Source organism: Bacteroides sp. AR29 (assembly GCF_900217715.1).
Taxonomy (GTDB): Bacteria; Bacteroidota; Bacteroidia; order Bacteroidales; family Bacteroidaceae; genus Bacteroides; species Bacteroides uniformis.
This window is the reverse complement of record NZ_OBMS01000024.1, coordinates 1-57,671: the sequence shown is the minus strand read 5'-3', so window position 1 is coordinate 57,671 and position 57,671 is coordinate 1. Positions and strand designations below refer to the sequence as shown.

At 44.6% G+C, this 57,671-nt stretch carries 49 protein-coding genes, 2 tRNA genes and 2 pseudogenes (1 of these 53 running past the window's edge); 25 read left to right on the top strand and 28 right to left on the bottom strand.

Annotated elements, in window-relative coordinates:
* Together CSD97_RS14980 and fabD are read right to left on the bottom strand one after the other, a co-directional pair.
* A protein-coding gene (locus CSD97_RS14980) for a hypothetical protein (protein ID WP_016273742.1) crosses the window boundary here: on the bottom strand, positions 1-473 show its 5' portion. 70 nt of this gene lie to the left of the window's left edge; 473 of the gene's 543 nt are visible here — the first part of the coding sequence; the start codon lies at positions 471-473; its stop codon lies beyond the left edge, outside the window.
* Between the two features lie 107 nt (positions 474-580).
* Positions 581-1,468: an ACP S-malonyltransferase gene (gene fabD / locus CSD97_RS14975; protein WP_005825542.1), complete on the bottom strand. Its 888-nt coding sequence runs from the start codon at positions 1,466-1,468 to the stop codon at positions 581-583.
* 398 nt (positions 1,469-1,866) lie between these two features.
* On the opposite strand from fabD, the gene CSD97_RS14970 reads away from it, so the two are divergent.
* The 5 genes from CSD97_RS14970 to CSD97_RS14950 all read left to right on the top strand — a co-directional run bounded on the left by CSD97_RS14970 (position 1,867) and on the right by CSD97_RS14950 (position 8,873).
* Complete coding sequence (locus CSD97_RS14970; protein ID WP_034523179.1) at positions 1,867-2,598, top strand: NUDIX domain-containing protein; 732 nt, start codon at positions 1,867-1,869, stop codon at positions 2,596-2,598.
* Positions 2,599-2,645: 47 nt separating this feature from the next.
* Positions 2,646-4,124, top strand: a complete 1,479-nt coding sequence (locus CSD97_RS14965) for an FGGY-family carbohydrate kinase (protein WP_098032628.1) — start codon at positions 2,646-2,648, stop codon at positions 4,122-4,124.
* A 105-nt stretch (positions 4,125-4,229) separates the two neighbouring features.
* Complete coding sequence (gene xylA, locus CSD97_RS14960; protein ID WP_005825539.1) at positions 4,230-5,546, top strand: xylose isomerase; 1,317 nt, start codon at positions 4,230-4,232, stop codon at positions 5,544-5,546.
* Positions 5,547-5,660: 114 nt separating this feature from the next.
* Complete coding sequence (xylE, locus tag CSD97_RS14955) at positions 5,661-7,148, top strand: D-xylose transporter XylE (RefSeq protein WP_005825537.1); 1,488 nt, start codon at positions 5,661-5,663, stop codon at positions 7,146-7,148.
* A 192-nt stretch (positions 7,149-7,340) separates the two neighbouring features.
* On the top strand, positions 7,341-8,873 hold the full coding sequence (locus CSD97_RS14950; RefSeq protein WP_005825535.1) for a carbon-nitrogen hydrolase family protein: 1,533 nt from the start codon (positions 7,341-7,343) through the stop codon (positions 8,871-8,873).
* A 41-nt stretch (positions 8,874-8,914) separates the two neighbouring features.
* On the opposite strand, the gene CSD97_RS19205 is transcribed toward CSD97_RS14950, so the two are convergent.
* Positions 8,915-9,043, bottom strand: a complete 129-nt coding sequence (locus CSD97_RS19205; protein WP_005837113.1) for a hypothetical protein — start codon at positions 9,041-9,043, stop codon at positions 8,915-8,917.
* A 47-nt stretch (positions 9,044-9,090) separates the two neighbouring features.
* Here CSD97_RS19205 and CSD97_RS14945 point away from each other — a divergent pair, with 47 nt between their 5' ends.
* Positions 9,091-9,897 carry a hypothetical protein gene (locus CSD97_RS14945; protein WP_005825533.1) on the top strand — a complete coding sequence of 269 codons (807 nt, stop codon included), beginning with the start codon at positions 9,091-9,093 and terminating at the stop codon, positions 9,895-9,897.
* 274 nt (positions 9,898-10,171) lie between these two features.
* Here CSD97_RS14945 and CSD97_RS14940 read toward each other — a convergent pair whose 3' ends face one another.
* From CSD97_RS14940 to CSD97_RS14925, 4 genes are read right to left on the bottom strand one after another with little or no spacing between them, the layout of a single operon-like run.
* Positions 10,172-11,044, bottom strand: coding sequence for a site-specific DNA-methyltransferase (locus tag CSD97_RS14940; protein WP_005825531.1), 873 nt, complete (start codon positions 11,042-11,044; stop codon positions 10,172-10,174).
* On the bottom strand, positions 11,041-11,562 hold the full coding sequence (locus CSD97_RS14935) for a hypothetical protein (RefSeq protein ID WP_005825529.1): 522 nt from the start codon (positions 11,560-11,562) through the stop codon (positions 11,041-11,043). The genes CSD97_RS14940 and CSD97_RS14935 overlap by 4 nt, the downstream gene beginning before the upstream one ends.
* Positions 11,563-11,570: 8 nt before the next feature.
* A complete protein-coding gene (locus CSD97_RS14930; protein ID WP_005825528.1) occupies positions 11,571-12,431 on the bottom strand; it encodes a type II restriction endonuclease in 861 nt (286 codons plus the stop codon).
* A 6-nt stretch (positions 12,432-12,437) separates the two neighbouring features.
* Entirely contained in the window at positions 12,438-13,352 is a 915-nt protein-coding gene (locus tag CSD97_RS14925) for a DNA adenine methylase (protein ID WP_008664601.1), read from the bottom strand.
* A gap of 319 nt (positions 13,353-13,671) precedes the next feature.
* Here CSD97_RS14925 and ileS point away from each other — a divergent pair, with 319 nt between their 5' ends.
* The 5 genes from ileS to CSD97_RS14900 are packed head-to-tail and all read left to right on the top strand — an operon-like array spanning position 13,672 to position 19,464.
* The gene (gene ileS / locus CSD97_RS14920) at positions 13,672-17,160 is read left to right on the top strand and encodes an isoleucine--tRNA ligase (RefSeq protein WP_005825526.1); all 3,489 of its coding nucleotides are present in this window, start codon (positions 13,672-13,674) and stop codon (positions 17,158-17,160) included.
* 33 nt (positions 17,161-17,193) lie between these two features.
* Positions 17,194-17,574: a TraR/DksA C4-type zinc finger protein gene (locus tag CSD97_RS14915; protein WP_004290962.1), complete on the top strand. Its 381-nt coding sequence runs from the start codon at positions 17,194-17,196 to the stop codon at positions 17,572-17,574.
* Positions 17,575-17,576: 2 nt separating this feature from the next.
* A complete protein-coding gene (locus tag CSD97_RS14910) occupies positions 17,577-18,209 on the top strand; it encodes a lipoprotein signal peptidase (protein WP_005825525.1) in 633 nt (210 codons plus the stop codon).
* Positions 18,206-19,132, top strand: coding sequence for a DUF4296 domain-containing protein (locus CSD97_RS14905; RefSeq protein ID WP_005825524.1), 927 nt, complete (start codon positions 18,206-18,208; stop codon positions 19,130-19,132). The genes CSD97_RS14910 and CSD97_RS14905 overlap by 4 nt, the downstream gene beginning before the upstream one ends.
* Positions 19,129-19,464 (top strand): hypothetical protein, encoded by a 336-nt coding sequence (locus CSD97_RS14900; RefSeq protein WP_005837115.1) that lies wholly within the window; start codon positions 19,129-19,131, stop codon positions 19,462-19,464. Before CSD97_RS14905 ends, CSD97_RS14900 begins: the two co-directional genes overlap by 4 nt.
* Here the strand turns inward: CSD97_RS14900 and CSD97_RS14895 are convergent.
* A complete protein-coding gene (locus CSD97_RS14895) occupies positions 19,412-20,173 on the bottom strand; it encodes an RNA methyltransferase (protein WP_008664596.1) in 762 nt (253 codons plus the stop codon). The genes CSD97_RS14900 and CSD97_RS14895 overlap by 53 nt on opposite strands.
* A 143-nt stretch (positions 20,174-20,316) precedes the next feature.
* On the opposite strand from CSD97_RS14895, the gene CSD97_RS14890 reads away from it, so the two are divergent.
* Entirely contained in the window at positions 20,317-22,626 is a 2,310-nt protein-coding gene (locus CSD97_RS14890; protein WP_098032627.1) for a BamA/TamA family outer membrane protein, read from the top strand.
* Between the two features lie 76 nt (positions 22,627-22,702).
* Here the strand turns inward: CSD97_RS14890 and CSD97_RS14885 are convergent, their stop codons facing one another.
* The 3 genes from CSD97_RS14885 to CSD97_RS14875 all read right to left on the bottom strand — a co-directional run bounded on the left by CSD97_RS14885 (position 22,703) and on the right by CSD97_RS14875 (position 25,176).
* Positions 22,703-23,257, bottom strand: a complete 555-nt coding sequence (locus CSD97_RS14885; protein ID WP_005837119.1) for a DUF3332 domain-containing protein — start codon at positions 23,255-23,257, stop codon at positions 22,703-22,705.
* A 138-nt stretch (positions 23,258-23,395) separates the two neighbouring features.
* Positions 23,396-23,833 carry a DoxX family protein gene (locus tag CSD97_RS14880; protein WP_005837120.1) on the bottom strand — a complete coding sequence of 146 codons (438 nt, stop codon included), beginning with the start codon at positions 23,831-23,833 and terminating at the stop codon, positions 23,396-23,398.
* 56 nt (positions 23,834-23,889) lie between these two features.
* Complete coding sequence (locus CSD97_RS14875; protein WP_008664590.1) at positions 23,890-25,176, bottom strand: NAD(P)/FAD-dependent oxidoreductase; 1,287 nt, start codon at positions 25,174-25,176, stop codon at positions 23,890-23,892.
* 208 nt (positions 25,177-25,384) lie between these two features.
* Here CSD97_RS14875 and CSD97_RS14870 point away from each other — a divergent pair, with 208 nt between their 5' ends.
* Together CSD97_RS14870 and CSD97_RS14865 are read left to right on the top strand one after the other, a co-directional pair.
* The gene (locus CSD97_RS14870; RefSeq protein WP_008664589.1) at positions 25,385-26,578 is read left to right on the top strand and encodes a BamA/TamA family outer membrane protein; all 1,194 of its coding nucleotides are present in this window, start codon (positions 25,385-25,387) and stop codon (positions 26,576-26,578) included.
* Positions 26,565-28,265, top strand: coding sequence for a lipid A phosphoethanolamine transferase (locus tag CSD97_RS14865; RefSeq protein WP_005837124.1), 1,701 nt, complete (start codon positions 26,565-26,567; stop codon positions 28,263-28,265). Before CSD97_RS14870 ends, CSD97_RS14865 begins: the two co-directional genes overlap by 14 nt.
* A 24-nt stretch (positions 28,266-28,289) precedes the next feature.
* Here the strand turns inward: CSD97_RS14865 and CSD97_RS14860 are convergent, their stop codons facing one another.
* The 8 genes and pseudogenes from CSD97_RS14860 to CSD97_RS14825 all read right to left on the bottom strand — a co-directional run bounded on the left by CSD97_RS14860 (position 28,290) and on the right by CSD97_RS14825 (position 36,073).
* Positions 28,290-28,706: a DUF1893 domain-containing protein gene (locus CSD97_RS14860; protein ID WP_005825513.1), complete on the bottom strand. Its 417-nt coding sequence runs from the start codon at positions 28,704-28,706 to the stop codon at positions 28,290-28,292.
* 1 nt (position 28,707) lies between these two features.
* Complete coding sequence (locus CSD97_RS14855; protein WP_009038429.1) at positions 28,708-30,108, bottom strand: aldo/keto reductase; 1,401 nt, start codon at positions 30,106-30,108, stop codon at positions 28,708-28,710.
* Positions 30,109-30,129: 21 nt separating this feature from the next.
* On the bottom strand, positions 30,130-31,626 hold the full coding sequence (locus CSD97_RS14850; RefSeq protein WP_098032626.1) for a 4Fe-4S binding protein: 1,497 nt from the start codon (positions 31,624-31,626) through the stop codon (positions 30,130-30,132).
* A gap of 130 nt (positions 31,627-31,756) precedes the next feature.
* A pseudogene (locus CSD97_RS14845) lies at positions 31,757-32,617 on the bottom strand (trehalose-6-phosphate synthase); the annotation flags it as partial.
* Positions 32,618-32,756: 139 nt separating this feature from the next.
* Positions 32,757-33,314: an NAD(P)H-dependent oxidoreductase gene (locus CSD97_RS14840; RefSeq protein WP_005825500.1), complete on the bottom strand. Its 558-nt coding sequence runs from the start codon at positions 33,312-33,314 to the stop codon at positions 32,757-32,759.
* Positions 33,315-33,638: 324 nt separating this feature from the next.
* Positions 33,639-33,711 (bottom strand) — tRNA-Lys (locus tag CSD97_RS14835).
* Positions 33,712-33,804: 93 nt separating this feature from the next.
* Positions 33,805-34,608, bottom strand: coding sequence for an MBL fold metallo-hydrolase (locus tag CSD97_RS14830; RefSeq protein ID WP_005837132.1), 804 nt, complete (start codon positions 34,606-34,608; stop codon positions 33,805-33,807).
* 82 nt (positions 34,609-34,690) lie between these two features.
* A complete protein-coding gene (locus tag CSD97_RS14825) occupies positions 34,691-36,073 on the bottom strand; it encodes an MFS transporter (RefSeq protein ID WP_005837133.1) in 1,383 nt (460 codons plus the stop codon).
* A gap of 207 nt (positions 36,074-36,280) precedes the next feature.
* On the opposite strand from CSD97_RS14825, the gene CSD97_RS14820 reads away from it, so the two are divergent.
* Entirely contained in the window at positions 36,281-36,970 is a 690-nt protein-coding gene (locus CSD97_RS14820) for an HAD family hydrolase (RefSeq protein WP_005825494.1), read from the top strand.
* A gap of 42 nt (positions 36,971-37,012) precedes the next feature.
* Here the strand turns inward: CSD97_RS14820 and uxaC are convergent, their stop codons facing one another.
* Positions 37,013-38,419: a glucuronate isomerase gene (uxaC, locus tag CSD97_RS14815; RefSeq protein WP_098032625.1), complete on the bottom strand. Its 1,407-nt coding sequence runs from the start codon at positions 38,417-38,419 to the stop codon at positions 37,013-37,015.
* A gap of 233 nt (positions 38,420-38,652) precedes the next feature.
* Between uxaC and CSD97_RS14810 the strand changes: the two genes are divergently transcribed.
* Both CSD97_RS14810 and CSD97_RS14805 read left to right on the top strand, forming a co-directional pair.
* A complete protein-coding gene (locus CSD97_RS14810) occupies positions 38,653-39,714 on the top strand; it encodes a substrate-binding domain-containing protein (protein ID WP_035448524.1) in 1,062 nt (353 codons plus the stop codon).
* 39 nt (positions 39,715-39,753) lie between these two features.
* Positions 39,754-41,202, top strand: a complete 1,449-nt coding sequence (locus CSD97_RS14805; RefSeq protein ID WP_005825488.1) for a tagaturonate reductase — start codon at positions 39,754-39,756, stop codon at positions 41,200-41,202.
* A 108-nt stretch (positions 41,203-41,310) separates the two neighbouring features.
* Here the strand turns inward: CSD97_RS14805 and CSD97_RS14800 are convergent, their stop codons facing one another.
* Together CSD97_RS14800 and CSD97_RS14795 are read right to left on the bottom strand one after the other, a co-directional pair.
* On the bottom strand, positions 41,311-41,844 hold the full coding sequence (locus CSD97_RS14800; RefSeq protein WP_098032624.1) for an FHA domain-containing protein: 534 nt from the start codon (positions 41,842-41,844) through the stop codon (positions 41,311-41,313).
* A gap of 50 nt (positions 41,845-41,894) precedes the next feature.
* Positions 41,895-43,049, bottom strand: coding sequence for an SPOR domain-containing protein (locus CSD97_RS14795; RefSeq protein ID WP_005825483.1), 1,155 nt, complete (start codon positions 43,047-43,049; stop codon positions 41,895-41,897).
* 233 nt (positions 43,050-43,282) lie between these two features.
* On the opposite strand from CSD97_RS14795, the gene CSD97_RS14790 reads away from it, so the two are divergent.
* From CSD97_RS14790 to CSD97_RS14775, 4 genes are read left to right on the top strand one after another with little or no spacing between them, the layout of a single operon-like run.
* Positions 43,283-44,701: a capsule assembly Wzi family protein gene (locus CSD97_RS14790; RefSeq protein WP_005837139.1), complete on the top strand. Its 1,419-nt coding sequence runs from the start codon at positions 43,283-43,285 to the stop codon at positions 44,699-44,701.
* Between the two features lie 4 nt (positions 44,702-44,705).
* A complete protein-coding gene (gene rfbC / locus CSD97_RS14785) occupies positions 44,706-45,254 on the top strand; it encodes a dTDP-4-dehydrorhamnose 3,5-epimerase (protein WP_005825481.1) in 549 nt (182 codons plus the stop codon).
* Between the two features lie 3 nt (positions 45,255-45,257).
* Positions 45,258-46,571, top strand: coding sequence for a UDP-glucose/GDP-mannose dehydrogenase family protein (locus CSD97_RS14780; protein WP_005825480.1), 1,314 nt, complete (start codon positions 45,258-45,260; stop codon positions 46,569-46,571).
* Between the two features lie 37 nt (positions 46,572-46,608).
* Positions 46,609-47,409 (top strand): DUF4738 domain-containing protein, encoded by an 801-nt coding sequence (locus tag CSD97_RS14775; protein WP_005837141.1) that lies wholly within the window; start codon positions 46,609-46,611, stop codon positions 47,407-47,409.
* A gap of 36 nt (positions 47,410-47,445) precedes the next feature.
* On the opposite strand, the gene CSD97_RS14770 is transcribed toward CSD97_RS14775, so the two are convergent.
* Positions 47,446-48,732: a DEAD/DEAH box helicase gene (locus tag CSD97_RS14770; protein WP_016273758.1), complete on the bottom strand. Its 1,287-nt coding sequence runs from the start codon at positions 48,730-48,732 to the stop codon at positions 47,446-47,448.
* A gap of 57 nt (positions 48,733-48,789) precedes the next feature.
* The gene (serB, locus tag CSD97_RS14765) at positions 48,790-50,016 is read right to left on the bottom strand and encodes a phosphoserine phosphatase SerB (RefSeq protein ID WP_098032623.1); all 1,227 of its coding nucleotides are present in this window, start codon (positions 50,014-50,016) and stop codon (positions 48,790-48,792) included.
* Between the two features lie 276 nt (positions 50,017-50,292).
* On the opposite strand from serB, the gene CSD97_RS14755 reads away from it, so the two are divergent.
* On the top strand, positions 50,293-50,793 hold the full coding sequence (locus CSD97_RS14755; RefSeq protein ID WP_005825473.1) for a thioredoxin-like domain-containing protein: 501 nt from the start codon (positions 50,293-50,295) through the stop codon (positions 50,791-50,793).
* Positions 50,794-51,066: 273 nt separating this feature from the next.
* On the opposite strand, the gene CSD97_RS14750 is transcribed toward CSD97_RS14755, so the two are convergent.
* From CSD97_RS14750 to lon, 3 genes are read right to left on the bottom strand one after another with little or no spacing between them, the layout of a single operon-like run.
* Positions 51,067-52,203 (bottom strand): LptF/LptG family permease, encoded by a 1,137-nt coding sequence (locus tag CSD97_RS14750; RefSeq protein WP_005825471.1) that lies wholly within the window; start codon positions 52,201-52,203, stop codon positions 51,067-51,069.
* Positions 52,200-53,330: a tRNA guanosine(34) transglycosylase Tgt gene (gene tgt, locus CSD97_RS14745; RefSeq protein ID WP_005825470.1), complete on the bottom strand. Its 1,131-nt coding sequence runs from the start codon at positions 53,328-53,330 to the stop codon at positions 52,200-52,202. The genes CSD97_RS14750 and tgt overlap by 4 nt, the downstream gene beginning before the upstream one ends.
* The gene (lon, locus tag CSD97_RS14740; RefSeq protein WP_005825468.1) at positions 53,327-55,807 is read right to left on the bottom strand and encodes an endopeptidase La; all 2,481 of its coding nucleotides are present in this window, start codon (positions 55,805-55,807) and stop codon (positions 53,327-53,329) included. Before lon ends, tgt begins: the two co-directional genes overlap by 4 nt.
* A gap of 171 nt (positions 55,808-55,978) precedes the next feature.
* On the opposite strand from lon, the gene CSD97_RS14735 reads away from it, so the two are divergent.
* The 3 genes and pseudogenes from CSD97_RS14735 to CSD97_RS14725 form a co-directional block, all read left to right on the top strand.
* On the top strand, positions 55,979-56,686 hold the full coding sequence (locus CSD97_RS14735) for a methyltransferase (protein ID WP_005825467.1): 708 nt from the start codon (positions 55,979-55,981) through the stop codon (positions 56,684-56,686).
* 86 nt (positions 56,687-56,772) lie between these two features.
* A tRNA-Pro gene (locus tag CSD97_RS14730) sits at positions 56,773-56,847 on the top strand.
* A 116-nt stretch (positions 56,848-56,963) separates the two neighbouring features.
* Positions 56,964-57,323, top strand: a pseudogene (locus CSD97_RS14725) (Arm DNA-binding domain-containing protein); the annotation flags it as partial.
* 110 nt (positions 57,324-57,433) lie between these two features.
* On the opposite strand, the gene CSD97_RS14720 reads toward CSD97_RS14725, so the two are convergent.
* Positions 57,434-57,671 (bottom strand): ATP-binding protein (locus CSD97_RS14720; RefSeq protein WP_159461934.1); only part of this gene is annotated, 238 nt, incomplete at its 5' end.

Sequence of the window (57,671 nt, the reverse complement as noted above, 5' to 3'; positions counted from 1 at the left end):
TAAAAATCAAGCTCTGTATTTTCTAGTATCAGTTGCAATTCCTGCAGCAGTTCCGGCTCCTTCCTGCAAAGCAGATAGGCTATTCTGATGGAAAGGGCTTGCACTCCTATGCTTTCTTGCGGAGATAGCATGTGGTCCAGGCAGTAATTCAGCAAATCGACGGAGATTGGAGTAGGGATGGGAATATTATACAGTATAGATAATAAGAGACGTTTGGAACCGTCGTGCGTGCAGTCTATCAGCCGTTGAATGATTTCATCGTACAGTAGGATGAACCAGTCGGGATGGATTTCGCTCAATTTCTCGCATACCCATATTGCTCGCCATGACACCGTCTGTTTTTCATCGTATGTCAATCGGTATATATCTTCAAAATACTCGGGGCAGAGGCATACCTCTTGTACCAGAGAGTCTATCGATAACTTATGAATAGGTACTGCCAAGGTATTTCTGAACTCCGTAATCTTTTCCATATATCCCATTTTGTTGTGAGTGGCAAATATAAAGGAAATGGCCTACTAAAACAAGAAAGGCTGTCTATTTGAAGAAAGACAGCCTTGAAAATATTCTATTTAAGGAATTATGCAATCCCGTGAGCCGTAGCTTCCGGTGCAATCTTCTTGATAAGACCTTGCAGCACTGCACCAGGACCGCACTCTGTGAAGTCCGTAGCACCATCGGCAACCATGTTCTTCACTGTTTGCGTCCAACGTACCGATGCTGTCAGCTGAGCCACCAGGTTCTTCTTGATTTCTACCGGGTCAGTATGAGGCATAGCGTCTACATTCTGATATACGGGGCACTTCGGAGCATGGATTTCTGTAGCATTGATGGCTGCTTCCAGTTCAACTTTGGCAGGGTTCATCAGCGGAGAGTGGAACGCACCGCCTACCTTCAACGGCAGAGCACGCTTTGCACCTGCAGCCTTCATCAGTTCGCAAGCCTTGTTGATACCTTCTATGGAACCGGAAATTACAATCTGTCCCGGGCAGTTATAGTTGGCTGCCACGCAAACTTCACCTTCAGCACTTACTTGAGCGCAGATTTCCTCAACCTTTTCATCCGGCAGGGCAATAATGGCTGCCATAGTGGAGGGCTGTGCCTCGCAAGCCTTTTGCATAGCCATGGCACGGGCATACACCAGTTTCAGACCATCTTCAAAGCTCAGTGCACCGGCAGCAACCAAGGCAGAGAACTCGCCCAATGAGTGACCGGCGGTCATCTCCGGCTTAAAGTCATCGCCCATGCAGAGGGCGGAAATAACGGAATGAAGGAACACGGCAGGTTGGGTAACTTTAGTCTGGCGCAGGTCTTCATCTGTTCCGTTGAACATAATATCAGTAATACGATACCCGAGGATATCATTTGCTTTCTCAAAAAGTTCCTTGGCTAATGCCGAATTTTCGTACAGGTCCTTTCCCATGCCAACGAATTGGGCACCTTGACCCGGAAATACAAATGCTTTCATATTTACTCGTTTTTTAGTGTTTAAATAAAAAGTGCTGCAAAGGTAGAGGTTTTTCTGATATTCACCGCACAAACGGATGTTTTTTGTGCAATGCCCTTACTTTAAGGAGGGAAGCTAAAATACAATATGTATGCTTGGGCCTTCTGTGGTATCCGGAGGCTGAAATACTTATAAATGAAACACTTTCTCCTTATTGTACTTCCTACAATTAGACCTCTTGTATATTCTTGTAAATTACATATTGTATTCCATACGATAACAACTGAAAATGATATTGTATAAAGTAAGATATGTATTCAGTTGAAAAATAATGCTTTATAATATTATAAAAATATTCTTTTCCTTTATTGCAAATTAGAAAAACCTATTTATATTTGCAGCGCTTAACGAGATATATTATGCAAAACATAGAACAAAAAACGCCGTTGGCAAACAATCATATCTCTGTGGACTGTGTAGTGATTGGTTTTGACGGAGAACAGCTAAAGGTTCTGCTGATTAAGCGTGCAGGAGAGGAAGAAGGAGAAATCTTTCATGATATGAAGCTTCCCGGAAGTTTGATTTACATGGATGAGGATTTGGATGAAGCTGCCAAACGGGTGTTGAATGAATTGACGGGTCTGAAGAACGTCAATCTGATGCAATTCAAGGCATTCGGCTCAAAAAACCGTACGAAGGACCCCAGAGATGTACATTGGCTGGAACGTGCCATGCAGTCCAGGGTGGAGCGTATTGTCACCATAGCCTATCTTTCCCTGGTGAAGATAGACCGCGCATTGAACCGTGATTTGGACAATTATCAAGCCAGTTGGGTAGCCATGCCGGATATAAAGGCTCTGGCATTCGACCACAACCTGATTATCAAGGAAGCCATTACCTATGTCCGCCAGTACGTCGAGTTCAACCCGTCTTCACTGTTCGACTTGTTGCCGCGTAAGTTCACCGCATCCCAGCTTCGCACTTTGTACGAACTGGTGTATGACAAGCAGTACGACGTACGCAATTTCCATAAAAAAATTGCCTTGATGGAGTATGTCGTCCCCCTGGAAGAAAAACAGCAGGGCGTGGCCCACCGGGCGGCACGTTACTACCGTTTCGACAAAAAGATATACAATAAAATCCGACGGTAGCCGGATTGTAAATTCTTCATATCACTTTCATTTTAATATTGATAAAAATGTATTTATTAGGTTATGACATCGGCAGCTCGTCTGTAAAAGCGAGTCTAGTAAATGCGGAAAGCGGCAAGTGTGTATCGTCTGCCTTCTTCCCCAAGACTGAAGCGGAAATTATCGCAGTGAAGCCCGGCTGGGCAGAGCAAGACCCCGGAAATTGGTGGGAAAATTTGAAACTGGCCACACAAGCTGTATTGGCAGAATCCGGAGTAAACGCAGAAGACATCAAGGCGATTGGTATCTCTTATCAGATGCATGGCTTGGTATGTGTAGATAAAAACCAGCAGGTGTTGCGTCCTGCCATTATCTGGTGCGACTCCAGAGCCGTGCCCTACGGACAAAAGGCTTTCGAAACATTGGGAGAGGAGACTTGCCTTTCACATTTGCTGAATTCTCCGGGCAACTTCACGGCCTCCAAACTGGCTTGGATTAAGGAGAATGAGCCTTCCGTTTACGAAAAGATTCATAAGATAATGCTGCCGGGCGACTATATCGCCATGAAGTTGAGCGGTACCATCTGTACCACGGTGTCCGGTTTGTCCGAAGGGATGTTCTGGGATTTCAAGAACAACCGGGTTGCCGACTTTCTGATGGACTATTATGGATTCGACTCCTCTCTGATTGCCGACATCAAACCGACTTTCTCCGAGCAGGGACGTGTCAATGCTGCTGCAGCCGCAGAGCTGGGTCTGAAAGAAGGTACGCCTATCACTTACCGTGCCGGCGACCAGCCCAACAATGCCCTTTCCCTGAATGTATTCAATCCGGGTGAAATAGCTTCCACCGCCGGAACGTCCGGCGTGGTATACGGCGTGAACGGTGAGGTGAACTACGACCCCAAGTCACGTGTCAACACCTTTGCACACGTCAACCATGCTGCCGGGCAAACCCGTCTGGGTGTTCTGCTGTGCATCAATGGTACGGGCATTCTCAATTCATGGGTAAAACGCACCGTTGCTCCCGAAGGTATCTCCTACAGCGATATGAATCTGCTGGCGGCGCAAGCTCCCATCGGCAGTGCCGGTATCAGTATCCTGCCCTTTGGAAACGGTGCGGAGCGTATGCTGGAGAACAAGGAAATAGGCTGCTCCATTCATGGCATCAACTTCAACCAGCACGGCAAACAGCATATCATCCGTGCAGCGCAGGAAGGCATCGTTTTTTCCTTTAAATATGGAATCGACATCATGGAACAAATGGGCATTCCCGTGCAGAAAATTCATGCAGGCAAGGCTAATATGTTCCTCAGCCCGCTGTTCCGCGAGACATTGGCCGGTGTGACGGGAGCTGTCATCGAACTGTATGATACCGACGGCTCTGTAGGTGCCGCCAAAGGCGCCGGAATCGGTGTGGGCATATACAAGGACAACAACGAAGCATTTGCCACGCTTGAGAAGCTCGAGGTGATAGAGCCGAAAGTGGCAGACCGCCAGGCTTATTCCGACGCATATGCGCGCTGGAAACACTGGGTAATGTGCTAATGTGCACATTAAAACGTTAGCACGTTAAAACAATAAATTAATAATTAACCCCGTGATGAATGTGTCTGTCATTGGCACATTCTCACATTAAAACATTAAATTCTTATGGCAACAAAAGAGTATTTTCCCGGAATAGGAAAGATTAAATTCGAAGGTAAAGAGAGCAAGAACCCGATGGCATTCCGTTATTACGATGCCGATAAAGTAATCATGGGTAAGAAAATGAGCGAATGGCTGAAGTTCGCCATGGCATGGTGGCACACTCTTTGCGCAGAAGGTGGTGACCAATTCGGTGGCGGAACAAAGAAATTCCCCTGGAACGGTGAGGCTGACAAGGTTCAGGCTGCCAAGAACAAAATGGACGCCGGCTTTGAATTCATGCAGAAAATGGGTATCGAATACTACTGCTTCCACGATGTAGACCTCTGCGAAGAAGCCGAGACCATTGAAGAATACGAAGCCAACTTGAAGGAAATCGTAGCGTATGCCAAGCAGAAACAAGCAGAAACCGGCATCAAACTGTTGTGGGGTACTGCCAACGTATTCGGCCATGCCCGCTACATGAATGGTGCAGCCACCAACCCCGATTTCGATGTTGTGGCACGTGCCGCTATCCAAATCAAAAACGCCATCGACGCTACTATCGAACTGGGAGGTTCAAACTATGTATTCTGGGGCGGTCGCGAAGGCTACATGTCATTGCTGAATACAGACCAGAAGCGTGAGAAAGAGCACCTCGCACAGATGTTGACCATCGCCCGCGACTATGCACGTGCCCGCGGCTTCAAAGGTACCTTCTTGATTGAACCGAAACCGATGGAACCTACAAAACACCAGTATGATGTAGACACCGAAACCGTTATCGGCTTCTTGAAGGCTCACAATCTGGACAAAGATTTCAAGGTGAACATCGAAGTGAACCACGCTACTTTGGCGGGCCACACCTTCGAGCACGAACTCGCAGTAGCCGTAGACAACGGTATGCTCGGCTCCATCGACGCCAACCGTGGTGACTACCAGAACGGCTGGGATACAGACCAGTTCCCCATTGACAACTTCGAACTGACCCAGGCAATGATGCAAATCATCCGTAACGGAGGCTTTGGCAATGGCGGTACAAACTTCGATGCCAAGACCCGTCGCAACTCCACCGACCTGGAAGACATTTTCATTGCCCACATCGCCGGTATGGACGTGATGGCACGTGCACTGGAAAGTGCAGCCAAACTGCTTGAAGAGTCTCCTTACAAGAAGATGCTGGCCGACCGCTATGCTTCCTTCGACAGTGGTAAAGGCAAGGAATTTGAAGATGGCAAACTGACGCTGGAGGATTTGGTAGCTTACGCAAAAGCCAACGGTGAGCCGAAACAGACCAGCGGCAAGCAGGAATTGTATGAGGCAATCGTGAATATGTACTGCTAATAATGATCAATGTTTAGTGATTAGTGGTTAATAAGTTGCGCATGAGGTGTTTCAATATTAATCATTAATCGCTAATCATTAATCGCTAATCATTAACCATTAATCATTAATATCATGAATTATACAGAAAAAGGCAGTAAACTCTACCTCTTCTCTATTGTGCTGGTAGCCGTCATCGGGGGCTTGCTTTTCGGCTACGATACAGCAGTCATATCCGGTGCCGATAAAGGGCTTCAGGCATTTTTTATGGGTGCCTCCGATTTTGTCTACACAGATACGATTCACGGCATTACCTCTTCCAGTGCACTTATCGGATGTATCATCGGTAGTGCTCTTTCGGGATTCTTCGCATCCAATCTGGGACGTAAGAATTCTCTTTTCATAGCCGGCGTCTTGTTCTTTCTGTCGGCATTGGGCTCCTACTACCCGGAATTCCTTTTCTTCGACTATGGTGTTCCTTCCTATTCCTTGCTCGTGGCATTCAATTTCTACCGTGTATTGGGAGGAATCGGCGTAGGTTTGGCATCGGCCATCTGCCCGATGTATATTGCGGAAATTGCGCCGAGCAACATTCGCGGGACTCTGGTATCATGGAATCAGTTTGCCATTATCTTCGGCCAGTTGGTGGTTTACTTCGTGAATTTCCTTATTCTGGGCGAGAATTCAAATCCGGTGATAAAGGCCATTGAAGGAGTCAACCAGATTCTGAATCCCGAAGCGGCAGCATGGACCACAGAGATAGGATGGCGTCTGATGTTTGTCAGTGAGGCTGTTCCTGCAGGAGTCTTTGCGTTGCTCGTACTGTTTGTTCCCGAAACGCCACGCTATCTTGCCATGAGTGGCAAGGATGATAAGGCACTCCAGGTGTTAAGCCGTATCAACGGCTTGGCTCAGGCAAAGGTTATTCTGTCTCAAATCAAAGCCACGGCAGAGGAAAAGACGGAAAAGCTTTTCACTTATGGCTGGATGGTTATCTTTATCGGTATCATGCTGAGTGTATTCCAGCAAGCGGTAGGTATCAACGCCGTACTCTATTTCGCACCGCGTATCTTCGAAACGATGGGAATGGGCAACCCGATGGTTCAAACCGTCATCATGGGTATCATCAATATTCTGTTCACGTTGCTGGCTGTCTTTACAGTCGAGAAATGGGGACGTAAACCGCTGCTCATCTCGGGGTCTATCGGCATGGCGATAGGTGCTTTCGGAGTAGCTCTTTGCAACGTTGTGGCAGGGCTTCCTCCCATGTTGGCTGTTGTCAGCATCATGGTCTACAGTGCTTCGTTCATGTTCAGCTGGGGCCCCATCTGCTGGGTACTGATTGCTGAAATCTTCCCGAATACCATCCGTGGCGCTGCAGTAGCCATTGCCGTAGCCTTCCAATGGATATTCAATTTCATTGTATCTTCCACCTTCGTACCTATGTACAATATGAGTTTGGGAGATATGGGAGACAAGTTCGGGCACATGTTTGCTTATGGCTTATACGGAATCATCTGTGTGGTGGCTGCTCTGTTTGTCTGGAAGCTTGTTCCCGAAACGAAAGGCAAGACACTGGAAGACATGACCAAGCTGTGGAAGAATAGAAGAAACAATAGATAAGACCGTCATTGAAACTGTCCATATAAGACGGGAAAGAGGAGGCCTGATGAATGCCTCCTCTTTTTGTTATCAATTCCGTATCTTTTCCCTTATCCGTTCAAGATGGGAAAGAAAAATCTTCGGAGGGGAAGATAACATGTAAGGATAAACCGTACCTTTGCACTGTTTTTAATCAGGAATAGCAAGAAAGTTATGGATTCAATGAAAATCAATAAGGTGCAGATACGCAATCTGCAGATTGAAGATTATGACCAGTTGGCACAATCGTTTACGCGCGTTTATTCAGACGGAAGCGATGTGTTCTGGACGCACAAACAAATAGAAAAACTGATACGCATCTTCCCCGAGGGGCAGATTGTGACGGTGGTTGACGAGAAAATCGTGGGCTGTGCGCTTTCCATCATAGTGAACTACGATGATGTGAAGAACGACCACACTTACGCCCAGGTTACGGGCAAGGAGACTTTCAACACCCACAATCCGAAAGGCAACATACTTTATGGCATCGAAGTCTTTATCCATCCCCAATACCGTGGCCTGCGTCTGGCACGCCGTATGTATGAATACCGCAAGGAACTTTGCGAGACATTGAACCTGAAGGCAATCATGTTTGGCGGACGTATCCCCAACTACTACAAATATGCCGATCAAATCCGCCCCAAGGAGTACATAGATAAGGTGAAGCAAAAGGAAATCTTCGACCCGGTGCTGACCTTTCAGCTCTCTAACGACTTCCACGTGCGCAAGGTGATGCGCAACTACCTTCCCAATGATGAGGAGTCCAAGCACTACGCCTGCCTGCTGCAATGGGACAATATCTACTATCAGGCTCCCACACAAGACTATGTAAACCCCAAAACCACTGTCCGCGTAGGCTTGGTACAATGGCAGATGCGTACCTACAAGACACTGGATGACCTTTTTGAGCAAGTGGAATTTTTTGTGGATGCCGTGAGCGACTACAAGAGTGACTTTGTCCTTTTTCCCGAATACTTCAACGCACCGTTGATGGCAAAATTCAACAACGAGGGCGAGTCGCAGGCTATCCGCGGGCTGGCGGCCTATACCGAGGAAATCAAGGAGCGTTTCGTCAAGCTCGCCATCAGCTATAACATCAACATTATTACGGGCAGTATGCCGCTTATCAAGGAAGACGGGCTGCTATACAACGTAGGATTCCTCTGCCGACGTGACGGAAGTTATGAAATGTACGAAAAGATACATGTCACTCCCGACGAGATAAAGTCCTGGGGACTGAGCGGAGGCAAGTCCATCCAAACTTTCGATACGGACTGTGCTAAGATAGGCGTGCTGATATGCTACGATGTAGAGTTCCCCGAACTGAGCCGCATCATGGCGGACCAAGGCATGCAGATACTCTTTGTTCCTTTCCTTACCGATACGCAGAATGCTTACAGCCGCGTAAAGGTGTGCGCCCATGCTCGTGCCATCGAAAACGAGTGCTTTGTAGTGATAGCCGGCAGTGTAGGCAATCTTCCCCGCGTGCACAACATGGACATCCAGTATGCCCAGTCCGGTGTGTTCACTCCCTGCGACTTCGCTTTCCCCACAGACGGCAAGCGTGCGGAAGCCACTCCGAATACCGAAATGATTCTTGTGTCGGATGTGGATCTGGACTTGCTGAATGAACTGCATACCTACGGCAGTGTACGCAACCTGAAAGACCGGAGAGGCGATTTGTACGAGGTGAAGATGAAAAGATGACTTTCCCGAATGCCACACTCGGTTGCCTCCAATACCACACCTTATTCTCCGAAATGCCACACTTCATCGTCCGGAATGCCATAGGTTTCGGACAACGGAGTGTGGCATTTCAGCTGCTGAAGTGTGGCATCCGGGACGATGAAGTATGGCATTTCGGATGGTAATTCCATAGTTTATCCGTATCTTTACAAAACTTTTATTCTAAAAAACAGAAACAATGGCCAAGAAAGCTCTCTCTGCTCCCGAAATACCTCTCTGCATCAATGTGTTGCGATTACTTAACTACCGTCTGGCTCCCGACGAGCTGATTCTGTTCGACTGGCTTACAGTAAAACAGATTTCTTTTAAATACAAGCCTTTCCATTACTCCCAGGCGCGTGTAGAGGAAGAAACCCGTATCCGCCGTACCCGGCAGGAAGTCATCATTAAGCAATTCTCGGCCTTGGGCTTCTTGAAAACCGACATAAAGGTCAATTCCGTCACCCGTGGACGTGTCCGCTATTACTCCGTGGACTTCAGTGTACTTGCCGACGTGGATGTCCTAGTAGAAATCATCATGCCCCAAACCACGCTCTTCCGTGACTTCATCCTCTACTTTGCCTACCACGCCACTATGCAGAAGAAGAGCAAGGAAGAACAACTGAAGCCTGCCTCCGCCATAAATCACGAGGCTGCCGCCCGAATCTATCAACTGCTGAGCCAAGTCTATGACGAGCGCCGCCAATACTATAATGATGGGGGACTGACCGGAGATGTGAAGCCTGAACGCTCGAAATCTGCCATGCAATTGCAGCATAACAAACCCATAGAACGTAAACTGGCAAAGTTGGCAGACTACTACAACGATAACAGCATCAAAAACGCCTTTCTTGCCTATGTGGACGAAATCCTGACCCAAAAGAAAGAACCCGAAAACCTGATGTATTACTTTCTCTCTTTCGATGAGACATCGGATTGTTTCGGAGTGGTGAATCATTACCTTAATTATTTCACCTTGCATTATAGTTACAGCAGCAACAGTTGAAGTCTATCCGCTGATGATGCTATTATTATTTCTTTTAATATAATACTTTATTATTCTTTCCCATGCTGTTCTCTGCACGCTTATTGCTGATTGCGGCAATAGCATTCGCAGAATTCTACATACCATTTGTTGAACTCAGCAAAATAGCCCTCTCATTTGTTGTTTTCAACGTAGTTTTCAGGTCGCTTGTTTGAGCTAAATTTACGTTTTTTGCCGTTTTTGCTTAGGGAACCCGTGGATTTTGGCTTATTTTGAGAAACGTGATTCGCTCAAACTAAAACGGCAAATCATAAATGGAGACTTCTTTTTCGTGTACTGACATTCTCTCTGCATTATTCAAAAGAGAAATATCTTTAATCTTTTTATGATATAGAGAAAATTTTGCAATTTGTTCTATTTCTTTTTTACGGTTTTTACTAAGGATTAGATATTCTTCTTCTCTATCAATTCCTAAAAAACGGCGTCCCAAAAGATTGGCTGCAATTCCTGTAGTGCTGCTGCCTGTAAATGGGTCGAGAATCCACGCACCACCACGAGTTGATGCCAAAATAATACGCGACAATACAGATAAGGGTTTCTGAGTAGGATGTTTGCCACATGATTTTTCCCAACGAGCTATGGCCGGTAATTGCCATACGTCCGTCATCTGCTTGTTGCTGTTGATTTGCTTCATGATACTATAATTATAGTAGTGTGTTATTTTAGCAGACTTGCGTGCCCAAATAATGAACTCTGTTGAGTGTGTAAAATAACGACATGAAATATTAGGTGGCGGATTGGTCTTTGCCCATGTCACTACATTCAAAATCTTAAATCCTAATTCAGTCAGGATATTGGCTATTGAAAAAATATTATGATATGTACCGCTAATCCATATTGTTCCATTTTCCTTCAGTTTATTTTGGCATTCGCTTATCCATGCTCGATTGAACGAATCTATGTATTCAGGAGTACCTCCTTTATCCCATTCCCCTTTATCCACGCATACCATCTTCCCACTTTGCACACTTATCCCTCCATTACTGAGAAAGTAAGGAGGATCGGCAAATATCATATCGAACTTGAAACTGAATTGCTTTAATAATTCGATGCAGTCACCATGCAGGAGGGTAAAGGCACGGTCGGAGGATTTGAAATAAGGAATCATAATTTAGCAATAATCTCTTGATATTCCTTCCAGGACATTAACCGACCTTCTCCAGTGGGATAATTGACATCTTCCTGCCCCCATATCCATTTATATACTTTTATTAAAGCCTCAGGAGTTTCACCGGAAGCGAAATTTAAAGCTCTTATTTCATTTATAAAATCGGAAGGTTCTTCTCCATTATATGTTTTTTCCATTAAAGTCAGAAATACTTTTGCTTTATCTTTGTTTTCCTGAACTTTATTTATTACATCTTCTAAGATTTGTTTGTGAGATATTTGCCATAGTGTATTATCATTGGGATTATAGATGAATACTAAAAAATCTTCTTTTTTAGGTCTTCCATATACAGATTTACCACCAGGCTTCGTGATAACGATTTTCCTACCATCAGAGAGTTCTTCGACTTCATAACCTCGATATGGTAAATCTATAAGTTTTTGTGAGAAAGTAGCTTTATCCGCATTGTTTATACGAATAGGCTCTAGTTCTATATTATGTTGATAGATGTTTTTCATCGTTCTATTTATTTCATGATTTTACTTATAATGCCGTTCTCCATATCATTAATATTGTATATATGTTCAAGTACATCAAAAGTTTCTTCCAAATTTCGACGCGCACTATTCCATCCTTTTCCATCCGTAAACCAGACAAATGTAAAATCTGTTAGGTCTTTGGTTTCCAAGGTTATCGTTTTGTAACTTCTTGCTGTTTCGTTAAGCTTAGAGCCACTACTTCCATAAAAATTGGTTTCTATACCATATACCATGGTAGGTGTTTTTACGACAAAATCAAATCGTTTCTCTGCCTTACCTTGGTTAGATATTGAAGATAAATCAATACCCCATTTCTTTTCGATAGCATGAATATACATTTCTTTGAAGTAGGTGATACCTTTTACAAACCCAGCCTTCTGTATATATGATTCGACGAGGTTCTCCATCAGGTGTCCACCTCTATTTTTTCTTCCATTAGAATCAAGCCCAGTTTCTATTCCTGTAACATAATCTACAAGACTTCCGATAATGCGATTCTCAATCAAGTTGAAAATACCAGTTTTGCGCATAAATATTTTATATTGCTCTACACTATAGTTCATTTTTTTGAAATTATAACAGAAGCTGCCTTCTTCATCTATAGCTTCTATATCCATTTCACGCTTTGCTATCAGAATAGGAATACACTTTAGAATACTAGGGTATTTACATAATAAATTATCAAAATCGTTTTCTATATTTTTGCTGCCAATAAGAGAATTCATAATATTCAATTCCACTTTAATAGCATCAACATTAGAGAAAACTTTGTCAAAGTATGTATAATATTGGTAGTTCGCAATACTTGTACGAAACAGTGCAAGCCATTGTTTAAAATCTCTTTCCATACAAATTTATCTATAATTCATGCTAATATTAGAAATCATAAGTTCGGACAGTTTCCCTCTTTTTTCAGGATTGGCATTAACCATTCGCGTAGCCATTACTCGCTGAATATGGTATTCGTTATAAATCTCATCAAAGAAATTATCATTTTCGTCTTTGCCTTTCACATCCGAATTACTTAAGATGAAATTAGTTTTATATTGAACTATCTTGTGACAAAAATCGCGTAGCCGTATTTGTTCATTATCGTCAAACTCATCTTTGGCATACGAGTTGAAAGAAGAAGTTTTGCTTAAAGGTTTATATGGAGGATCAAAGTAGAATAAAGCATCAGGAGAAGCGTAAGCTATTGTTTTCTCGAAATCCCCACACAAAATATCTACCTTTTGCAAAATCTTAGAATCTGCAAGAATTGTATCTTCATCACAAATTCTAGGATTGGCATATTTTCCATGGGGAACATTGAATTTTCCTTTAGAATTTACTCTATACAACCCATTGAAGCATGTCCTATTTAAAAAAATGAATAAAGCGGCGGTCTCTATTTCAGACAAGGATGAAGCGTTATATATGTCGCGCTTATTTAAATAATACTCTTTTCTGTCTTCTTCTCCCAAGGGGATATACTTTTCTTGAAGTTCTTTTAATTGTTCAATCAATTTATATGGTTGTTCCTTAATAACTTTATATGTAGTTATCAAATGGGGATTTATATCATTAATCACAGCTTTTTGAATATTGGGAAATTGCTGTAATATCCAAAATAAAACAGCCCCACCTCCAACGAAAGGTTCTACATAAATAACGTTTTTTTTCTGTGAGAAGTCAGATGGTAAGGTACGCTCTATATCTCCTAAAAGCTGCGTCTTTCCACCTACCCATTTTACAAAAGGTTTTGCAGTTCTATATATTCTATGTTGCATATTTGGTCTAAATATCATTCTTCTAATGGCAAAGATAGTGAATCTCTTCAAGTTGTGCGAATATATTAGGAGTCTTTCTTTTTATTTTTTGAATTCTATGTCTAAAAGGATATTAATCACTCTTATTATCCCTCTTTTCATCCTTAAATAAAACATTTTACTGCACTTATCCAGCTTTTTCTACCTAAAAAGTCTCTTGTATTTAAGTTTTTTGTAAATTTGCACCCTTAAAATGGAGAAGGTAGCTTTTGACGTACCAAATGCCTATCAAGAGTATCTTCAATCGTAAATTGTAAATTGTCAAATAGTAAATATCAAGATGGGTAAGAAGTTTGCCGAATATTCGAAGCTCGACCTTTCCGAAGTGAACGGAAAAGTGTTGAAGAAATGGGACGAAAACCAGGTTTTCGCCAAGAGTATGACAGAACGTGAAGGTTGTCCTTCTTTCGTATTTTTCGAAGGACCTCCCTCGGCCAATGGTATGCCGGGCATTCACCACGTAATGGCTCGCTCCATTAAGGACATTTTCTGCCGTTACAAAACGATGAAGGGGTTCCAAGTAAAGCGTAAGGCCGGATGGGATACTCATGGACTGCCCGTGGAACTGGGTGTGGAAAAAGCACTCGGCATTACGAAAGAGGATATTGGCAAGACTATTTCCGTAGCAGAATACAATGCTGCCTGCCGCAAGGACGTCATGAAGTTCACCAAGGAATGGGAAGACTTGACGCACAAGATGGGCTACTGGGTGGACATGACGGACCCGTATATCACCTACGACAACCGCTACATCGAAACCTTGTGGTGGCTGCTGAAACAGCTCTATAAGAAAGGACTCCTTTATAAAGGGTATACCATACAACCTTATTCTCCTGCTGCCGGAACCGGACTCAGCTCGCACGAGTTGAACCAGCCCGGATGTTACCGTGACGTAAAAGACACGACCATGGTGGCACAGTTCAAGATGAAGCATCCGAAACCGGAAATGGCAGAGTGGGGAACTCCTTACTTCCTGGCATGGACCACTACTCCGTGGACGTTGCCCAGCAACACTGCGCTCTGCGTCGGTCCCAAGATAGACTACGTGGCCGTACAGACTTACAACGGATATAGCGGTGAGAAGATGACTGTTGTCTTGGCAAAAGCACTGCTCTACACTCACTTCAACAAAAAAGCGGAAGGCATTGCATTAGAGGATTATAAGCCGGGTGATAAGCTGATACCTTTCAAGATAGTAGGTGAGTACAAAGGCCCCGATTTGGTAGGTATGGAGTACGAACAGCTCATCCCTTGGGTGAAACCGATAGACGTTGCCGAAGACGGTAGCTGGACTCCCAGCGACAAAGGTTTCCGTGTAATTTCTGGTGACTATGTGACGACTGAAGACGGTACGGGTATCGTACACATTGCCCCGACCTTTGGTGCGGACGATGCTTTTGTGGCACGCGCTGCAGGTATACCGTCCTTGTTCATGATAAACAAGAAGGGTGAGACCCGCCCGATGGTAGACCTCACCGGTAAGTTCTTCTTGATTGACGAACTGGACGAGGATTTCGTAAAGGCATGTGTCAACGTAGACCTCTATAAGGACTATCAGGGCAAGTGGGTGAAGAATGCCTACGACCCCCAATTCACTGTAGACGGCAAGTACGACGAACAAGTCGCACAAGCTGCCGAATCGCTGGATATTGAAATCTGCATGATGATGAAAGCCGCCCGCCAGGCATTCAAGATAGAAAAGCATGTACACAACTATCCGCACTGCTGGCGTACGGACAAACCCGTATTGTACTATCCGCTGGATAGCTGGTTCATCCGCAGCACCGCTTGCAAGGAACGTATGATAGAGTTGAACAAGACCATCAACTGGAAGCCGGAAAGCACCGGTACGGGACGTTTTGGCAAGTGGCTGGAAAACCTGAATGACTGGAACCTCAGCCGTTCGCGCTATTGGGGTACTCCGCTGCCCATCTGGCGCACGGAGGACAATAGCGAGGAAAAATGTATCGAGTCTGTAGAAGAGCTCTACAACGAAATAGAGAAATCCGTGGCTGCCGGCCTGATGCAGTCCAACCCTTACAAGGAGAAGGGCTTCCAGCCGGGTGTATATACCAAAGAGAATTACGACAAGATAGACTTGCACCGTCCTTACGTGGACGATGTCATCCTTGTTTCTAAAGACGGCAAGCCGATGAAACGCGAAACGGACTTGATTGACGTTTGGTTCGATTCCGGTGCCATGCCTTATGCACAGATACACTATCCGTTCGAGAATAAGGAACTGCTGGATAGCCACCAGGTATATCCTGCCGATTTCATCGCCGAAGGGGTGGACCAGACACGCGGTTGGTTCTTCACGTTGCACGCCATCGCTACAATGGTGTTCGACAGTATTTCTTATAAGGCTGTCATTTCCAACGGCTTGGTGCTCGACAAAAATGGTAACAAGATGTCCAAGCGTCTGGGCAATGCCGTAGACCCCTTCTCGACCATCGAGAAATACGGGTCCGACCCGTTGCGCTGGTACATGATCACCAACTCTTCTCCGTGGGACAATCTTAAGTTCGACGTGGATGGAGTGGAAGAGGTGCGCCGCAAGTTCTTCGGAACACTCTATAACACCTATTCATTCTTCGCCCTCTATGCCAATGTAGACGAATTTGACTACAAAGAAGCCGATGTGCCCATGGCAGAACGCCCTGAGATAGACCGTTGGATTCTCTCTGTACTGAATACGTTGGTGAAGAACGTGGATACCTGCTACAATGAATACGAGCCCACGAAAGCAGGACGTCTCATTTCCGAATTCGTGAACGACAACCTCTCCAACTGGTATGTCCGCCTGAACCGCAAACGTTTCTGGGGCGGTGGTATGACGCAGGACAAGCTCTCTGCATTCCAGACACTCTATACATGCCTCGAAACCGTGGCTAAGCTGATGGCACCCATCGCTCCGTTCTATGCTGATATGCTCTATTCCGACCTGATTGCAGCTACGGGACGCGACAATGTGGTTTCCGTACACCTTGCCAAGTTCCCCGAATATAAGGAGGAAATGATAGACAAGGAATTGGAAGTCCGCATGCAGATGGCACAAGACGTCACTTCCATGGTATTGGCATTGCGCCGCAAGGTGAACATCAAAGTCCGCCAACCGCTTCAGTGCATCATGATACCGGTAGTGGATGAAGAACAGCGTGCACACATCGAGGCTGTGAAAGCACTTATCATGAACGAGGTGAATGTGAAAGAAATCCAGTTTGTGGACGGTGCTGCCGGTGTACTGGTAAAGAAAGTGAAATGCGACTTCAAGAAGCTGGGACCGAAATTCGGTAAGCAGATGAAAGCCGTGGCTGCTGCTGTGGCGGAAATGTCCCAGGAAGCCATTGCCGAGCTGGAGAAGAAAGGCTCTTATACGTTCAATCTGGACGGTGCAGAAGCCGTGATTGAAACGGCAGATGTGGAAATCTTCAGTGAGGATATTCCGGGATGGCTGGTTGCCAACGAGGGCAAACTGACCGTGGCTCTGGAAGTTACCGTTACCGAAGAGTTGCGCCGTGAGGGTATTGCACGCGAGCTGGTAAACCGCATTCAGAATATCCGCAAGTCGAGCGGTTTTGAGATAACAGATAAAATAAAGATTACATTATCAAAAAATCCTCAAACAGATGATGCGGTAAATGAATATAATGACTATATTCGCAACCAAGTTTTAGGAACTTCACTGACGCTGGCAGACAACGTAGAAAATGGTACAGAACTGAACTTCGACGATTTCTCGCTGTACGTGAGCGTAGTGAAAGAATAATTAAATACTAACCCTGATTAACACGTAAAAGTTATGGCAGAAAAGACAAGATACTCAGATGCTGAATTGGAAGAATTCCGCGCTATCATTATGGAGAAGTTAGAGTTGGCACAACGTGACTATGAACTGTTAAAGGCCAGCCTGACGGGTGCAGACGGTAATGACACCGACGATACATCTCCTACGTACAAAGTACTGGAAGAAGGTGCCAACACCTTATCCAAGGAAGAAACCACACGTCTGGCCCAACGCCAGTTGAAGTTCATCCAAGGATTGCAGGCTGCTTTGGTGCGCATTGAGAACAAAACATATGGCATTTGCCGCGAAACCGGCAAACTGATACCGGCAGAGCGCCTTCGTGCAGTGCCCCATGCCACTTTGAGCATCGAAGCTAAAAACAACGGCAAGAAATAAAAATGGGTAAATTCTTTACGAAGGGCCGGATAGCCTGCCTTATCATATTTTCGGTATTGGTTATAGACCAAATTATCAAGATTTGGATAAAGACCCACATGTACTGGCATGAGAGTATCCGGATTACGGATTGGTTCTATATATACTTTACCGAGAATAGTGGTATGGCTTTCGGTATGGAAATATTCGCCAAACTGTTCCTGACCTTGTTCCGCATTGCTGCAGTCACGGTCATTGGCTGGTTTCTGTACAAGTTCGTGAAGCAAGGCATGAAGACCGGATTTATCATCTGTGTGTCTTTGGTCTTGACGGGAGCCTTGGGAAACATTGTCGACAGTGTGTTCTATGGCGTGCTGTTCAACGAAAGCACCCATTCGCAGATAGCCTCCTTCATGCCTGAAGGAGGGGGATATGCCCCGTGGTTCCATGGCAAGGTGGTGGATATGTTCTATTTCCCCATCATTGATACAAACTGGCCCGCATGGATGCCGTTTGTCGGTGGAGAACATTTCATTTTCTTCAGCCCGATATTCAATTTTGCGGATGCAGCAATCAGTTGCGGTATCATTGCTTTGCTGTTGTTCTACGGCAAGGACTTCAATGATGCCTATCATGCTGCCATAAAGAAATCATGAAAGGAATAAATCGAATTCAATGGTGTAGCGTAGTCCTTCTGGTGTTCAGTCTGACGGCTTGTAAGGTGAAAAGACCTGAAACCGTCCTTCCGGATGCCAAGATGGAAAACGTGCTTTATGATTATCACATAGCCAAAGCTATGGGTGAAGAAGTGCCGTATAACGAAAGTTATAAGCGGGTGCTATACATTGAATCGGTTTTCAAGAAATATGGCATTACTCAGGCCGATTTTGACTCTTCTATGGTCTGGTTTGCCCGTAACCCGGAAGTACTTACCAAAATCTACGAGAAAGTGAATGTACGGTTGAAAGCCGAGAGAGACGGTATCAACCACTTGATTGCCCTGCGTGACAACAAGCCGAAAGAATCACTTCCCGGAGACAGTATCGACGTGTGGATATGGCAGCATATCTATCAGTTGACGGGTATGCCCCTGGACAACAAGATAACGTTTACGTTGCCATCAGACACCAATTTCCACGACCGTGACACGCTGCGCTGGAGCGTGCGCTTCCGTTTCCACAACGGTGCACCGGACAGCATACATGCTCCGTTGATGGCGATGCAGATTCTTTACGAAAAGAATGACAGTGTCATCAGTGCCATTCGGAAAGTACAAGACACAGGTGTGGAAACGCTCACCTTGTTTGCCGATACTTTAGGAGAAATCAAGGAAATACGCGGGTTCATCTATTATCCGCAGCAGGAGACTCCACAGCCTTTGCTGGCAGACCGTATCTCACTGATGCGCTATCACGCCACGGACAGCTTGGTCATTGCCCCAAAGGACAGCCTTCAGCAGGCGACAGACTCCCTTCGCAAAGACAGTATCGGAAAACCTGAGAAATTGAAACCTCTGGAAATTCAGGAGCAGGAAAATACCACGACTCCCAGAACCATACGTCCCCGTCCGAAAGCATGAAACGCTACGCTTCCCATTTTCTGTTTCTTCCCGGGCATGGCTATCTGAAACAATATGTGGTGGAGATAGGTGAAGGACAATGTGTATCACGTATCTTCCCATTGACAGAAGAGGTGGAGAATACGGAATGGCTACCGGGAGTCATAGCTTTGCTTACGGAGGTGGAAACAGACTATCCTCATTTTGATACGTGCTGCAATATACTGACGGCAATCCCTCCGGTTATCGAGGAAGAATTGCCTTATTTGATTCCCTGGTTGTTTTTTCCTTTTGATTTTACTACAATGCAGCCTGGCGCCGGAACTCAGCGCAAACTACTGCTGTGGCAATAGCCACGTTCAATGACTCCGAGGTCTCACGGCTGGCGGGATAATTCGGTATGTATAGTTTGCGGTTGATGAGTGCCTCCACTTCTTTTCCGATGCCATTTCCTTCATTACCCATCACAATCAGCCCATTTTTCGAAAGCGGTTGTCCGTACATATTCTCTCCGTCCAGGAAAGTGCCGTAAACGGGAATATCCTTCAGTGAGCGGATGAACTCGGGTAGGGGAGTATAATGCAGTCTGACGCGTGCGATACCTCCCATCGTGGCCTGCACAGTTTTGGGATTATAGATATCCACCGTGTTGGGCGAACAGAAAATATGCTCTATCCCGAACCAATCAGCAAGGCGGACAATCGTTCCCAGGTTACCGGGGTCTTGCACATCATCCAAAGCCAGACAGAGGGAGTGGCTGATGACGGAAATATCCGTCTCCTCATCCGGCTGCCGGAACACAGCCAGCACTTGTTGGGGAGTTTTCAGCAGGCTGGCACGCGAAAGTTCCTCCTCCGATACTTCCGTGACATCCGTTACGGTGGAGAGAGGGCGGTTCCGGGAAAGCCATTCTGAAGTTGCCAGCAAGAACTGACAAGGAAAATGTCCCAACAAATCCCCTACGAGTTTAGGTCCTTCTGCCAGAAATACCTTGTCGGCCTTCCGGTTCTTTTTCTGCTCCAACGAGTGGATATATTTAATGCGATTTTTACTTAATGCCATAGGACACACATGTTATCATTTGACAAAAATACGTGATTATTTCAATATAATCAAAAACTCTGCACTCTTCCGGCGTTTTTTATTTCGGGAACAAAAAAATACAAGTATATTTGTAGCTGTTTATGCGCAATTAATGACTCGGTATGAATAAAGGTTTCCGCTACGCGATACTTACTACTATCGTACTTTTGTTGGCTTCCTGTTCTTCTACCAAATATGTGCCGGACGGCTCGTATTTGCTGGATGAAGTGCGCATACATACTGATAATAAGGAAGTAAAACCATCCAATCTCTCCATGTACATCCGCCAGAATCCCAATGCGAAGTGGTTCAGCCTGATAAAGACCCAGTTGTATGTCTACAACTGGTCCGGACGGGACTCTACACGCTGGATAAACCGTACATTGAGGAAATTAGGTGATGCCCCGGTCATATACAGTGAGGAGGAAACCAACCGGACCAGGGAAGAAATCACTAAGGCTGTGCAGAATATGGGCTATATGGGCGCCCTGGTGGAACCGGTACGCCAAGTCAAGAAGAAAAAGATGAAGTTGGTCTATAAAGTGACAACCGGCAAGCCCTATAAAGTTCGTACCTTGAAATATGATATCCAGGACAGTAAAATAAAGGAATACATGCGGCAGGATTCCGCAGTAACCTTATTATCCGAAGGCATGTATTTTGATGTCAATGTACTGGATGCAGAACGCCAGCGCATCACAAACAAACTGCTTCAGAATGGATATTACAAGTTCAATAAAGAGTACATATCCTATACTGCGGATACTGTCCGTAATTCTTATCTGGTAGATTTGACACTGCATTTGGCTCCATACAGACAGCATAACGAGGATACGCCGCAGAATCACCGGCAATACACTATCAATAAAGTGAGTTTCATTACCGATTATAATGTGTTGCAGGCATCCACCCAGAACAGCATCGAGGTGAATGATTCATTGCATTACAAAGGCTTTCCCATCTACTACAAAGACAAGCTTTATCTGCGCCCCAAAGTGCTGACCAACAATCTGCGCATCACTCCGGGAACTCTCTATAACGAGCAGAACGTGCAGCGTACCTACTCCAACTACGGACGCCTGCAAGCCCTGAAATATACCAATATCCGTTTTTTTGAAGTGCAACAGAGTGACAGTGCAAAGCTCAACGCCTATGTGATGCTGACCAGAGGCAAGCATCAGTCCGTATCTTTTGAGGTGGAAGGCACAAACTCTGCCGGCGATTTGGGAGCTGCCGCTTCGGTGGCTTTTCAGCACCGCAACATGTTCAAAGGTTCCGAAACATTCATGTTCAAGCTACGTGGGGCATACGAGGCTGTGTCCGGTTTGCAGAGCTCCTTGAATCAAGACTACATAGAATTAGGTGCGGAAGCAACCATCAACTTCCCACGGTTTATGTTTCCCTTTGTATCCAGCGATTTCAAGCGGAGGATAAGGGCTACTACAGAATTCGGATTGCAATATAACTACCAGATGAGACCCGAATTCACGCGCATTGTAGCATCTGCCGGATGGAGCTACAAATGGGGGGTACAACAACAGCGTTCGCAGCATCGCATTGATTTGCTGGACATCAACTATCTGTATATGCCCAGCATAGACCAGACATTCAAAGAGGATTATCTGGAGAAAGACGAGAACTACATCCTCAAATACAATTATGAAGACCGCTTTATTGTCCGCACCGGCTATAGCTATATCTACAACAGTGCCGGAAGAGCATTGATGAATAACTCCGGTATCGGAAATTCCTATACCATCCGCCTCAAATTTGAATCGGCGGGTAACTTGTTGTATGCTGTGGCAAAGCTCGGAGGAATGAAGAAGAATGCATCGGGGGAATACACCTTGTTGAACATTCCTTTTGCCCAATACCTGAAAGGCGATTTTGACTTTGCCAAGAATCTGGTCATTGACAACCGCAATTCATTGGCATTTCATTTTGGTGCCGGTATTGCCATTCCATACGGCAATGCAACAATGCTTCCATTTGAGAAGCGCTACTTCTCCGGCGGCGCCAACAGTGTGCGCGGATGGTCTGTACGTGATTTGGGGCCCGGTTCTTTCCCCGGCGATAATAACTTCATGAACCAGTCGGGAGACATCAAGCTGGATGCCAGCATTGAATACCGCACACGGTTGTTCTGGAAATTCAGAGGAGCCCTCTTTGTAGATGCCGGGAATATCTGGACAATACGGGATTATAAAGACCAGCCGGGAGGTCAGTTTAAATTTGACAAGTTCTATAAGCAGATTGCCGTGGCATATGGTTTGGGATTGCGTCTTGACCTGGATTTCTTTGTATTGCGTTTCGACGGAGGTATGAAGGCCATCAATCCGGCTTATGAAAAGAAAAAAGACCGTTATCCCATTATTCATCCTAAATTCAGCCGCGATTTTGCTTTCCACTTTGCTGTGGGATATCCGTTCTAATGAAAGTTGAAAATGGAAAGTGAGAAATGCTTATTGGGCATCTATGTACCAGCCACTTTCCATTTTCAATTTTCCATTAATTAAAAGCGTAGTACGTGCCAATCATCGTCGCCTGACGTGCTGCTGCCACACCTTGGGCATCCAGCGTCACTGTCATTTCCTCACCGTTCGGAAGGGTCATTTGTGCAGTGCCGTCATTGTTCATTTGCAGCAATTCTGTGCTGACACCATCGGCAACAACATTCCAAGTATTCAACTCTTTGTTGTAAATGAGTTCCATAGAAGCAGTCTCACCTTCTTTGGTGATAGAATAGCCGTTTTCAAGTGTCTCTACCAGGTAGTCACCGTTTTCGCCTTTCACTTTCTTTACATCACCAATGCTGGCCATAGGGTTTGAACCACTCCAGAATTCGATGGAGTTGATGACCAATGCATCGGCCAGATAGCAAACGCCATATACCGGGATAATATTGAATGCCAGATAAACCAGTTCGTTTACAAACTTGGTACCAATACCTTGATTCCAGCTGACCAGTTTACTATGCAGTCCAAAAGAACCGATACAAGAACTGAAAAGAAACGAGCCGCAAATCATTACGGTCGCAGCCATCTTCAAATTGAACTTTTTCATAATCACTCTTTTTTATTTTACTGTGTTTAATTAGCTTTATAGCTCATCGAGTTATTTTAAGCATCCGCAAATATAGGATTTTTTACGAAAATACATCCTATTTGAGCTTAAAATCTGTTTTCAGTAAAACGGAAGTGTCTATTTACGAGCCTTTTGGAAAAGAGCTTTTCTTATCCAGCGGTCAACGGCAAACTTGCCCGGACCTATGATATACATCAATATGAACACTACCAGATATACAAAAGCCAACTCTTTCGTGGCAAACGGGTCATTACCATGAATTACAAAAAAGGCAACAGCCATTGTAAACACCATTGGTATCATAGCCAAACGATAGAGAAAACCTATAATGAATGCCATGGAACATGCCAATTCACCAAAGATAGCCAGTCCTAAAGACAGCGGACTGCCTACACCCAGCGGGTCAGGGAAAACGGCCGACAGCTCTTGAAAGTTAGTCCACTTCTGGATACCGTGGTTCATTAATAATATACCGAATACAATTCTTGCAATCAATAGCATAGCAGATGTTGCCGTTCCGTCCGGTTTGACAGGAAATAAAAGTCGTTTTAACATATTCATTCGTTTTTAAGTTCGTATATGAACTATAACAAATATTACTCAATAAAAGTTTACTCCCGTTTCAACGGTTTGATGATAATCCGTAAAGACGGGTCATAGGTAAAGTAACTCCACATCCAGTCTACGAAGATGAAAAGACGGTTCTTTACACCCACAATACTCATCAAATGGATGAATAGCCACACAGCCCATGCCGGAAAACCGCCAAAACGCAGTTTCTTAAGCTCGACTACGGCATGATTGCGGCCAATGGTCGCCATGGAGCCTTTGTTTTGATATATAAACGGCTGCAACGGCAGGCCTGTTTCTGCACGCTGCAAGTTCCTTATCAAGTTGCGGGCCTGCTGGATGGCTGGTTGCACCACTTGCGGGTGTCCTTTGGGATACTCCTCAGAAATCATAAGGGCCGTATCCCCGATAGCGAAAATATTGGGATATTGAGAAAGACGGTTATAAGTGTCCACCTTCAAGCGGTTTCCCGGTCCATAGGCATCGGCAGGCAATCCTTGAAGGCTGTTTGCCTTGACACCGGCCACCCAGAATACATTTTTGGTATCGATGGCAGTCCCGTCATTCAATGCCAATTGATAATTCTCGTATCCCATCACCCGTTGATTCAATTTGATTTCCACATCACGCTTCTTCAGATAATCGGCCACTTCTTTGGAAGACTCTTCTGAAAAAGCAGACAAGAGCCGGGAAGAGCCATCCAACAAGATGATACGCATCTCATTGATATTCAAGTCCGGATAGTCTTGAGGAAGGACAAACTTCCTCATCTCGGCCAAAGCACCAGCCAACTCTATTCCCGTAGCTCCACCGCCTACAATGGCAAAGGTCATCAGACGCCTGCGCTCTTCTTTATTACCGGTGTTCTGGGCTTGTTCAAAACTATCCAATATCTGGTTTCGGTTGAACAAGGCTTCCGAAGTATTCTTTAGTGCCATGGTCTGTTTCTCCAGCCCGTCGTTTCCAAAATAATTTGTGTTGCAGCCGGTGGCAATGACCAAATAGTCGTATGCCAGCGTGCCGATGGAAGTCTCCAGCAGATTGTGTTCCGGGAAGACTTGCTGTGCTTCACAAATACGTATATGGAAATGCTCTCTTTTTTTGAAGATTTTTCGGTATGGGAATGATATGGCACTCGGTTCAATACCTGCTGTGGCCACTTGATAGAGTAACGGTTGGAAGATGTGATGGTTATTCTTATCCAGTAAAACTATCTGAAACTTGTTGCTTTTCAATTTTCGTGCCAGCTTTAATCCGCCAAAGCCGCCGCCTACGATTACCAGTCGTTTCTGTCCCTCTTTATCGGGAATGTCCATTGCTGTTTTCATAATTCAATATCATGTTGTTCTTTGTAATATTAAAATAACAGTATAAATCGAGGAAAGTTCTATAAATGATGTAGTTAAAAAGAGTAAACCCCACATGCAATGTAGAAATGAACATTAAAAGAGAAAAATTGGAAACAAAAAGAACAGTAACATTGTTGTAATGAAGAACATAAAAACTAACTTTGCCACGGAAGTTTTCTACAAGTAAATGGACACTAAATTGACAAAATGGATATTACCAATATTGATGCTGATTACAGAAACGGCTGTTCATGCACAAACACACCTTGCAGAAGCAAAAAACTCTGTGGACTCAATTTCTACGTATCCGATAGACTCGCTTCCCAAGAAACGCAGTTTTTTCGGAAAAATTTTGAATTACTTCAACGATGCCAACAAAGAAAAGAAAAACAAGAAATTTGATTTCAGCATTATAGGCGGACCTCATTATTCCAGTGACACCAAATTTGGAATCGGACTGGTGGCGGCAGGACTCTACCGTACCGACCGGAACGATAGTATTCTCCCTCCGTCCAATGTCTCTCTGTATGGGGATGTCTCCACAGTGGGATTCTATTTGCTGGGAGTACGTGGAAACCATCTGTTTCCCCAAGACAAATACCGGTTGAACTACAATCTGTATTTCTATTCTTTCCCAAGCCTTTACTGGGGACAAGGATATGACAATGGAGCCAATGATGACAATGAGAGTGAATACGATCGCTTTCAGGCGCAGGTTAAGGTGGACTTCATGTTCCGGATGGCACGTAACTTTTATATCGGTCCGATGACAGCATTTGATTACGTGTATGGACATGACTTTGAAAAACCGGAATTATGGAAAGGAATGAAAGCGCGTAGCACCAACGTGAGCTTGGGGTTTTCCTTGTTGTATGATTCACGCGATTTTCTGACAAATGCCTATAAAGGATATTACCTACGGATAGACCAGCGCTTCAGTCCGGCCTTTTTGGGAAATAAATATGCATTCAGCAATACGGAACTGACGACCAGCTATTACCAGTCCGTGTGGAAGGGTGGGGTGTTGGCAGGCCAGTTCCATACTCTGCTGAACTACGGAAATCCGCCCTGGGGACTGATGGCAACATTGGGAAGTTCCTATTCTATGCGTGGCTATTATGAGGGGCGCTACCGTGACAAGTGTGCAATGGATGCCCAGCTGGAACTACGCCAACATGTATGGAAGCGAAATGGAGTTGCCGTATGGGTAGGGGCGGGAACCATATTCCCGAATTTCTCGGAATTGGAGGCCAGGCATATTCTTCCTAATTATGGTTTCGGCTACCGCTGGGAGTTCAAAAAGAGAGTAAACGTACGTTTGGATTTAGGTTTTGGCAAACACCAGACCGGATTTATATTCAATATCAATGAAGCTTTTTAGAGACATAAAAAAATGGTTCGACAATCAGGAACATTTGTTCTATCTGTTTCTGGTCATTCTGATAGTGCCCAATGTAGTGCTATGCTTTACAGAACCCATATCATGGACGGCAAAGATATGTAATATCCTGCTACCCCTTTCTATATATTATGCTGTAATGGCTTGGTCGAGAAACTGTGGCAGGACATTCTGGCTGCTATTTCCGTTCATCTTCTTCGGAGCCTTCCAGCTTGTATTGCTGTATCTTTTCGGTCAGTCCATTATCGCAGTGGATATGTTTCTGAATCTGGTGACAACCAATTCGAGCGAGGCGCTGGAACTGCTGGACAATCTGATACCTGCCATCGTTATTGTGGTAGTGCTCTATATACCTGCATTAATTCTGGCAACCATATCCATTGTACACAAACGCAGACTGTCCGAAGCATTCATCCGGCAAGCTCGCCGTCGCACTCTGTATGTGTTGTCTGCCGGAATATTATCCTTAGGCACTGCTTATTTGACAGATAACCGGTATGAGCCGAAATCCGAACTGTATCCTGCCAACGTATGCTACAACATAGCACTTGCTTTTCAACGGACGGCCCAGACGCGGAATTATCACAAGACCTCTAAAGATTTTACCTTTCATGCTAGAAGTACTCATCAGGCTGATGAAAGGGAAGTATATGTAATGGTGGTGGGAGAAACCTCACGGGCATGCAACTGGGCTTTGTACGGCTACGAACGGGAGACTAACCCGGGACTGTCGGGCATTGGCGGACTGACAGCTTTCAGCCATGTGCTGACAGAATCAAACACTACCCACAAGAGTGTTCCGATGTTGCTGTCGCCGGTCAGTGCTTCCAGTTTTGATTCCATCTATTATCAGAAAGGGATTATCACAGCATTCAAGGAAGCCGGTTACCAGACCGCCTTTTTCTCGAACCAGCGTTATAACCACTCATTTATAGACTTCTTCGGCAAAGAAGCCGACACGTATGATTTCATTAAAGAAGATGTGGGGGATTCCAATTACAACCCCTCTGATAACGAACTGTTGAAACTGGTAGCAAAAGAACTGGGCAAAGGAGTTTCCAGGCAATTTATAGTTCTCCACACTTACGGTTCTCATTTCAATTATAAAGAGCGCTATCCGGCAGAGCAGGCTTTCTTCCTGCCGGACATGCCCGTTGATGCGGAAGTGAAATACAAAGACAACCTGATTAATGCCTATGACAATTCTATCCGCTACACGGATAATTTTCTGGTTCGTCTGATAGATATGCTTCAAGAACAACATGTCAATTCTGCCCTGATATACACTTCAGACCATGGAGAAGATATTTTCGATGACAACCGGCATCTCTTTCTGCATGCTTCACCGGTACCTTCCTATTATCAGATACATGTGCCATTCTTTATTTGGATGTCCGACAACTACCGGCAGAGATACCCATCGTTATTGGAGGCCGCACAAGCCAATAGGCAGAAGAATGTATCTTCCAGTGCCTCATTCTTCCAGACAATGCTGGAAATAGGTGGAGTGGAGACCCCATACCGGAATGACTCTTTATCTGTCACCAGCGCTCTGTTTATCGAAAGACCCAGAGTCTATCTGAACGACCACAATGAAGCCCGCACACTGGATGATGTCGGTATGCTCAAGGAAGACTTCAAGATGCTGGAAGAGAAAGGCATCAGGTAATCAGGGAAAGAGAGCAGGCTGTTGCTATTTTGCCCTGATTCTTGATATAAAATTCTGAATCACCGGATACATCTCCTCTACCGTATTCAGCTCCATGCAAGCCGTCTCCAACGGGCACCAGCCGGTCTTGTCACGGTTAATGATATGGGGAACCTCTTGGGCAAAAGTCGTTTCAATTCCTGCTTCGCACAGCAATGCCAGCGCAGGAGTGCTGATTATATCGGCATAGACCGTTTTAAAGCCTCCCAGTACCATCAAAGCAGCGGCACCTTTCCCTATAACCTTATCGGCAATGGCAGCCCCCTTCATAAATGCAGAATCTGCCTGGTACAAATCATACAAATCCGCTACTCCCCGTTGGGTGAAAGTACGGACTTCCTCCCGGTTCTTCATAACACAAGAGTATCCTCCCTTGTGCAGTATGTCAATGATACTCTCCATTTTATAAAGTCTCTTGTTTCAACTGTTCTACAAATTTGTCAATACGATGCAGTTCTTTGGGAATATCAATCGTTTGCGGGCAATGCGGAGAACACTGGTTGCACCCGGTACAATGGTCGGCCTGCCTCAGTTTGGGTACACTTCGGTCATATCCTACGAGAAAAGCACGGCGTGCTTTCCGATAATTCTCATCCTGGCTGCTTTCCGGCACATTTCCTTCATTGACACATTTATTGTAATGTATCAAGATGGCAGGAATGTCAATTCCATACGGGCAAGGCATGCAGTACTTGCAGTCGTTGCAAGGTATGGTGGGGTACTCCATCATCAAATCTGCCGTATCATACAGATACTGAGTTTCCTCTTCTGTGAGTGGTACCAATGGAGAGTAAGTACGGATGTTATCCTGCAAATGTTCCATATAAGTCATGCCGCTCAGCACTGTCAGTACATCCTGGGGAGAACCGGCATAACGGAATGCCCAAGACGCCACACTGCGTTCGGGTTCGCGCTGCTTCAGCCGTGCCACAATATGGTCGGGGACATTGGAGAGCCGCCCACCCAGCAGAGGCTCCATAATGACAGCAGGGATCTTACGCTTGGCCAGCTCGTCATACAGATACTCTGCCTTGAAGTTGCTGCCCGAAGCATGTTTCCAGTCCACATAATTCAACTGTATTTGTACAAAGTCCCAATGAACTTCACCACGGTCATGCATCTGCAAGGCATAGTCATAGACTTCGATATCTCCGTGGAACGACCATCCCAAACGGCGGATGCGTCCTGCTTCACGCTCCTTGACAAGAAAATCAATCATACCGTTGTCTATGTAGCGTTTGCGGAATTGCTCCATGCCACCGCCACCAATCATGTGTAGCAGATAGTAGTCTATATAGTCCACCTGCATATCCTCGAACGACTTACGGTACATGGCGATGGAACCCTCGCGAGTCCAGGTATCAGGATGAAAATTGGATAGTTTGGTGGCAAGATAGAACGATTCGCGTGGATGGCGTTTCAGAGCTATTCCCGTAGACTTCTCACTCCATCCTTGTACATACATCGGAGACGTATCGAAATAATTCACGCCATGGGCAATGGCATAATCCACCAGTTCGTTTACAGCATCCTGGTCTATCATTTCCCCTTTTCCATCCGGAGCAGGAACGGTAGGCCAGCGCATACAGCCATATCCTAAAATAGAAACTTTGTCACTCCCCAAACCAGGAAAACTACGATAGGTCATTTTATCCGTCGGAATGGGGCCCAATACTTTACTGCCTTCACTGCTTCCTTCCTTAGAACCACATCCATAGAGGGCAGCAGTAGATGTGGCGGTTGTAATTCCCACTATCTTCAAGAAATCACGACGGTTCATATTGTTTTTATGATGTTCTTCCATACTTATAGAAATTCTACTTTGTTATATAATTCGATGTTTTTCATGTCCTTCCACATAGATGGCACTGAACGGACGGGCCGGACAAAGATTCTCACATGCCCCGCAGCCGATACAACGCTCCACATTGATTACCGGAATCTTTGGAGAATCCCTGTCTTCAGGTATACTCGGCACCATTTGTATGGCTCCCGTCGGACAATGGCGTGCACAGTTGCCACACTGCACACCATCCGTCAGTGGTATGCAATTTTTCTTTACCCACACGGCATGCCCTATCTGAACGGATGATTTATCAGCTTTGGTTATCGGACGGATAGCCCCTGCAGGACATACCTCCGAACATTTTGTACATTCCGGTCTACAATAGCCGCGTTCGTATGACATTTCCGGTTGCATCAATTTCCTTAAGTCTGCAGAAGGACGAAGAACCTGATTGGGACATGCCGACACACAGAGCTGGCAGGCCGTGCAGTGTTGCGCCATATTGCGGGCACTCAATGAGCCGGGAGGAGTGAGGGGAGTGCTTCGCTCAGGAATCTTCTTATCTTCAATGGCTGCCAGTCCTCCGTCTACTTTCTTTTCCTGCGCTTTTAAAACAGAAGTGGCTGCAACCAGAGCCGTTGCTGTGAAAAAACTGCGGCGGGTTTCGTTTATCTGTTCCGAATCTGCCTTGCCCGCAGCAGGTTTACCGAAAGGATGATACTTGTAGGAAATGGCTCCATGCTTGCACTTCTCAATGCAGTTCATGCAAACCACACACCGGCTTGCATCAATCTGATGCTCCTTAAAGTTGATGCAGGCTGCCTTGCAGTTGCGTGAACAAAGACTGCATTGGTTGCACTTTTCCGAATCTATTGTGATGCGGAAAAGCGAATAACGTGAAAGGAAGCCCAAGACCGTTCCTACCGGGCAAATCGTATTACAATAGGTTCGTCCGTTGCGTCCGGCCAGAACAACAAGCACAGCCAAAGTAGCGGCAGCAATAATAAAAGTCGGCAGGCTCTTCAACCATACATCCGTTTCATAAAAGGCATAACTGTCTGCCCGTTCAGCCAGATAAGCAAGCAGATTGTTGCCCCATTGCCATATAGGTTGAAAAAGATTATTGGCAATACGTCCGTATGCACTATAGGGTGCAAGTAGAGCAGCCAATGAACCAATTCCGGCAATCAAGGCAATGATAAACACACCCAATACGCCATAGCGCAGCCAAGATAAGGCCGGAGAATAAGAGTAAGGAAGCTTCCTGCGTTTTTTAGGTTGCCGGCCCAGCCATGCCAGTATATCCTGAAATACCCCTAAGGGGCAAATCACAGAACAATAGATACGCCCGCATACCAAAGTGAGAATTACAAGAAACAATATCACTCCCACATTCAGCGCCAATACAGCCGGCAAAAACTGGATTTTGGCTAACCAGCCGAACCACCCATGCAACGTTCCCGTAAAATCAAGGAACAGCAAGGTGATGAGTGCAAAACAAATCATTGCAAAAGTCAGTCTAATCTTCCGTAACATGATAATCCTTTATTTTGAGTTCCTAAACATTCTATATCAGCGATATGAGTACAAAACAACTGCCGAAATAGTGAAATTTTCTTTATGCAAAAATAAAGAAAAAAAGAAAGATATCATCATTCAATGGAATTAAAAACGAAAGAAATAAACGGTGCAGAATGCCTTTACTATAATCCAAGCGGTCTACAGAAAGAATCAACTTATGATTTCCGAAAAATTTCCGTGTACGGTCTATCGCCCGCCGTACTTCCGGTCTGGAAGAAGCATTGTGATACAGTCCGTAGTTGATTCCCATAGGAAGAGCATCGGTCTCAACTACTCTATTCCCGAGTTGTGCTTCGTCCAGTTTAAAGTCAATACGCAGTACCCGTTCGACAGCACTAATAAAATGCCGCATATAGTCATAAGTATGGAAAGCTATAAAGTCAGCATCCAATAATCCTTTCAGGATTTCTGCACGTTCCGGTAATATCCGGAAAAGTTCATAGGAAGGGAAAGGGATATGATGGAAATATCCGATATTCAAATTCGGGTAAACCTTCCGAAGCATTCCGGGAAGCAGCATTGGCTGATAGTCTTGAATCCACACCTTGTCACCTGGATGTATCACGCGGCAAATGGCATCGCAGAACAACTGGTTCACTTCCTGATACGATTGCCAGAAAGAGTTCCGATATAGCGTATAAACAAAAAAGTAGTGACATAATGGCCAAATAGTACTATTACTATAGCCTTCATAATAATTCTTTATCTGTGTTTCGGACAAGAATACTGGGTGAAAATTTATTCCTTCCAATCTAGAAGTGATTTCCTTTTTACTTTCTTCGTTGTCAACGCATATTCCAGGCCATCCAATCCAATGTTTTTCGTAGGAAATCTGAAGTGAGTCCAAACCGGTAGCCAGTCCACCTTCACTTCATGAAAACACGAACGTTTCATCCTCTTTGGTAACCTTAACGGGTAATCTGTTTGATATAATATAAAATTTCATGTATGAGTTAACACAAGAAATATGCCAACTCATACAATATTTTATTTATTGCTTATAATCAGGATTTTAGGAAAAGATAAAGAGAAAAACAAACATTCAAAAATGAAAAAGAATGTTCCATTTCGATATGGTCCTACTATTACCAATTATCACTGAAAATGTCTTTCTTCACCAATGCTTCAATTCTTTGCTTATAGCAATTTATCCCTTCTGCTATATTTTTACTAGCTTCCGAGGTCCCCATTCCATAGACTACAAGAGGAGTTTGCCATATCATTCCAGCATGTACAGCACTTGCTTGATAAGGTCTTAACAACTCATCCACCGTAAAACGATTTCTTCCTCCGCTTCTATAAGCATCATGTTCAGAGCCGGCAGTAGTGACCACCATCAATGTCTTACCAGCCACAGCAGGAGTTTTTGCCAGATAAGTAAATACTTCATCCAACCATCTCTTCAATAAAGAAGGAGCCGACATCCAATAGAACGGAAACTGAAATACAAGCGCAGATGCATGCGATATGATAGTGCTCCATATCTCTGCATTAAAAGCATCTTCCATACGCATCTCATATAAATTGTATATGGCCACCTCTCCCATGTCACTAATAGCATCCATCAATGCCTTGTTAGCTCGCGACTCTTTTATATTGGGATGTGTCAGAAGAACCACTACTTGCTTTGAATCTTTATCCATATTGTTTTTCTTTTAGTTTAAAATCATTGATGTGTGTACAAATATACAAAATATAGATATACGAGTAGGAGGAAATAAAAGTTTTCTTCCTACTTTCATTTTCTGACATATATTTTCGAATGTGACGAAAGAGGCGGAAAGCGGGTGAGGGCAAAGGTATAAAAACAAACTTCTGAAGAATTTATGATGCGGACTAACGAAAAATAATGTATCATCCCCATATAGATTTACTAGTGATTCCGTATGAGGAGCTTATACCCAACAAAGCATGTTCTTGTTAAGACAAATTAAAAAAGGAACAACTACTGTTGTTCTTTTTTTAAGTACACCCTCAGGGATTCGAACCCTGGACCCACTGATTAAGAGTCAGTTGCTCTACCAACTGAGCTAAGAGTGCATTCCTTATTTCTTGTTTGCGGGTGCAAAAGTAGTCCTTTTATTTTATTCGTGCAAACAAAACGGTGTATTTTTTGCGATGAAATGGGATTTTTTATTCAAACTCGTATAAATCAGAAGGAGTAGTACGCTTCAAAGCACACAACTGTACATCCTTTCCTACGATAATTCCTTTTTCCCTTAATTTCCATTCCACTGTTTTATATGCCAATTCAGGATGATTGTTGTCCTTGCTCAAATGACAAAGCCAAATATACTGTAAATGTTCCGTCATATTTTCCGAAAGAAATTCAGCAGTAGCAATATTACTCATGTGTCCGGTGCGGCTGGTAATCCGTTCTTTCAGGTATTGGGGGTAGGTACCCATGCGTAACATTTCCTCATCGTAGTTGGCTTCCAATATCAGATAATTGGCCTTTCTGATATATTCTGCGGCCGTAGGAGTAATTTCACCAAGGTCTGTAAGAAAAGCAAACACTTTTCCGCCTATCTCAATGCAATAGCCCACATTGTCCGTGCCATCATGAGGTACCTCGAAAGATTCGATATGAAAATCTTCCAACTGCATGGGTTGCTGCTTTTCCAGGTAACGGACAGACGAATATAACTTTTCTGTCATGCAATAGCTCCGGTTGATGCCCTCATGAATCCGGGCGGTTGTATAAATAGGAATATTCAGTTTTTCACCCAATCCGCCTACTGCTTTGATATGGTCCGCATGATCATGCGTAACAAATACCGCACGTATCATTTCCATGCTGATACCTGCTTCTTTCAGTCCTTTTTTTATCGTCCGTACTGCAATGCCGGCGTCGATGAGTATTCCATATTTTTCTGTGCCTATATAATAACAGTTGCCGCTGCTTCCACTGGCAAGGCTTATAAATTTTACTTTCATCCTAATCTCCTTAATTACAAAAAAGCCGTCGCTTTTAAAAAAAGTGACGGCAAATATACAAAAAGTATGCAATATATAAACCTTATGCCTTCTTCTTTTTGTCGATGAATTCGGTAGTTTTGGCAAAAACGAATAATGCTATTGCCGCAACCAATCCTATAACAGCGAAATAATACCAGATATAATGTGCATTGACACTAGCTGCTTCCCACGCTTCGCGGGTTTCAAACAAGACTGGATCAGGACAATATTTTGTCAGAAGCACCCCCGCAATACCGAATCCGAAAATAGAAGAGAGGAATGAATGAAGATGACTGAAACCGAGGTACATACCTTCTTCGCCCTTGGGGGCCTGCAAAGAGAAGTATTCCAGATAACGCGGTGAGATAAAACATTCTGCCAAAGCTTGCACAACAATACCAAACACCATCATCAAAGTAATATTGCTCATGCCGGAAATAATATCGTTGCCCAGCAAATTACCGCATGCCATCAGCAATGCCGATACCGGAATAAGAAACATGCCTATATTCATAGAAGTAATAGCTGTGCGCTTTGCCATCCACCGGGTGATAAAACTTACGCAGCAAACCACTACAAACGGGTTTACATTGGCTATCCACCCCGGTTTGGCTGTTTCACCCGCCATACGGATGACATATTTGGGCATAGTTGCATAGAGCTGTTGCTGCACCATCCAAAAGCCGGTTACGATGAGGATAAGAATCAACAAACGCCAATTAGTGATAATACGCAGAAAACCTTGCCCAATTTCACGCATGCTTTTCCCTTCACCTGCTGTATGTGCCGATTTATACAATAAGATGACAGCCAATAATGCCAGCACCGTCATGGCAGCCGAGAAGTAATTGATATAAATATAAGCTTGCTCACCGATAACATTCCGTAGAGGGTCGACCACCGTTTTTCCGGTAAAAGCTCCTATATTCACCATCATATAGAAGATGGAATAGCCGCGAGCACGGGTAGCCTCTGTTGTTTCCTTAGCCACCGATCCCGATATGATAGACTTGATGAACGAACCTCCTACCATGATAACAAACAATACGGGGACAATCATCCAGCGGTCATTACTATCCGGCAATCCTGAAAAACGGGTTGTCTCGCCATACTCCACCAGACCGGCTGTTTCCAGTAGGGTGGGAAGCAATCCCAAGCCCAAATACCCGATGGAAAGCAGTGAGAAAGCAATAATCATCGACTTTCGGAAACCTATCTTATCGGCATATGCGCCCGTAAAGATAGGCAACAAATAGAGCCCTCCCGAAAACAGACCGGAAATCATGCTTGACTCAAAATCATTGAAACCTAAAATATTGGAAAGATAAATGGTAAGAACAATAAATACAGCATAATATGCCATGCGTTCGAACAGTTCTACTGTACTGCTTACCCAAAAAGCTCTGCTGAAGCCTTTGGAAGCGGGTTGGGGTGATGTCATCATCCTTTTGTACGATTAAAATTTATGTATTAAATGAAAAAATAAATGCAAAAATAGGAAATTAATATCGTGTTTGCAAGATATTAATTTTCTGCAAACACAATATTAATAAGTTGCAGACAAGATATTAACTTCCCATTTATCACTATTTATCTTTTCATTTATATAGAATACTCCGTATCTTTGGACGCTTTTATAAAACGACCATTCATGAAAGATAAAATCGAATTTATAGCTTTTGACGCTGATGACACACTGTGGGAAAGCGAACTTTATATTCAGGAGTTCGAGCACAAATTCTGTAACCTTTTAAGGCAATATCTGCCTGCTTCATCCATATCACAAAGGTTTTTTGAAACAGAAATGAAGAATCTGCATATGTATGGCTATGGGCTGAAGAGCATAATGCTCAGTATGACTGAAACCATCTGCAAAGTGACAGACGGAAACGGGAATATGCATCTTATAGAAGAAGTAATAGGATGGGGACAAGAGCTTCTGCAGAAACCGGTTACACTACTGGAAGGCGTGAAGGAGACCATATCGTCACTTCATGGGAAATATAAATTGGTGTTGGCCACTAAGGGGGACTTGTTCGACCAGAAAAGAAAAATAGAAGCTTCCGGACTGCGAGAATATTTCCATCATATCGAAATTATGAGTGACAAGAAAATCGATGATTACCAGAGGCTGATTGATACATTGGGCTGTCCGCCTGAAAAACTCCTGATGATAGGTAATTCTGTAAAATCAGACATACTTCCGGTATTGGAACTTGGGGGATACGCTGCCCATGTACCATACCACGTGACTTGGGCATACGAGCAACATGAAGGGGAAATACGACATCCCAATTTTATACGATTGGATAGTATCAAAGGAATATTAGATAAGCTATAAGTTATGGGTGAAACTGCATAACTTATAGCTTACTATTGCTTTTTAGAATTGGAAGAAATTCTTAGCGTTATAATAGCTGATATCTTCAATCATCTGGTTTACGCGTTCCATCTCGGAAATAGGAATTTCACCATTTTCTACATCACGGCCTACAAGATTACACAATGTACGGCGGAAATATTCATGGCGCGGATAGGAGAGGAAGGAACGGGAATCGGTCAGCATACCAACAAATCGGCTCAATAAGCCCAGTACAGAAAGGGCATTCATCTGCTTTTCCATACCATCCTTCTGGTCAAGGAACCACCAACCGGAACCGAATTGAATCTTACCGGCAACCGTACCATCCTGGAAGTTACCCAGCATAGTAGCAATGACTTCGTTGGCGCATGGATTCAAATTATAAAGAATAGTCTTGGTCAGCTTACCATTGGAGTTTAAGCGGTCGAGAAATTTAGCCATAGCTTTTGCTGTAGTAAATTCGCCAATGGAATCAAAACCGGTATCAGGACCTAACAGTTTGAACATCTTACTATTGTTGTTGCGAATAGCACCATAATGGAACTGTTGTGTCCAACCTTTCTCCCAATCCATTTCGCCGAACACAACCAGCATGGCCGACTTGAATTTCAGAATTTCCTCCTTCGTCAATCCAGTACCGCCATATACCTTGTTAAAGATAGCCTTAACTTCCGCTCCTGTATAATCCTCGGCATAGAATTCTTCAATTCCGTGGTCAGACAGTTTACATCCTTGTTTCGCGAAAAAATCGTGACGCTTACGCAAGGCAGCAACCATATCGTCAAAGCAGGAAATAGCCACATCGCTCACTTCGGCCAACTTTTCTACATATGCGCGAAAATCGGAAGGAACTTCCACCGCCATTGCCTTATCCGGACGCCAAGTAGGCAACATCTTGATTTCAAAGCCGCTCTCACGTGTCTTGATATGGTATTCCAAGGAATCAATAGGATCATCTGTAGTACAAACCACTTCCACATGATAACGGCGCATCATGCCACGGGCGGAATATTCAGGCTGTTTCAGCTTCTCATTACATTCATCATAAATTTCACGGGCCGTATGAGGATTGAGAATTTTATCGATTCCAAAAGCGGTCTTCAATTCAAGGTGGGTCCAGTGATACAACGGATTACGGAAAGTATAAGGTACCGTTTCGGCCCACTTCTCAAACTTTTCCCAATCTGTAGTATCCTTACCGGTACAGAAACGTTCGTCCACACCATTGGTACGCATGGCACGCCACTTGTAGTGGTCACCTCCCAACCAAATCTCAGTCAGTGACTTAAATTGATAGTCTTCCGCCACCATTTGAGGAATCAAGTGACAATGATAGTCGATAATCGGCATTTTAGCCGCATGCTCGTGGTACAACTTCTGTGATGTTTCCGTTTGCAACAGAAAATTTCCGTCCATAAAGTTTTTCATCTTCTTGTGTTTTAAGTATCTAAAAATATTACTTTCTATTTATTACACTTATATAGTATTGATTGTAAAGCTAATAGGTCGTATAATTGTTTTTAGTTTTATTAACCGTTATCGAACACAAAAGTAGAAATTTTACTTGGAGAAACAAAATAATTCGTATCTTTGCGGCGAATATTTATAATATTTAAGCTTCAGACGTCTCACCTTTACTGCCTTAGGCAGCATACCTCAAGATGGAAAACAAGAACTATACCATTAAAGACATAGCACGCATGTCCGGCGTCTCTGCCGGCACTGTAGACCGCGTACTGCACAACCGCGGAGACGTATCCGTTTCCAGTAGGGAAAAAGTCCAGAAAGTACTCGACGAGATAGATTATCATCCCAATATGTTTGCCATCGGGCTGGCGGCTAAAAAGCACTATCATATTGTCTGCATTATACCTTATTATATAGAACATGATTATTGGTATGCTGTAGCAGCGGGAATTGACCGTGCCGCACAAGAATTACGGCCGTTCAATGTTGGAGTTAGCTATCTGTACTATCGGCATGCGGACAAATCCTCCTATAAAGAAGCATGTGCTGTGCTCCGGGAGGAAAATGCCGACGCCGTACTTGTTGCCCCGAATTTCCGAGAGGAGACCATAAAACTCACTGCTTATTTGGAGGAAGCGGATATTCCCTATGCATTCATAGACTTCAATATTGAACAGACGCATGCCTTGTGTTATATCGGACAAGATTCCAAAACCAGCGGATACATCGCTGCCAAGATTCTGATGCGTAGCTATGAAAAAGGGCAGGAGCTTGTGTTATTCCTGAACAATCAGAAAAACAATCCGGCAGAAATCCAGATGCAACGCCGCCTCGAGGGGTTCATGCAATACCTTTCCGAGGAACATAAGGATTTGATTATCCATGACATTGTGTTGCACAAGGAAGATACTGACGGCAACAGACGGATGTTGGATGCTTTTTTTAAAGAACATCCCCAAGCCGTACTGGGAGCTGTTTTTAATTCCCGTGTTTATCAGGTGGCAAATTATCTGCACGAAAAGGGGCAGAAGCTGGCAGGACTTGTGGGATATGACCTTTTACACAAAAATACAGAGTTCCTGAAAACCGGTGAAGTAACCTTTCTCATCGGTCAACGCCCAGGCCTGCAAGGCTATTGTGGCGTGAAGACTTTATGCAACCACGTGGTATTTAAAAGACCGGTCACTGCAGTGAAATACATGCCCATCGACATATTGATGAAGGAAAACATAGACTTTTACTTTGAGTTTGAATAATCAAAAAATTACATATCAACCATTTAAATCATTTTTTAAATGAAAGCATTAAACAAAGAAACTGCTCCCAAAGCACAACGCCCGGAACGCATTATCCAGTTTGGCGAAGGTAATTTCCTTCGCGCATTTGTGGATTGGATTATTTATAACATGAATCAAAAGACCGATTTTAACAGCAATGTGGTAGTAGTCCAACCCATCGATAAAGGTATGGTTGACATGCTGAATGCCCAGGATGACCTTTATCATGTAAATCTGCAAGGTCTGGATAAAGGAGAAACCATCAACAGTCTGACTATGATAGATGTAATCAGCCGTGCCTTAAACCCCTATACTCAAAACGATGAGTTCATGAAATTGGCCGAACAACCGGAAATGCGTTTTGTCATTTCCAACACGACGGAAGCAGGTATAGCCTTTGACCCTGCTTGTAAGCTGACAGATACACCGGCGTCTTCTTATCCGGGCAAACTGACACAGCTGTTGTATCACCGTTTCAAGACATTCAACGGCGACAAGAGCAAAGGACTGATTATCTTCCCTTGCGAACTCATCTTCCTGAATGGCCACAAGTTGAAGGAGACAATCTATCAATACATTGAATTATGGCAATTGGGTGATGAGTTCAGAGCTTGGTTTGAGGAAGCCTGCGGTGTGTATGCAACACTGGTGGACCGTATCGTTCCAGGATTCCCCCGCAAAGACATTGCCGCTATAAAAGAAAAGATACAGTACGATGACAATCTGGTAGTGCAGGCTGAAATTTTCCATTTATGGGTCATCGAGGCTCCGCAAGAAGTCGCCGAAGAATTCCCTGCCGACAAAGCCGGACTGAATGTATTGTTTGTTCCTTCTGAAGAACCTTACCACGAAAGAAAAGTAACCTTGCTGAATGGACCTCATACCGTATTGTCTCCAGTAGCCTATCTGTCGGAGGTAAATATTGTACGCGATGCCTGCCAGCATCCTATAATCGGACAATACATCCATAAAGTGATGTTTGACGAGCTGATGGAAACGTTGAACCTGCCGAAAAACGAATTGAAAAAGTTTGCAGAAGATGTATTGGAGCGCTTCAACAATCCGTTTGTTGACCATGCCGTAACCAGTATTATGCTGAACTCTTTCCCTAAATACCAAACCCGTGACCTTCCTGGCCTGAAAACCTACTTGAAACGTAAAGGAGAACTGCCGAAAGGTCTGGTATTGGGACTGGCTGCCATCATCACGTACTACAAAGGAGGTACCCGCGCAGACGGCACAGAAATCATCCCGAATGATGCTCCCGAAATCATGCAGTTATTGAAAGACCTTTGGGCAACGGGGGATACCCGCAAAGTGGCAGAAGGCGTATTGGCAGCCAAAGACCTTATCTGGGGGGAACACGGAGACTTGAATACCGTTCCAGGATTGACAGACATGATTACCTGCTTCTTAAAATCCATCCAAGAAAAAGGCATGCAGGAAACAGTAAAAGGTATTCTTTAATTCCTATGATTTTAAACAAGCAGACCGTACAAAAGGAGTTTTTATACGGTCTGCTTTATTTATACCACATTTGATGGGAAATAATTAAGCCACAGTTTTCTTTTTTGTCTAAAGGCTTTCCTGCTCTGCTGCCCGCAATATAAAAGTAGTGGCACCAATAGTTACAATGGCTCCATCCTCAATGCGAATACGGTCTTTGTCACCCAAAATTTCATTATTAAGGAAAGTTCCCGTCAGGCTGGGAGCATCGCGTAAGGTATAAATCAACACTCCCTGCTTATTACGCTTTACATTAATGATACAGTGACGCTGGTCCATACTCATATCCGAAGTCTCAATCGGCACATCGATAACATTCCCCACGCAACGCCGGCCTATGATATTGTCACCTTCTTGCAATGGAAGTACCTGCTTAAAACCAAACACGTTCTCAATGACCGTGATGCTGCCAAAAGCCTCTTTAAACTCCGCTTCATCCGGACGTTCTTCCTTTTGAGGGGCTTTCATCTTTGATTTACCTAAACGGATACTGAACTGCTTCTTACACTGGTCACATACAAAGACCAGTGATTGGCCTTCGGTATACTTGGTTTCATCGAATGTTAAGTAATTCTCACATTTGGGACAACGGATACGCTTCATGATAGTTAAAAATTAAAGAATTAAAAAATAAAGCAAGGGTAGATTACTTTCTACTTCTTTAATACCCAAGCGTTCTTATACGTTTCATTCTGGCGAACTCTGTTCAATGCCTGATATGCTTCTGTTTCTGTGCCACAAGACTCAATGCTGACACGCATTTTACCATCTCCAACAATTGCTTTTGCATGAGGGTAACCTTTTTCAATCAGTTGCTTTGCCATTGCTTCGGCATCCTTCTCAGTACCTACACTGGCAATGATGACGTGGTATTTCTGTGCAGAGACAAGTGACGGGGCGACAGTCCCTGCTGTGGTCTTTTGAATTTCACTCTTTGTTGTTACAGATGTTGAAGAGGACACTTCTGCCGCCTGCTGCTTAGGCTGAGAAACAACCGGAGCATTCTGCGCGTTAGCTTGGCCCACCTTAACCTCTCTTACGGCAACCGGAACCACCTTTTTCTTTGCCTTCTGCCCCGTGTTTTTTTGAGCCGACGCTTTCGGAGTGTCGGCCTTCCGGCTAACAACAATCGGATTAATGGCAAGGGATTCCTTTTCTATCATCTCAAAAAGTTCATTCGGAAGTAATTGCGCATAATTTCCTTCAACCACTTCCGTATTCTCTATCGGTGTAGACAAAAAGAAAAACAAGGCAACCACTGCAATCATGGCAACCGCATTCGACAAATAGGAGCGGTTGAATTTAATCTCAAACCTTCGCTTTTTGTCTTCCGGCACAACTGGAACAGAATAACGGATGGTCTTTTCCATGTACGGTTTCTTCAGTTCCGCCAGTTCCTGCATTTCAAAACTATCCAACCCATATAAGTAAGGAGTGGTTATCTTGTGGTCATAGGGAACAAAGTCATAAATACCATGAATGGAGTAACGCAATTCGCCAATGTTGGGCAAATCCACCTTACCTTCTTCATGGAGAGCAGTGAATATATGCGCCACTTCTTTTTCTACAATCCGCGTAGCATCAGAAAAATCAGTATCATAGACAGCCATATAGGATTGTACAAGTAAGCCGTCATTCATCTTCAGTTGAGGATTGAAACCGATAATACGGGTAGGGGGCAGAAAAACATTCTCTTCCGCTACTCTCATTGCCGGAGTATAATGAGCTACAAATCCTCCCAAACCGGGAACAATGACACAATCGTTCTCCAATAACAATACTTCTATGTGCTGTGCTAATTCAATCATGCTACAAAAGTAGCGGAAATATCGGATATACGCTAGTTTCAGAGCTTTTTTCTTATCAACAAATTATGAACATTGCACATTGAAAATGTATTTGAAAAAGGTTTTTTGGCAAGAGAAGGAATTTTTACCGGAAAAATTTCTACTTTTGTACCGTTTAACTATACTCGTCAAGAATAGAAAGACAATTGTCCTCGCAAGAGTATACAAACCTAAACACTTAACAAAAGACTATTATGCGTATTATTTTCTGTCTGATGGTTTTCTTGTTCATAGGAAAGAACACGATGCTGGCACAGCAGCTGTCCTCATTCGTAGAATATGGAGCAGCCCTGCATACCGGTGACAATACTCCTCTTTGGCAGGTCAGCAACCAGCAAGGACTCACTTCGCTCGACAACAATACTTACATACGTGGAGGAATATCCTACAAACACCAACTTGGAAAATGGAAGTTTGAAGAAGCACTGGATTTGGTTGCAGCAGCCGGATTCAGCACGACCTCCTTCATTGTACAGCAGGCTTACGTAGACATCCGTTACAAGTGGTTTGGATTCTTTGCCGGAAGCCGGGAACAGAATTCTCCATTGCTGAATCAAGAGCTGAGCAGTGGCGGCATGACCTGGTCGGGCAATGCGCGTCCCATCCCACAAGTACAGATAGGCATACCCGAGTATGTACAGTTGCTACCCCGTTTAGGCCTGAAAGGAGAAATCTCGTACGGATGGTTTACAGATAACAAATACCAGCGGGAGCAAGTCGGAGAAAAATACTGGTACACCAAGAGTATCAAATACCATCATAAAGAAGGGTTCCTGCGTATCGGCATACCCAAAGGAAAATGGCAACTGGAACTCGGAATGACCCTCGACACCCAATTCGGAGGATACAAGATTGGAGGTTCCGAATCGGGAGACTTGGGCAACGGATGGAAGGATTACGTACGCGTATTCTTCCCCGGCCACGGGCGTGAGGACGGACCGGTAGGTGAACATCTGGCTTTCCAAGGCAATTTTCTGGGTAGCGAATATATCAAAATGACTTATCGTCCTAAGGAAGATTTCTCCATCAGCGCCTATCTGGACAATCATTTTGATGACTTCTCCGCCATGGCCAAACTCAACGGTTGGGATGGCTTATGGGGTGTGGAATATAAATCCAACCATAGACAAGCCATCAACGGAATCGTTATCGAATATCTCCAGACTACCAATATGAGCGGTCCACTGCACGGTTTGCAAAATTCTGTAGTAGGTAAGACCGGAGGAGCCGACAACTACTATAACAACGGTTACTACCCAGGATGGGCACATTGGGGTATGGCGATAGCCAATCCGTTGATAGCATCGCCTATCTATAATAAGGATGGCGATATGAGTTTCAAGTACAATCGCGTTAAGGCCCTGCATCTGGGATGGAGCGGCGACATCAGCAGTGAGTGGAGATATGTGGCAAAATTGTCCCACAACAGAACTTGGGGAACTCCTCATCGTCCAATACCCGATATATTAGAAAATTTTTCTACTTTTGCATCGTTTTACTATATTCCCCGTAAATGGAAGGGCTGGTGCTTCAACGCGTCCCTTGCATTGGATATGGGAGAGATATATGGAGACAATTTTGGATTCCAACTGAAAGTACATAAAACATTTTAAGAAAATGAACTACATACAAACAGAGATTGACGGCGTATGGCTGATTGAGCCGAAAGTATTCCATGATGCCCGCGGATACTTTATGGAAGCATTTAAGGAAGAAGAGTTCCGTGCACATGTCGGAAACGTTCACTTCATCCAGGACAATGAGTCCAAATCCTCTTTCGGTGTATTACGTGGTCTTCATTACCAGAAGGGTGATTGCAGCCAAGCCAAACTGGTACGTGTCATTAAGGGAAAAGTGCTGGACGTGGCTGTCGACTTAAGAAAATCTTCTCCCACTTTCGGAAAGTATGTCAGTGTGGAGCTAAGTGAGGAGAACAAAAGACAATTCTTCATTCCGCGTGGTTTTGCCCACGGTTTTCTGGTGCTGAGCGATGAAGCTGTCTTTACATACAAGGTAGACAACGTATACGCACCACAATCCGAGGCATCCATCCGTTTTGACGACGAAACCATCGGTATTGAATGGCCCGTTGCTACGGAACAGCTTCTATTATCAGATAAAGACGGACATGCCGTATCGTTCAAGGATGCGGTCTATTATGAATAAAATATGAAAATAGCCATTGTCGGTACAGGATACGTCGGTTTGGTAACCGGAACCTGCTTTGCGGAAATCGGTGTCAACGTTATTTGCGTAGACACGAACAGTGAAAAGATAGAGTCACTGAAAAAGGGTGTTATTCCTATCTATGAAAATGGACTGGAAGAAATGGTTAGCCGGAATGTGAAAGCAGGACGCCTACAATTCACCACGTCTCTGGAGAGTTGTCTGAATGAGGTGGAAGTGGTATTCAGTGCCGTAGGTACACCACCCGATGAGGATGGAAGTGCCGACTTGAGCTATGTGCTGGAAGTTGCCCGCACCATTGGACGCAATATGCAGAAATATGTGTTGGTGGTAACCAAAAGTACCGTTCCCGTAGGTACTGCCAGAAAAGTGCGGGCTACCATTCAAGAAGAACTTGATAAGAGAGGGATGAACATTGACTTCGATGTCGCTTCGAATCCCGAGTTTCTGAAAGAAGGTAATGCTATCAACGATTTTATGAGTCCCGACCGTGTAGTGGTGGGAGTAGAGTCCGAACGAGCCAAGAAGATAATGAGCAAGCTCTACAAACCATTCCTGCTGAACAACTTCCGTGTCATCTTTATGGACATCCCTTCTGCAGAAATGACAAAGTATGCAGCTAACTCCATGCTTGCCACCCGCATCAGCTTCATGAACGACATTGCCAATTTGTGCGAATTGGTGGGAGCGGATGTAAACATGGTGCGCAGTGGTATCGGTTCGGATACCCGTATCGGACGCAAGTTCCTCTATCCGGGGATAGGTTACGGCGGTTCATGCTTCCCTAAGGATGTAAAGGCACTGATTAAAACGGCTGAACTGAGCGGCTACAAGATGCGTGTACTCCATGCAGTAGAGGAGGTGAACGAGAAACAGAAGAGTATCTTATTCGAAAAGTTGCAGAAGCATTTCAATAATGATTTGGAGGGAAAGACCATTGCCATTTGGGGGCTGGCCTTTAAACCCGAAACAGATGACATGCGTGAAGCCCCGGCTCTGGTATTGATTGACGAGTTGCTGAAGGCCGGTTGTAAAGTACGTGCCTACGACCCGGCTGCCATGAACGAATGCCGACGCCGCATAGGAGAAAGTATTTATTATGCGACAGATATGTATGATGCTGCGCTGGATGCAGATGCACTGATGCTGGTGACCGAATGGAAAGAATTCCGCCTGCCTTCATGGGCAGTCATCAAGAAAACTATGGAGCAGCCGTTGGTATTGGACGGACGTAACATTTATGACAAGAAAGATATGGAAGAACAAGGTTTCACATATCATTGCATCGGAAAATAAAGTTGCAGAAAAAAGAAAAGAAATAAATAGGGACGTTATGACAATAAAAGGAAGTGCGATTCTCATTGTACTTGTTGTCTCATTGGCCTCATGCAGCAACAGACAAACAGGAGAGGTTTCCGTAAAGGAAGACCTCATTGCAAAACAACTGTTACAAGGCATCTGGGTGAACGATGAAACAGAAATGCCGTTGATGCGCATCGAAGGGGATACGGTATATTATGCCAACCCGCAAAGCGCTCCCGTACCTTTCAAGGTTGTTCACGATACAATCTACATATACAGCAATGAACCGGTGGCCTATAAGATAGACCGTCAAACGGAATACAGCTTCTGGTTCCACTCGCTGGCCGACGAAGTAATTAAACTGCATAAATCAGAGAATGCGGAAGATTCTTTGGTTTTCACCAGTCGAGAAGTGGAGGTCATTTCTACTACTCCGGAAGTGATAAAGAAAGACAGTATCGTAACATACAAGAATACAAGATATAGGGGATATGTATATATCAACCCTTCAAAGATGAAGGTTTTCAAGACTTCCTATTCTGAAAATGGAATCAGTGTGGACAATGTGTATTATGATAATGTAATCCACATCTGTGTATACGAAGGGAAGAAGATGCTTTATGGCCAGGACATCACTAAAAAGATGTTTGCGGATATATTCCCTGCCGAAATGCTGGACCAGGCCATTCTTGCCGATATGAATTTCATGGGTGTGGATAGTAAGGGGTACCATTATCAGGCAACCCTCGGCATACCCGAAAGTTCCGTATACAATTTGGTAAATATGATTATTGGTTTTGACAATACAATGAACATAGAAAAAGCGGAATAAATCCGCTTTTTCTATTTCTTTTCTTCACCACAATGTTTATTTCTTCTCGCCGCCATTCTGTGGACGTTTGGCTCTGGGCTTTCCACCTTTACTGTTGTTACGGCCGTTCTTGTTTCCTCCTGGCTTACGTCCGTTTCCACGGCCGCCCCGTCTTCCTCCGTCAAATGCTCTCGGCTTGTATTCGGGGGCTTCGCCCAGCTCCTCGGGAACCGGTATTTTATAGATGTCCCTATCCAGGAATTTTTCGATATTCTTAAAGTTCCCCTGCTCCTTTTCGGAAACGAAAGTGATGGCTACGCCGTCATTATTGGCACGCGCCGTACGTCCGATGCGGTGCACATAATCTTCACTGTCGTGGGGAACGTCATAGTTTATCACCAGACGGATGTCATCGATATCAATACCTCTCGCAACGATATCTGTAGCTACCAGGATATTGATACGTCCTGCCTTGAATTCGTACATCACTTCTTCGCGCTGTGCCTGCTCTAAATCGGAGTGCATTTCACCAACGTTCAGTTTCATCTGCTTCAAGGCTTTGGTCACTTCCTTCACTTTCAGTTTGGAAGAAGCAAAGATGATGACGCGTTCCGGCGTCTCCTCTGCAAAGAGGCTACGGATGATGCCCAGCTTCTGATTCTCGTAGCAGACATAGGCTGCCTGCACAATCTTTTCCGCTGGTTTGGAAACCGCCAACTTCACTTCGGCGGGATTGTTCAGAATGTTGCCAGCCAACTGTTGTATCTTGGCAGGCATGGTAGCAGAGAACATAATGGTCTGCCGCTCTTTAGGGAGAAACTTGACAATCTGCATAATGTCATCATAGAATCCCATATCCAGCATCCGGTCTGCTTCATCCAAAATAAAATAAGAGACACGCGAAAGGTCTACATAGCCAAGACTGAGGTGGGCTATCAGACGTCCCGGAGTGGCAATGACAACATCTGCACCCAATGTCAAACCTCTTTTCTGCTGTTCGAACAGAACTCCGTCATTACCGCCATACACTGCCACACTGGAAACCGGCATGAAGTAGGAGAAGCCCTCCATCTGCTGGTCTATCTGTTGTGCCAACTCACGGGTAGGAGCCATGACAATGCAATTGATAGCATCGGCAGGGTGTCCACCTTCTGAAAGCTTGTTCAATATAGGCAACAAATATGCAGCTGTTTTTCCCGTTCCGGTTTGTGCCACCGCTATTAAATCTCGGCCTTCAAGTATAACGGGAATTGATTGTTCTTGTATGGGGGTGCACTCTTCAAAGCGCATGGCATCCAGTGCCTCCAGCACATTGCCATTCAAATGTAGTTCTGAAAACTTCATGTATCTCTTTTAAATTTGAGCACAAAGATAGGACTTTTTTTTGAATGTACTAATGAATTAATGGATATCAATGTATGAATCCTTGAAACCTAAGAAGTAAAGTACCCCGTCCAAACCAATGGTGTTGATGGATTGCTTGGCATTGGCAACTACTTTGGGCTTTGCATGGAAAGCGATTCCAAGGCCGGCAATTCCCAGCATGGGCAGGTCGTTGGCACCGTCGCCCACAGCAATAGTCTGCGCAATATCCACTTTCTCCACCTGAGCTATCAAACGCAGCAACTCTGCCTTACGCTTACCGTCGACTACATCACCGAGATAGCGGCCGGTCAGTTTGCCATCCTCTATTTCCAACTCGTTGGCATACACATAGTCTATACCGTACTTCTTCTGGAGGTACTGCCCGAAGTAGGTAAACCCTCCCGAAAGAATAGCTATCTTGTAACCGTATTTCTTCAAAACATACATCAGGCGATCCACACCTTCCGTAATGGGAAGATTTTCTGCAATCTCCTGCATCACGGACTCATCCAATCCTTTCAGCAAAGCCACTCGTTCGCGAAAGCTCTCAATGAAATCTATCTCACCACGCATGGCACGTTCGGTAATGGCCTTTACCTGGTCGCCCACACCTGCACGTATGGCCAATTCGTCAATTACTTCTGTTTCAATCAGCGTAGAGTCCATATCGAAGCAAATGAGGCGGCGCATCCGGCGGTACATATTGTCCAACTGGAAAGAGAAATCCATTTCCAGTTCGGTTGCCAGTTTCATCAACTGCTCTTGCATGGCAATACGGTCTTTCGGAGTGCCACGAACGGAAAATTCGATGCAGGCGCGTGTACGCGATTCGCATTCGTCCAGCGGGATACGCCCTGTAAGGCGCTTGATGGCATCGATATTCATGCCTTGCTCTGCAAGAATACGGGTAACGGCAGATATTTGACGGGCAGACAACTTACGCCCCAATAAAGTAAGAATATAGCGGTTCTTTCCCTGCATATTCACCCAATCCTCGTACTCTTTGGTAGTAATGGGGTAGAAACGGACAGTCACTCCCAGGGAGGAAGCCTTGAAAAGCAGTTCCTTCATAATGAACCCCGAGTGTTGTTCTTCCGTCTTGCACAAAATGCCCAACGAAAGAGTATTGTGAATATCTGCCTGGCCAATATCCAGAATGGTAGCATCGTATTTAGCCAGAATTTCCGTTACGGAAGCTGTCAGTCCCGGACGGTCTTCACCCGTAATACGTATCAGGATGAGTTCAGTGTTCAATGATTGCATAAGTCATCTTTTTGATAGAATAATAGGCTACAAAAGTAAGGAAAATTCCCGCTATTTATGCTAAATAACATAAAAATATGACTTTAAAAAGTAAGAAAAATGCTTGTTTATTTGGAAGTTTGTTTAGGAATTACTTACCTTTGCACCCGATTTCAGAATTAAAAGCTTTGATTATCAGTATCTTTATCACTATTCAAGGCTTTGACAAGACGATGTTCCGGGAAGAAATCACTGTTGAAGGACAGTCCCGGATAGTATTAACCAAAACCGTGCCGCATGAAATATGCAAAATGGATTTTTGTTGTATTACTAATAAGTTCCTTGACTTCTTTTGTAGAAAAAGACAAACCTACCGGAGGTTTGAATGTGGGTGACATGGCCCCGGATTTCAAAATCCAAACCATGTCGGCAGAGCAATCCCAAACCGAACTTTCAGACTTGAAAGGAAAGTATGTATTGCTCAGTTTTTGGGCAAGTTACGACGCGCAGTCCCGGATGCAAAACGCAAGTTTGAGCAATGCGCTTCGCTCTACTGCCCGCAACAATGTGAAGATGGTTTCAGTTTCATTCGATGAGTATCAGTCAATCTTTGAAGAAACCATCCGTAAGGACCAAATAGTTACGCCCACTTGTTTCGTGGAAACTAAAGGCGAATATTCCGGCCTCTTTAAGAAATATCGCTTAGGCCGCGGATTCACTAACTATTTACTGGATGATAATGGTGTAATTATTGCCAAAAACATCTCTGCTGCAGAACTTTCCGCTTACTTGAATTAAGCTTGCTGATGCCCGGTGCATACAACAGCAACTTAAAAAACCTGTAAGACGAAAGTGAGGGTGTTCCCTAGAAACCGACGTCTCTTTCCGGCAAAAAAGGGAACAGAACAAAAGAGGAAAATGAATACAACAAAAAGCCCCTCCCGCACTTGTACAACGCAAAAGTGGGAGGGGCTTCTTATTTTAATGGGCTTCCAGAGACAAACATCCTAAACCTCTGCTTTAGTACGCCAAACCTCAACTTGAGCAAGCTGAAGTAGAGGTTTAGAATGCTTATTTCGGCGCTTTCCTATATAGATAGAATGCAATGAAGGCATACATTATATTCGGTATCCACACAGCGATGACCGGAGGCATGTTGCCGTTCACGGCAAATGTGGAAGCAATGGTCTGAAACAGAATATAAGAGAAACTCAATGCCAAGCCTATACCTAAATGCAATCCCATTCCACCTTTCGTTTTCTTGGAAGACAAAGACACTCCAATCAGCGTCAGGATAAAGGAGGCAAACGACATGGCAATGCGTTTGTGGTACTCTATCTCAAATTCCTTAATGTTGGCAAAGCCGCGTTGCCGCTGCCTGTTGATGTACTCGCTTAGCTGAGGGCTGGTCAACATCTCCTGCTGGTTCTTCATAATCAGGAAGTCGGCAGGCTCCATAAAAAGGGTAGTGTCTATGCGGTCACCCTTCGTGATACTCTCCTTCATGCCATCCATCTGGCGAATCATATAATCCTTGATTTTCCACTTATGCACGGCCGTCGTGTCGTAGGTAATGGAACGGGCTGTAAGGTGGGAGACCAGTTGCTTGTCATTGAACTTGTCCAAAGAAAAGCGATAACCGGTCTTGCTGTAGTCTTCAAAACGTTCGATATAGGCAATTACCCCCGAATCCACTTCCAGCTGGATGTTCCGTGCCGTATTCGCCTTACGGGGTTTGTAGTACTTGTCCTCAAAATTGATACGTGTCACACTGCCTTTGGGAATGACATAAGACCCGAGGCAGAACGTCACTACCGCAATGATTGCCGCAGATACCATATAAGGACGCAACATACGCTTGAAACTCATTCCCGTAGAGAACATGGCAATAATCTCCGAGTTCTCCGCCAGTTTGGAAGTAAAGAAGATTACGGCGATAAATACAAACAGCGGACTGAACAGATTGGCAAAGTAGGGGATGAAGTTCAGATAATAATCAAAGACAATAGCATTCCACGGCGCTTCATGAGACATGAAGCGGTCCATCTTCTCGTTGAAGTCGAACACCACCGCAATGGAGATAATCAATGCGATGGCAAAGACATATGTACCCAGGAACTTCTTAATAATGTACCAGTCCAGCCGCTTCAGGAATTTACCTCTCGGCAGCTTTATATTCTTCCATATCCTCCAGTTCATTTTTCTCATAATCTTGTCGATACGCGTTTCACCATCATCGGTTTCCAGGTAGCAAAGTCGCCTGCAATGATATGCTTACGTGCCTCGCCTGCCAGCCACAGATAGAAAGCCAAGTTGTGGATAGATGCTATCTGCATGGCAAGCAGCTCTTGTGCATGGAACAGATGGCGCAAGTATGCCTTGCTGTACATGGTATCTACGTAGGAGGCACCGTCTGCTTCAATGGGAGAGAAATCCATTTCCCATTTTTTGTTGCGCATGTTCATGATGCCGTCCTTGGTAAACAACATGCCGTTGCGTCCGTTGCGGGTAGGCATCACACAGTCGAACATATCGACACCGCGTTCAATGCCCTCTAGAATGTTTACCGGGGTCCCGACTCCCATCAGATAGCGAGGCTTGTCTTTGGGAAGAATACCGTTCACCAGCTCAATCATCTCGTACATCTTGTCTACAGGCTCGCCCACAGCCAGACCACCAATGGCATTACCGTCAGCACCTTTAGAGGCAACAAACTCTGCTGACTGCTCGCGGAGGTCGCGATAGACGCACCCCTGCACAATGGGAAATAAGGATTGCTGATAACCGTATTTCGGTTCTGTTTCGTTGAAACGCTTGATACAACGGTCCAGCCAGCGATGTGTCAATCCCAGTGATTTTTTGGCATATTCGTAGTCCGAATCCCCCGGAGGACATTCATCAAAGGCCATCATGATGTCTGCACCGATAGTCCGTTCTATATCCATCACCTTCTCCGGTGTAAAGATATGCTTGCTACCGTCGATGTGTGAACGGAATTCCGCACCTTCTTCGCGCAACTTGCGGATACCGGACAACGAGAATACCTGGAAACCGCCGCTGTCTGTCAGCATAGGACGGTCAAAGCCGTTGAACTTATGCAGTCCACCGGCTTTCTCTATCACTTCCAGTCCCGGACGCAGATAAAGATGATAGGTATTACCCAATATAATCTGCGCCTTTATATCCTCTTTCAGCTCAGGCAGATGCACGCCTTTCACTGTTCCCACTGTACCTACCGGCATAAAGATAGGTGTCTCAATCTGCCCGTGGTCAGTAGTAATCAGTCCGGCACGTGCATTGGTCTTGCTGTCTGTATATTGTAACTCGAATGTCATTCCTCTTTCTTTTCGGTCTTTTCTTTCTTTACGGACAAGTCGATGGCATCGGCTACTTTTTCATCAGTCAGCGCAATGGCAAACACTTCCTTAATATCTTTCACATAGTGGAAAGTCAGTCCTTTCAGATATATATCCTGTATCTCTTCTATATTCTTGCGGTTCTCGTCGCTCAAGATAATCTCCTTGATACCGGCACGCTTGGCAGCCAGTATCTTCTCCTTGATGCCTCCTACCGGAAGTACCTTACCGCGAAGTGTTATCTCTCCCGTCATGGCAAGATTGGCCTTCACCTTTTTCTGGGTGAGGGCAGAAGCGAGGGAGGTAGCCATCGTGATACCGGCAGACGGACCGTCTTTCGGAATGGCGCCTTCGGGCACATGGACATGGATGTTCCAGTTATCAAAAATCTCTTCGTCAAGATTCAGCAGGGAGGCATGCGCCTTGATGTATTCCAATGCCAGCATGGCCGACTCTTTCATTACATCACCCAAATTGCCGGTCAATGTCAAACGTCCACCCTTGCCACGACTCAGGCTGGTTTCCACGAAAAGTATTTCACCACCTACGGCAGTCCACGCCAGACCGGTCACCACCCCTGCATACTCATTACCCTGATACTTGTCCCGGGTATATTCGGGTGCACCCAGGAATTCATACAAGTCTCCCGGTTTTATTTCGGTCTTCGCAAAATAACCGTCCGTAGCATATTGGCGTGCAGATTTACGGAGTATCTTTCCGATTTTCTTTTCCAGTTCGCGCACGCCGCTCTCACGGGTATAATTCTCTATAATGGCTTCCAGTGTGTTCTTCGGAATCTTGATATCATTCTTTTTCATACCGTTTGCCTCCAATTCCTTCGGAACCAGATGGCGGCGGGCAATCTCAATCTTTTCTTCCGTGATATAGCCGCTTACCTCAATCAGCTCCATACGGTCCAGCAACGGTCCGGGGATGGTATTCAGATTATTGGCAGTAGCGATGAACATCACTTTGGACAAATCATAGTCCACATCCAGAAAGTTATCATGGAATGTAGTATTCTGTTCCGGGTCGAGCACTTCGAGGAGGGCAGAGGAGGGGTCTCCCTGGCGGTCGGCACTCACCTTGTCTATTTCATCCAGAATAAATACCGGATTGGAGGAGCCTGCCTTTATCAGATTCTTGATAATCCGTCCCGGCATGGCACCGATATAGGTTTTACGATGACCGCGAATCTCAGCTTCATCATGCACGCCTCCCAGCGACATACGGATATACTTACGCTTCAAGGCGGCAGCAATGGAACGCCCCAAAGAGGTTTTTCCCACACCCGGAGGGCCATACAGGCAGATGATGGGTGATTTCATATCGCCTTTCAGCTTTAATACAGCAAGATGTTCCAGAATGCGTTCCTTCACCTTCTCCAAACCATAATGGTCTTTGTTCAGTGTCTTTTCTGCATTGACAAGGCTCAGATTATCCGTCGTATAAATGCCCCACGGCAAACTAAGCATCGTCTGCAGATAGTTCAGCTGCACGCTATAGTCGGGAGACTGGGGATGGGTACGTTCCAACTTATCCACCTCTTTCAGGAACGTAGCCTTCACCTCATCATTCCATTTGATGGTCTCCGCCTTCTTACGCATCTCCTCTATTTCCTGCTCTTGACCGCCGCCACCCAGCTCATCCTGAATGGTTTTAATCTGCTGCTGCAGGAAATACTCACGCTGCTGCTGGTCTATATCCTCACGTGCACGCATCTGGATAGACTCTTTGATTTCGGCAAGCTGCACTTCACGATTCAGAATCTCAAGCAGGCGGTAGGTACGCGCCCGCAAAGAGTCGATACGGAGCAGTTCTATCTTTTCGTCTTTCTTGAGTGGCAGGTTCGTACAGATAAAGTCTACCAAAAACATTGGATTGGTAATGTTCTTGATGGCAAATGCCGAATCCTGCGGAAACATATCGGATGACTTGATGTAGCGTACTGTCAAGTCTTTACACGCCTCTACCAATGCATGGAATTCCTTGTCATTCTTCTCCGGAAGTTCTTCATTCAGCGTAGCTATCCGTCCCTTCAGATAAGGAGTCGTATCCGTAATCTCCTTCAGTTCCATACGTTTGGAGCCTTGCAGAATGACTGTAGTCGTCTGGTCTGGCATTTCAAGCACACGTACTATCTTGGCAACTGTACCGATGGTATGTAAATCCTCAAACAGAGGTGTCTCTGTTTCAGCCACCTTTTGGCATACAACAGCTATATAAGAATTTTTCTTTTCTGCTTCACGCACCAATTTGAGGGAAGATTTTCTTCCTACAGATACCGGCATAAACACCCCAGGGAACAATACCATATTTCGGAGAGGCAATATCGGTAAAACCTCTTCTACCTCAATGTCCATCAATTGTTCTTCATTCCCCTCAAAATCAGCAATTACAGAGAAAGCGTTTCCGCTTCTATCTTCGACATCACTCAGGTAATTTCTTTTCTTCATTTCTTTCTTTTTAGTTTATGTCATATTGGCAGGCCAATAAAGCGCCTGCAAAGTTAAGCTATTTCTTCATAAATAAACGTTCTTCACCCTTTAAAAAGACAAAAACAGTGCCAATTTTATGACAAATATGCAGGCTTTGATTATTTTTGAGCCCAATTAAAGAAGATAAACATGCCAAAATCATCTTTTAAGTTTAAACAATTTACCATATTTCATGATAAATGCGCCATGAAGGTCGGCACAGATGGTGTACTACTTGGGGCATGGGCCCCGGCAGACAAAGCAAAGCGTATACTGGACGTTGGAACCGGTACCGGATTAATAGCCTTACAGTTAGCGCAAAGGAATCCGCATGCCCGGATTACTGCAATCGAGATAGATGCGGCTGCAGCCGGACAAGCCACAGAAAATGTATCTCACTCTCCATGGGCCGATAGAGTAGAGGTCATATGTCATGATTTCCGAGATTATCAGCCGGAAAACAGATTTGACCTCATCGTTTCCAATCCTCCCTATTTTATAGATGCGTTGAAATGTCCTGACGAACAAAGGTGCACAGCACGGCATGCGGGCAATTTGAATTACGATTTACTGTTTCATCGTTCGGCATCTTTGCTTGAAGAGCAAGGAGTCGTAAGCATCATTATTCCAGCGGAAGCTGAAAAAACGGTTGTGGATACAGCTTGGAACCATAAGTTGTTTCCATTGCATCGTGTGCAAGTCTTCACCAAGCCCGGAAAACCGTGCAGACGGGTATTGCTGAACTTTGGTTTTGAAGCAAAAGAGTGTAGAGAAGAGAAACTCTGTATTGAGGTGAATCACAATGAGTTTACCCCTGAATATGTAGCTTTAACGAAAGATTTCTATCTGAAAATGTAATTTTAATTGCATAAAACTTGCCTAAATGTTTGGTTGGTATCAGAATTGTTTTTACCTTTGCACTCGCTTTTCAGAAGTAAAGTATTCGGGGTGTAGCGCAGTCCGGTTAGCGCACCTGCTTTGGGAGCAGGGGGTCGTGGGTTCGAATCCCGCTACCCCGACTGATAAGAATCAAGGAGTTACAGTGAAATGTAGCTCCTTTTTTATTCTCCGAATGGGGCGGTTTACCTTTGGTTTAACCGAGTGAGTTAAACCGAGAGTTAAACCAAAAATGAACATGGATGCTACAATTTCAGTGGTTTGTTACAAATCCAAGACCCTATCTAATGGCGAACACCCTCTAATGCTTCGTATCAGTAAAGACGGAAAGAAGAAATACCAAAGTTTAGGAATATCTGTAAATCCCAAGTTTTGGGACTTTCAGAAAAATAAGCCGAAACCTAAATGTCCTAACTTGGAGTATCTTCAAAAGATTATTCTTGATAAGAAGCTGGAACTTCAAAAGAAAATGCTTGAAATAAAGTCTGGCCAAAAAGAATACTCGGCTGCAACTCTGATTGAAGCAAATGAAAAGCTGCTGGTTGCCAAAACCGTAGATTGCTTTTATAAAGAAATAATTGCTCAGTGTGAGATTAATGGAAAATCCAGTGTAAGCTGCCCCCTAAAACCAAGCGATTCTGCCCCCTTAAAACATTCAACAATGCCCCCTTAAAAAGTCTTGACCGATGGGGTTATTATTATTTTAGTTTATTTCCCTCTGTATGCAGCCATTTTACGGACACTTTCTCCTGTCAGCTCAATCCGGTGCGCCGTATGTATAATACGATCCATAATGGCATCTGCTACTGTAGGGTCTCCGATTGCATCATACCAATTGTCCGTTGGCAGTTGCGAGGTGATGATGATGGACTTGCGCCCATGTCGGTCCTCTATTATATCGAGCAGGATGGGTCGTTCCTTGGCATCAAGGTTCACAAGGAAGAGG

Excerpts from the sequence above, each read along its gene's own strand:
- fabD (WP_005825542.1), bottom strand. The coding sequence starts at position 1,468 with ATGAAAGCATTTGTATTTCCGGGTCAAGGTGCCCAATTCGTTGGCATG.
- CSD97_RS14970 (WP_034523179.1), top strand. The coding sequence starts at position 1,867 with ATGCAAAACATAGAACAAAAAACGCCGTTGGCAAACAATCATATCTCT.
- CSD97_RS14965 (WP_098032628.1), top strand. The coding sequence starts at position 2,646 with ATGTATTTATTAGGTTATGACATCGGCAGCTCGTCTGTAAAAGCGAGT.
- xylA (WP_005825539.1), top strand. The coding sequence starts at position 4,230 with ATGGCAACAAAAGAGTATTTTCCCGGAATAGGAAAGATTAAATTCGAA.
- xylE (WP_005825537.1), top strand. The coding sequence starts at position 5,661 with ATGAATTATACAGAAAAAGGCAGTAAACTCTACCTCTTCTCTATTGTG.
- CSD97_RS14950 (WP_005825535.1), top strand. The coding sequence starts at position 7,341 with ATGGATTCAATGAAAATCAATAAGGTGCAGATACGCAATCTGCAGATT.
- CSD97_RS19205 (WP_005837113.1), bottom strand. The coding sequence starts at position 9,043 with ATGGAATTACCATCCGAAATGCCATACTTCATCGTCCCGGATGCCACA.
- CSD97_RS14945 (WP_005825533.1), top strand. The coding sequence starts at position 9,091 with ATGGCCAAGAAAGCTCTCTCTGCTCCCGAAATACCTCTCTGCATCAAT.
- CSD97_RS14940 (WP_005825531.1), bottom strand. The coding sequence starts at position 11,044 with ATGATTCCTTATTTCAAATCCTCCGACCGTGCCTTTACCCTCCTGCAT.
- CSD97_RS14935 (WP_005825529.1), bottom strand. The coding sequence starts at position 11,562 with ATGAAAAACATCTATCAACATAATATAGAACTAGAGCCTATTCGTATA.
- CSD97_RS14930 (WP_005825528.1), bottom strand. The coding sequence starts at position 12,431 with ATGGAAAGAGATTTTAAACAATGGCTTGCACTGTTTCGTACAAGTATT.
- CSD97_RS14925 (WP_008664601.1), bottom strand. The coding sequence starts at position 13,352 with ATGCAACATAGAATATATAGAACTGCAAAACCTTTTGTAAAATGGGTA.
- ileS (WP_005825526.1), top strand. The coding sequence starts at position 13,672 with ATGGGTAAGAAGTTTGCCGAATATTCGAAGCTCGACCTTTCCGAAGTG.
- CSD97_RS14915 (WP_004290962.1), top strand. The coding sequence starts at position 17,194 with ATGGCAGAAAAGACAAGATACTCAGATGCTGAATTGGAAGAATTCCGC.
- CSD97_RS14910 (WP_005825525.1), top strand. The coding sequence starts at position 17,577 with ATGGGTAAATTCTTTACGAAGGGCCGGATAGCCTGCCTTATCATATTT.
- CSD97_RS14905 (WP_005825524.1), top strand. The coding sequence starts at position 18,206 with ATGAAAGGAATAAATCGAATTCAATGGTGTAGCGTAGTCCTTCTGGTG.
- CSD97_RS14900 (WP_005837115.1), top strand. The coding sequence starts at position 19,129 with ATGAAACGCTACGCTTCCCATTTTCTGTTTCTTCCCGGGCATGGCTAT.
- CSD97_RS14895 (WP_008664596.1), bottom strand. The coding sequence starts at position 20,173 with ATGGCATTAAGTAAAAATCGCATTAAATATATCCACTCGTTGGAGCAG.
- CSD97_RS14890 (WP_098032627.1), top strand. The coding sequence starts at position 20,317 with ATGAATAAAGGTTTCCGCTACGCGATACTTACTACTATCGTACTTTTG.
- CSD97_RS14885 (WP_005837119.1), bottom strand. The coding sequence starts at position 23,257 with ATGAAAAAGTTCAATTTGAAGATGGCTGCGACCGTAATGATTTGCGGC.
- CSD97_RS14880 (WP_005837120.1), bottom strand. The coding sequence starts at position 23,833 with ATGTTAAAACGACTTTTATTTCCTGTCAAACCGGACGGAACGGCAACA.
- CSD97_RS14875 (WP_008664590.1), bottom strand. The coding sequence starts at position 25,176 with ATGAAAACAGCAATGGACATTCCCGATAAAGAGGGACAGAAACGACTG.
- CSD97_RS14870 (WP_008664589.1), top strand. The coding sequence starts at position 25,385 with ATGGACACTAAATTGACAAAATGGATATTACCAATATTGATGCTGATT.
- CSD97_RS14865 (WP_005837124.1), top strand. The coding sequence starts at position 26,565 with ATGAAGCTTTTTAGAGACATAAAAAAATGGTTCGACAATCAGGAACAT.
- CSD97_RS14860 (WP_005825513.1), bottom strand. The coding sequence starts at position 28,706 with ATGGAGAGTATCATTGACATACTGCACAAGGGAGGATACTCTTGTGTT.
- CSD97_RS14855 (WP_009038429.1), bottom strand. The coding sequence starts at position 30,108 with ATGGAAGAACATCATAAAAACAATATGAACCGTCGTGATTTCTTGAAG.
- CSD97_RS14850 (WP_098032626.1), bottom strand. The coding sequence starts at position 31,626 with ATGTTACGGAAGATTAGACTGACTTTTGCAATGATTTGTTTTGCACTC.
- CSD97_RS14840 (WP_005825500.1), bottom strand. The coding sequence starts at position 33,314 with ATGGATAAAGATTCAAAGCAAGTAGTGGTTCTTCTGACACATCCCAAT.
- CSD97_RS14830 (WP_005837132.1), bottom strand. The coding sequence starts at position 34,608 with ATGAAAGTAAAATTTATAAGCCTTGCCAGTGGAAGCAGCGGCAACTGT.
- CSD97_RS14825 (WP_005837133.1), bottom strand. The coding sequence starts at position 36,073 with ATGATGACATCACCCCAACCCGCTTCCAAAGGCTTCAGCAGAGCTTTT.
- CSD97_RS14820 (WP_005825494.1), top strand. The coding sequence starts at position 36,281 with ATGAAAGATAAAATCGAATTTATAGCTTTTGACGCTGATGACACACTG.
- uxaC (WP_098032625.1), bottom strand. The coding sequence starts at position 38,419 with ATGAAAAACTTTATGGACGGAAATTTTCTGTTGCAAACGGAAACATCA.
- CSD97_RS14810 (WP_035448524.1), top strand. The coding sequence starts at position 38,653 with ATGGAAAACAAGAACTATACCATTAAAGACATAGCACGCATGTCCGGC.
- CSD97_RS14805 (WP_005825488.1), top strand. The coding sequence starts at position 39,754 with ATGAAAGCATTAAACAAAGAAACTGCTCCCAAAGCACAACGCCCGGAA.
- CSD97_RS14800 (WP_098032624.1), bottom strand. The coding sequence starts at position 41,844 with ATGAAGCGTATCCGTTGTCCCAAATGTGAGAATTACTTAACATTCGAT.
- CSD97_RS14795 (WP_005825483.1), bottom strand. The coding sequence starts at position 43,049 with ATGATTGAATTAGCACAGCACATAGAAGTATTGTTATTGGAGAACGAT.
- CSD97_RS14790 (WP_005837139.1), top strand. The coding sequence starts at position 43,283 with ATGCGTATTATTTTCTGTCTGATGGTTTTCTTGTTCATAGGAAAGAAC.
- rfbC (WP_005825481.1), top strand. The coding sequence starts at position 44,706 with ATGAACTACATACAAACAGAGATTGACGGCGTATGGCTGATTGAGCCG.
- CSD97_RS14780 (WP_005825480.1), top strand. The coding sequence starts at position 45,258 with ATGAAAATAGCCATTGTCGGTACAGGATACGTCGGTTTGGTAACCGGA.
- CSD97_RS14775 (WP_005837141.1), top strand. The coding sequence starts at position 46,609 with ATGACAATAAAAGGAAGTGCGATTCTCATTGTACTTGTTGTCTCATTG.
- CSD97_RS14770 (WP_016273758.1), bottom strand. The coding sequence starts at position 48,732 with ATGAAGTTTTCAGAACTACATTTGAATGGCAATGTGCTGGAGGCACTG.
- serB (WP_098032623.1), bottom strand. The coding sequence starts at position 50,016 with ATGCAATCATTGAACACTGAACTCATCCTGATACGTATTACGGGTGAA.
- CSD97_RS14755 (WP_005825473.1), top strand. The coding sequence starts at position 50,293 with ATGAAATATGCAAAATGGATTTTTGTTGTATTACTAATAAGTTCCTTG.
- CSD97_RS14750 (WP_005825471.1), bottom strand. The coding sequence starts at position 52,203 with ATGAGAAAAATGAACTGGAGGATATGGAAGAATATAAAGCTGCCGAGA.
- tgt (WP_005825470.1), bottom strand. The coding sequence starts at position 53,330 with ATGACATTCGAGTTACAATATACAGACAGCAAGACCAATGCACGTGCC.
- lon (WP_005825468.1), bottom strand. The coding sequence starts at position 55,807 with ATGAAGAAAAGAAATTACCTGAGTGATGTCGAAGATAGAAGCGGAAAC.
- CSD97_RS14735 (WP_005825467.1), top strand. The coding sequence starts at position 55,979 with ATGCCAAAATCATCTTTTAAGTTTAAACAATTTACCATATTTCATGAT.